We start from the raw sequence: 57,153 nt of genomic DNA on the forward strand, positions 1-57,153 counted from the left end.
TTCACCGTGGTAGCCGTACCGGAGCGTGCCGGTACGGCCGGTCGCGAGCAGTCCCCGGCCGTCGTCGGTGGCCGCCGCGTCCAGCCGGTCGCTGCCGAGCGAACCGGCGGTGCGGTCCGGCCAGACCACCAGGCGCCGGCCGAGCCGCCCGGCCGGGTCGGAGTTCCCGGCCGAGACGCAGGTCAGCACGGCAACCGGTTCGCCGGCCCGGATCGACGCCGCCACCTCGGCGAACTCGCCGAATCCGGTCGGGTCGACCCGTTCGACGTAGACGTCGAGCACGCCCCCGCAGGTGAGCCCGACCGCGAACGCGTCGTCGTCGGTGACTCCGTACCGTTGCAGCGCCGGCTCTCCGGTGGCGGTGACCTGTCGGGTCAGGTCGTAGACGGCACCCTCGACGCAGCCGCCCGAGACGCTGCCCACCGCGGCGCCGTCCGGGCCGACCAGCATGGTGGCACCCGCCTGGCGGGGCGCGGAACGCCAGGTCGCGACGACCGTCGCCATTCCGACCGGCTCGCCCGCCCGCCACCACCGGTCCAGTTCGTCCAGCACGTCACGCATGACCCGCTCACCCGTACCCGTTCCGTCTGCTCCGTCGGCCGGCCAACCACCCACCTGCGGTGCTCCGGCATGGTTGCCGGGCAAGCGGGCGGCATCCGTCGATCGTCCCATATGTCCGATCGCTCGCGCCGGCCCACCGCGGACCGCACTGCGAGATTACGCGGCCGGCCGGACGTCGGGTACCGGCCGTCACGCTGCGTGAATGGCCCGGAGCCGGGCGGGTAGACCAGCCGGGACGGCGCCGACACGACGGGAGGCAGCCCATGCCAGGACCACGACCGGGCAGCAACGCGTACGACGTGGAGCGTGCGCGGCTGCGCAAACGCATCGACGACTCCGGTCGCCGGACCAACGACGGCAAGGCCGACGAGACCGCGAACCGGTATCTCCAGGAGGAGCGTGGCCGACGGGGCTTCGTCCGGGGCGAACGGGGACTCGGTCCGAAGGGTGAGCGCGGCCCGGGAGAGCCGAAGTGACCCGGCCGGCCGCGCTCGGCAACCTGCTGGACCGGCCGGCCCCGGGTGGCCCGGTCGTCGACGCGGTGGACGGGGCGATCGCCGGCGCGGTCGGCAGCGTGGCGCTGAACGTGGTCACCTACCTCGACATGGCGCTGCGGGCGCGACCGGCCAGCACCACCCCGGAGCAGAGCGCCCAGCGGCTGGCCGAACTGCTGCACGTGAGTCTGGGGCCCGAGGACCGGGCGGCGAACCGCCGCTCGGGCCTCGGGCCCCTGCTCGGCTACGCCACCGGCGTACTGGCCGGGGCGGCGCTCACCGTCGTCGGGCTGCGTCGCCTCCCCGGGCCGGTGGCGGCCGGGCTGTTCGGTGCCGGAGTCATGCTGGCGTCGGACGGCACGTTGACGGCGCTCGGCCTGACCGATCCGCGGCGGTGGAGCCGGACGGACTGGCTCTCCGACATCGTGCCGCACCTGGCGTACGGGGTGGCCGCCGTCGCCACGCTCGGCCAGCTACGGCGCGCCCGGTGACCCCGTCGGAGGTTCGTCATCGCCGTCCCCTTCCGTCCCGCCACCCCCATGGTGGGCGCCGGCCGGCGGTGCTCCGCCGACCGGCGGGGTGCCCCGGGGGAACGCAGCCGTCCGGCTCGCCGGGCGGGTCACGCACGACCGGGTACCCGACGGGGGGATACCCGGTGCGGGTGCCGCCATTCGGTCGGCCGCCCCGGTGCGTGCGGCGGCTGCGCGGGTAACCGGACGCAATGAACCGTGACCGCGCACTGGTACGGGTACTGCTGGACCGGCAGGGCCGCACGTACGCCGAGGAGGCGGGGATCCGGCTCGCCGACCGGCCCGGCCCGCTCTACCAGTTGCTGCTGCTGACCACGCTGCTCAGTACCCGGATCCGGGCGGGTGTGGCGGTGGCCGCCGCCCGGGAACTCTTCGCCGCCGGCTGCCGTACCCCGCAGGGCACGGACGCGCTGAGTTGGCAGGACCGGGTCGACGCGCTGGGTCGGGGGCACTACCGGCGCTACGACGAACGGACCGCGACGATGCTGGGCAACGCGGCACGACTCTGCCTGGAGCGCTGGAACGGCGACCTGCGCCGGTTGCACCGGGAGACCGGTGACGACCGGGGCGCACTCCGTCGCGAGCTGACCCGGTTTCCGGGCATCGGGCCGACCGGAGCGGACATCTTCCTCCGGGAGGCGCAGGCGGTCTGGCCGGGCCTTCGCCCGTACGCCGACCGCCGGGCGGTGAACGCGGCCGGCCGGCTCGGTCTGCCGTCCACACCGGACAAACTGGCCAGGCTGGTCGGTGGCGCCGATTTCCCACGGCTGGCCTCGGCCCTGGTCCGGGTCTCCCTCGGCCAGCAGTCGATCGGCGAGCTGACCAGGGCGGCCGGCGCCCGCTGACGAGCCGTGCGACCGCTGGCGAGCCGTGCGACCGCTGGCGAGCCGTTGCGCCCGCTGGCGAGCCGTTGCGCCCGCTGACGAGCCGTCCGATCGCCGGCCCGGGGCGGTCGCCGGTGGTGGACCGGTCAGCTCACCGGCTTGCCCGAGGTGGGCCTGGTCAGGTACCAGACGGTCAGGCCGGCGGCGACCGCCAGCAGTAACACGGTGTTGGTGACCCCGCCTCCCTCCCCCTCCCGTCCGGTGCTGCCGAAGTAGATGACGGCGAGCGCGGCGCCGATCGACAACAGGGTCCGCAGTCCCTTGTTTTTCACGCAAACCATATTAATTACGACAGAGCGTTCATCTTCTCGAAAACGGTCAAGAAGCCGCGATCCGGTGACCGGTGGGGTGCCGGCTCCGCGCCTGCCGTGACGGGGTACGGCTCGCGCGGCCGTACCCCGGCGGGGCAGGGAAATCCGGGCCGACCGATGGCCGTACAGTTCCGCCGTGACCGAAATCCGGACCACGGTCGAGCTGCGCCACCCCCCGGAGCGGGTCTGGCGGGCCCTCACCGACCGCGAGTTGCTGCCGAAGTGGTTCGCCTCGATCGAACCACGACCCTCGTCGATCAGCCGGTTCGAGCTGCGCCCCGTGGACCTGCCCGAACTCGACGATCTGATCGTCGTCGAGCTGGTCGAGGTCGACCGGCCACATCGGATGGTGTTGCGCTGGCCGGAGGAGGGCCAGCCGACCCGGCTGGAGTGCGAGCTGACCCCCACCGCCGAGGGCTGCCGGCTGACCGTCGTGCAGAGCGACGACGAGGAGCCGTGGCTGCCCGCCGACCCGGCCGGGCGGCAGGAGTGCTACCAGCGGCTGCTCGACACCCGGCTGCCGGCCGTACTCGACTGGTTGGCGTTCCGGGAGGTGGACCTCCCCGGGCCGACCCAGATCATCACCGCGGTGCCGGCCGGGCGGGCCGGGCCGGACCGGCGGTCCCGGCGTCGGCTCGGCGCCGCGCTGGCCGTGCTGGCCCTGGCGGTCGGCGCGGTGGTCGTGGTCGCCGGCCTGACCCGGGGCGGGGGCGGCGACACCCCCTCCGGTGCCACGGCCACCGTCGGCAGCGCCGCGCCGAGCACACCGCCGGGTACCACCGCCCCGGTCGCCCGGACCCCGGCCGGCGCGGCCACCCCGGTCCAGCCCAGCCGGCCGGCCCGACCCGGCGCGACACCCCGCCGGACGTCACCGGCCGTCACCACCGCACCGCCGAGGCCGGGCCAGCCGAGGCTGACCGCCAGCTACAGCACCCTGTCGAGCCGGCTCCTCGGCTATCAGGGCGAGGTGGTGGTGACCAACGACGGCGACGCCACCGCGACCCGGTGGACGGTGGTGATCACGCTCTCCGGCGGCGCCCAGGTGGCGAGCGCCACCGGGGCGGAGAGCTACCGGCAGGAGGAGCAGCAGGTCACCTTCACCGGCGCCCCGTTGGCGGCGAACCGGTCGGCGACGATCCGGTTCGAGGTCGAGCGCGACACCACGCTCACCCAGAAGCGGCCGACGAGCTGCGCCGTGGGCGACCAGCCGTGCGCCGGGCTCTGAGGCGGACGGCTCAGTAGAGCAGGTACGGGCGCCGCCGACGGTCGAACTCCGCCAGCTCGGCCGACCAGGCCCCGACCACGTCCGACACGTCCGCCCCGGCGTCGATCATCGTACGCAGCCGGGTGGAGCCGGTGAGCTTGTCGATCCAGTACGGCCGGGCGGCGTCCCAGCTGTCCGCCCGCCAGGCGAACGCCGGGTATTTGTGCGACTCGACCAGCATCGCCACCCCGGTCCGGACCGGGTCGAACCGGGCCGGGTCGGTGACCCTCACCTCCACGCCAGCGCAGAGCTTGTTGAGCAGGTCCGGCTTCTGCCCGGCGGCGGTCGGCGAGAAGTACGCCTCCCGGAACTCGACCCCGGGCAGGTCCCGGGCGACGAGCCGGTCCACCAGGTGGTAGTCGAAGTCGGTGGCCAGGCCGCCGACCAGCTCGAAGGGCCGGGTGGTGCCCCGCCCCTCGGTCATCGACGCGACCCCCTCGAACATGCAGGTGCCGGGGTAGGCCAGTGCGGTGTCCGGGGTCGGCATGTTCGGGCTGGGCATCACCCACGGCACACCGGTGTCGGCGGCGAAGTCGCCGCGCCGCCAGCCCCGGCACCTGACCACCGTCAGGTCGACCTGCCGGCCCACCTCGGCCGGCAGGAACTCGCCGTTGTAGAACCGGGCCAGTTCGCCGACCGTCATGCCGTGCTGCTGCACGATCTCCTTCTTGCCGACCCCGGAGGTGAACGGGGTGGTCATCATCGGCCCGTACGCCCGGCCGCCGATCGGGTTGGGCCGGTCGAGGACGACGTACCGGCGACCGAGGCGGGCGGCGGCGACCATCGAGTCGTAGAGGGTCCAGATGTAGGTGTAGAAGCGGGCGCCGACGTCCTGGATGTCGAAGACGACCGTGTCGACCCCGGCCTGGGTGATCAGTTCACCCCACTTGGCCTGCGAGGCGCCGTACGCGTCGTAGACGGTGACGCCGGTCCGGGCGTCGATCCCGGTCCCCTCGCTGCCACCGGCCTGGGCGGAGCCCCGGAAGCCGTGTTCCGGCCCGAACGCGGCGGTGAGCCGGACCCGGCCGGAGGCGTGCATCAGGTCGACCAGGTGGCGGTAGCAGGCGTCCACCCCGGTCGGGTTGGAGAGCACCCCGACCCGCTGGCCGGCGAGGACGGCGAACCGGGAGTCGACCAGCACGTCCAGTCCGGTGCTGACCCGCCGACCGTGCCCGCCGCCGCCGTGCCCGCCCGACCCGGAGCGCTCCGCTCCGGTGTCCGGGGCGGCGGAGGCGGTGCCGCCGTCGAGGGTGCCGGCGGTGGCGCCCAGGGCGCTCACGGCGGCGGTGCTGGCGAGGAACCTTCTGCGTTGCACGACGGCCTCCCGGGGCGGGGCTGCGGGCAGGGGAACGTGCCTCGGAAGTTACCTACATCACATTGGTTGGTCAAGAAGGAAAACTACGACAGGCGGGCGGACCGGCGGGCCGACCAGCCGGTCGGTCGCCGGGTCGGGGCCGGACTCCTCGGCACGACTCAGAGCTCCTCCGCCTCCAGGTCGCCGAGTTCGATGTTCTGGATCATCAGCCAGCGGGCCAGCGCCGGCATGCCGTACAGCCACAGCGGTGCGGACTCGGTGGTGCCGTTGGTGGCGTAGACGGCGAACCGCAGGTCGGGAGCGTGGACCGCCTCGATCCGCCAGCGGTGGTTCTTGTCCCGCCAGATGGCGGATGGGTCCATGCCCCTCACCGTAGTGCCGTCTCCGGTAGCGTCCGGCGGATTCTGTCGTACCCCCGGGGTTGGCTCGCAGCGATCGGGTTGCGTCACCGGCGGTGCGGTGGCGGCGACGGGACGGGAGCGGCATGGCCGACTACGAGTGGCTCGACGAGCACCACCTGCGCGAGGCGTTCTGCCTGACGTTCGTCCGGGACCCGGACGAGGAGGCGGTGCTGCGCCGGTTCGGCGTCGACCCGACCAGCCTCCGGTCGCTGACCGGCCTGGCCGGGATCGGCGAGCTGCCGTTCGACCACCTCGTGCTGGCCGGCCGACTCGACGGCTGGGTCTTCGTGCTGGAGGAGAACGGCTTCGAGGGAAGCCGGACCGAGGTGCTGCGGGCCGTCTCCGCCGGCACCGAGGCGGTGTCGGTCTACACCAACGTCAACGGCAACCAGCGGTTCGCGCACGCCGTGCGGAGTCTGCTGCGCACCGGGTTCGACCCGGGTTCGCCGGTACGACGCTGGGGCGAGGCACCGGACGCCCTGGTGCCGTTGATGCGCCAGGTGGGCCTGCCCGACACCGGCGACGCCGGTTGGTCCAGCGGCGGGCTGGAGGCCGCGCTGCGCCTCGCCGACCTGGTCACCGGCGTGCATCTCGCCGCCGACCGGCTGACCGGGCCGCTGACCACCGGCCGGCTGGTGCCGCTGCTCTCCGATCCGCCCGCGCTGCCGAGCTGGATGCTCCGGGACGACCACGAGCTGCTGACCGCGATCACCTCCGCCCGGCCCGAGCTGCTGCGCCGGGTGGTGGCGGCCGAGGCGCGGCGGCGCGCCGACGAAGCGGGGATCACCGTGGAGCCGGTGGTTGCGCAGGCGCTGGCCGAGGTGGACCGGGGTGAGACGCGCCGCGTGCCGGACGACTCGGCGCTCGGCCTGCTGCTGCGCGAGCTGGCCTGCCAGGCCGACGTCGCCGGCACCTCGCTGGCACTGCCGACCCAGCGGGGTCGGCTGACGGACGCGCAGCGGCAGCAGGCGTTCCTGCGGCACGCGGCCGGGCTGGCGGTGCTGGCGGCACTCTGCCCCGACCCGGTCCGGGCCGCCTACCAGGTGCTCGGCTGGGTGACCCCGGCTCGTGACCCGGCCCGGGTCGCCCGACGGGCGCGGTTGCTCAGCGCGCTACGGGGCTGACCGACCCCGATCCGGGCCGGGGTCGCGGCCAGCGTCGGACCCACCCCGTATGGTGTACGGTGTTCTTTGTCGTACACCATACGGAAATTGGGGGAATCCATGGCGGCCGACGACATCGTCATCACCGGAGCCCGGGAGAACAACCTCAGGAACGTCTCGCTACGGGTGCCGAAACACAAGCTGGTCGTCTTCACCGGCGTCTCCGGCTCCGGCAAGTCCTCCATCGTCTTCGACACCATCGCCGCGGAGGCGCAGCGCCAGCTCAACGAAACCTTCACCGCCTTCGCCCGGACCTTCCTCCCCCGCTACGGCCAGCCGGACGTGGACACCATCGAGAACCTCTCCGCGGCCATCGTGGTCGACCAGAAGCGGCTCGGCGGTGGCTCCCGGTCGACGGTCGGCACCATCACCGACATCTACTCGCTGCTGCGACTCCTCTACTCCCGGGTCGGCAAGCCGCACGTCGGCTACTCCAACGCCTTCTCCTTCAACGACCCGCAGGGGATGTGCCCGGAGTGCGAGGGCCTGGGCAAGTCGGTCCAGCTCGACCTCGACGCCTTCCTGGACCGGTCGAGGTCGCTGAACGAGGGCGCCCTGCTGCACCCCGACTTCGCCAGGACCGGCTGGTTCTGGAAGATGTACGCCGCCTCCGGCTTCTTCGACCTGGACAAACCGCTGGCCGACTACTCCGAGCAGGAGTGGCAGACCCTGCTGTACGGCGACGGCAAGGTCCCGCTGGAGTGGCAGGGCACCACCATCAACTCCAGCTATGAGGGCGTGGTCACCAGGTTCACCCGGCTCTACATCCGCAAGGACGCGGCGGAGATGTCCGAACGCAACCGGGCGATCTTCCTGCGCTTCGTCACCGAGCAGACCTGCCCGCTCTGCCGGGGCGCCCGGCTCAGCCAGGCGGCGCTGGGCAGCGAGATCGACGGCTACAACATCGCCCAGTTGGCCGCGATGGAAGCCACCGAACTCGTCGCGGTGCTGCGGACCTTCACCGACCCGCTCGGCGCGACCGTGCTGGAGAGCCTGCTCGACCGGGTCGGCAACCTGGTCGATATCGGTCTCGGCTATCTGAGCCTGAGCCGGCCGACCGACACCCTCTCCGGCGGCGAGTCCCAGCGGATCAAGATGGTGCGGCACCTGAGCAGCAGTCTCGTCGACATGATGTACATCTTCGACGAGCCGAGCGTCGGCCTGCACGCCCGGGACGTCGAGCGGCTCAACCGGCTGCTGGTGAAGCTGCGCGACAAGGGCAACACCGTGCTGGTGGTCGAGCACGACCGGGACGTCATCGAGATCGCCGACCATGTGATCGACATCGGCCCGTCCGGTGGTGCGGGCGGCGGTGAGGTGCTGTTCGGCGGCACCGTCGACGAGCTGCGCAGCGCGGACACCCCGACCGGGCGCTATCTGGAGCACCGGCTGCCGCTCAAGACGGACTACCGGCGGCCGACCGGGCACCTGACCGTGACCGCGGCCGAGGTGCACAATCTGCGGAACGTCACGGTGGAGATCCCGACCGGGCTGCTGGTGGTGGTCACCGGGGTCGCCGGGTCAGGCAAGAGCACCTTGATCAACAACGTCTTCGTCGGGCAACACCCCGAGGCGATCGTGATCGACCAGTCCGCCGTCGGCGCCTCGATCCGGTCCAGCCCGGCGACGTACACCGGGCTGCTCGACCCGATCCGGCAGCTCTTCTCCAAGGCCAACGGCGTACCCGCCGGGCTGTTCAGCTTCAACTCCAAGGGTGCCTGCCCGAACTGCCAGGGGCTCGGCGTGATCTACACCGACCTGGCCTTCATGGACGGGCTCAGGTCGGTCTGCGAGGTCTGCGAGGGACGCCGGTTCAGCGAGGACGTACTCGAGCACAGGCTGCGCGGCAAGTCGATCAGCGACGTGCTGCGGATGCCGGCCTCGGAAGCCCTGGAGTTCTTCCCCGAGAAGAAGTTGCGGAGGATCCTCCAGGCGATCAACGACGTCGGGCTCAGCTACCTCCAGCTCGGCCAGCCGCTGAGCACCCTCTCCGGTGGCGAGTGCCAGCGGATCAAGCTCGCCACCGAGCTGCACAAGGGCGGCACCATCTACGTGATGGACGAGCCGACGACCGGGCTGCACATGTCCGACATCCAGCACCTGCTCGACATCGTCGAGCGGCTGGTCGGCGGCGGGAACTCGGTCGTCGTGATCGAGCACAACCTCGACGTGATCAAGAACGCCGACTGGATCATCGACCTCGGTCCGGAGGGCGGCAGCCGGGGCGGCACGGTGCTCTTCGAGGGCACCCCGGTCCAACTGCTCGACGCCACCGGCTCGTACACGGCCGAACACCTGCGACGCGACGTCGGGGCGGCCGTACCGGCCTGAAGCCGCGAACCGGACCCGCCGCCCGTGGTACGACTGCTTCGACAGCGGGGTGTACGGCGGGTTCGGGCAGGTCAGGACGGTAGCCGGTGGCCCGTGTGCGGCGGGTTGGGAGAGCGGGCGGCCGATGGCGACGGGCAGACACTCCACGCTGATCCGCGACCCGAGCCATCCGCAGCGGGCCACCCCGGTGGAGCTCTTCTACGACCTCGTCTTCGTCTTCATGCTGGCCCGGCTGGCCGAAGCGCTGATCATGAAGCTGAACCCGCTCGGCGCCTACCAGACGCTTCTGCTGCTGCTCGCGATCTGGTGGGTGTGGTCCTACACCAACCTGACCACCGACACCCTGGACTCGCGCCGGCCCGCCGTCCAACTGGTGGTCATCACGATCATGCTCGGCAGCCTGCTGATCTCGACCGCGCTGCCCGAGGCGTTCGACGGCCGGGCCCTGCTCTTCGTCTCCTGCTACGTCGGTATCCACCTGTTCCGCAGTACGGTCCTCGCGGTGATCCTGCGGGACCACCGGCTGCGGAACCGCCCGCTGCGCGGGATCTTCTGGTTCAGCCTCTCCGGGGTGCTCTGGTTCACCGGGGTCTTCGTGGACGGCACCGCACGGCTGCTGCTCTGGACGGCCGCCCTGGCCATGGACTACCTGGGGCCGGTGCTGCGCTGGCCCACCCCGAGGATCGGACGTTCGCCGGCCTGGGAGTGGAACACCGCCGGCGAGCACCTGGCCGAGCGGTACCGCCAGTTCATCATCATCGCGCTCGGCGAGAGCGTGGTGATCACCGCCCGGACGGTACGGAGCACCAACTACGCGCCGGAGCAGGCCGCCGCCGTACTGGTCGCGTTCGGCAGCACGGTGCTGCTCTGGTGGATCTACTTCTACCGGGCGCGGGAGAAGCTCGGCAGCGCCATCATCGGCTCGGCCGACCCGGGCCGGGAGACCAAGTGGGCCGGGTACGCCCACCTGATCATGGTGGCCGGCGTCGTGCTGACCACGGTCGGCGACGAGCTGATCATCCGACACCCGATGGAGGACACCCCCGGCGGCTGGGTGGCGGTGATCGTCGGCGGTCCCACGCTCTTCCTCGCCGGCCGGATCCTGCTGGGACACGAGGTCTTCGTCCGGGTGGCCCGACCCTGGCTGGTCGGGATCGGGGTGCTGGTCGTGATGGCACCGGCGATGGTCCTGCTGCCGCCGCTGGCGGTCGCCGTCGCCGTCCTGCTCGTCCTGCTCGGAGTCGTCATCGCCGACGTGCTCACGGTCGGCGAACCAGGCGGCACGCCCGGCATCACCTAGCGGCGGCGGCACGCCCGGTGGGGTGCTGGCGGCGCGGCAGCTACGAGCGGGCCGGGTCGAGACCAGAACCGGCCGGGTCGCCGAGCACGATCCGGGCGTCGTCCGGCAGCCGACGGGTGCTTCCGCGCCGGTCCAGCAGTTCGAGCAGCGGCACCGCGACCCGCCGGGTCGTACCGAGGGCCTGCCGGGCGGTGCTGAGGGTGAACGGTTGCGGCAGCTCGGCGAGTACCCGGATCGCCCGATCGGGGGCGTCCGGCAGCAGGACGACGTTCTCGGCGAGCCTGAGCAGCGCACCGGCGCGTACCGCCGCGCCGATCTCCCGGTGCCCGAGCCCGACCTCGGCCAGCCGGGCCGCCTCCGGGGCCACGAACGGCCGCTCGGCCAGCTCCGCGCCGACCCGGCGTACCGCCCGGGCGACCTGCTCGGGCAGCGCGCCGGCCGCCCCGCCCGAGCCGATCCGGCCGTCCCGGGCCACCAGCGGCGCCGTGACCAGGGCCTCGACCAGGGCCCGGTCCGGCAGGTCCAGCAGCCGTCGGGCGGTCTCGACCGGCACCCCGGGCCCCAGCGGATGTGCCCGCGCCCACCGGGTCACCTCGTCGACCAGCCGCCGCCCGAGTTCCCGCCAGCGCACCGGGTCGGCGTGCCACTCCCCGGCCACCGGCGCGGTCGTCACCGTCACGCCCATCCGCTCCAGCTCGGACCGGCGGGCCAGGCCACGCCGGGCCAGCTCTGCCGCCTCGTCGGGGCGGCCGTCCAACCCGGCCAGCACCGCCGCCCGGCGGGCCGCCGCACCACGCCGGCTCAACCTCGGCGGTACGACGTCGAGCACCCGCACCCCGCCGGCCACGTGCCGCCGGCCGGGATCCCGCAGCAACGCCCGGTCACCGATGCGCAGCGGCAGCGGCCGGTCCAGCCGGAGCCGGGCGGTGTCGACGCCGAGCGGGCGTACCCGGGCGGTCACCGCGGCGGAACCGACGTGCAGGGTGACCTCCGCCGGCAGCTCGGCCACCGGGTCCCCGGCGAGCCGGACGTCGACCAGGTCGGTCTGCTGGAACCGCCCCGGGGTGAGCAGCGCGTCGCCCCGGCCGACCTGCTCCCGGGCCACCCCGCGCAGGTTGACCGCGACCCGGGCCACCCCGGCCACCTCGGCGACCTGGGTACCCAGGGTCTGTAGCCCCCGGATCCGGACCCGCCGCCCGGTGCCGGTCAGCTCCAGCTCGTCACCGGTGCGCAGCACTCCCCCGCCGAGGGTGCCGGTCAGCACCGTGCCGCTGCCCCGGATGGTGAACGCCCGGTCCACCCAGAGCCGCACCGGGCCGCTCGGCTCCGGCACCGGCAGCCGGGCGGCGAGCCGGTCCAGGGCGGCACGCAGCTGTGGCAGCCCCGCCCCGGTGGCCGCGCTGACCGCGACCGCCTCGACCTGGCCGAGCGAGGTGGCCGCGATCTCCGCGAGCGCCAGTTCGGTGGCGACGGCCGGGTCGGCCAGGTCGGTCCGGGTCACCACCAGCAGCCCGTGCCGGACGCCGAGCGCGTCCAGCGCGGCCAGGTGCTCGGCGGACTGCGGCATCCAGCCCTCGTCGGCGGCGACCACGAAGAGCGCGGCCGGGGCCGGGCCGACCCCGGCGAGCATGTTGGGGACGAACCGCTCGTGTCCGGGTACGTCCACGAAGGCCAGTACCGTCCCGGACGGCAGTGCGGTCCAGGCGAAGCCGAGGTCGATGGTCATGCCCCGGCGCCGCTCCTCCGCCCAGCGGTCCGGCTCCATCCCGGTCAGCGCCCGGACCAGGGTGGACTTGCCGTGGTCGACGTGTCCGGCGGTGGCGACGACCTGCACGTCAGCGCTCCCGCCACGGCTGCGGAACCCGGGCGACGGCGGCCCGCACCGCCTCGTCCCGGTCGACGGGTACGCAGCGCAGGTCGAGCAGCAGCCGGCCCCGTTCGAGCCGGCCGACCACCGGCGGGTCGCCGAGGCGCAGCGGTTCGGCGTACTCCTCGGGGAGGGCGAGGGCCCACGAGTCGAGGGTGACCTCCGGCGCCCCGCCGCCACCGACGACGGCCTCGGTGCCGACCACCTCGGCCTTCAGGCCGCCGGCCGCGAGCTGGTCGCGGAGCCGTTCGGTGCGCAGCCGCAGCGCGGCCGGGGTGGCCCGCAGCGCCCGCCAGGTCGGGGTCTCCGGCCCGGTCAGGGTCGCCTCCAGGGCGGCCAGGGTCAGCTTGTCCACCCGCAGTGCCCGGGCCAGTGGATGCCGGCGCAGCAGCTCGACCAGGTCGGCGTCGCCGAGCAGCAGCCCGGCCTGCGGCCCGCCGAGCAGCTTGTCGCCGCTCGCGGTGACCAGTGTCGCGCCGGCCCGCAGCGCGGTGGCGGCGTCCGGCTCGGCCGGGAGCAGCGGGTCCGGCGCCAGCAGCCCGGAGCCGATGTCCACCACCACCGGTACGCCGAGGGTGGCCAGCTCCTCGACGGGTACGGCCGAGGTGAAGCCCCGGACGACGAAGTTCGACGGGTGCACCTTGAGCACGAAGGCGGTACCCGGCCCGACCGCCGCCGCGTAGTCGGCCAGTCTGGTCCGGTTGGTGGTGCCCACCTCCCGCAGTGTCGCGCCGGTGCTGGCCAGCAGGTCCGGCAGTCGGAACCCGTCGCCGATCTCCACCAGTTCGCCCCGGCTGACCACGATCTCCCGGCCGGCCGGTTCCGCGCCGGGCCGGGCGGCGGCGGTCAGCGCGGTCGCGACCAGGGCGAGGGCGGCGGCACCGTTGTTGACCACGTGCACCGCGCCGGCCGCCGGTACCGCCGAGGCGAGCGCGGCCAGCGCGCCCCGGCCCCGGCGGGCCCGCCGCCCGGTTCGCAGGTCGAGTTCCACGTCGGTGTGCCCGGCCGCCGCGACCACCGCGTCGACGGCCGCCGCCGACAGCGCCGCCCGGCCGAGGTTGGTGTGCAGCACCACGCCGGTGGCGTTGAGCACCGGGCGCAGCCCGGCGGCGGTGGCCGGCAGTGCGGCCAGGGTGGCCGGGACGACCTCCTCGGGCGGGATCTCGCCGCGCCGGACCCGGTCCTGGGCGGCGCCGAGCACGGCCTTGAGCCGGACCCGCCCGACGGTCGCCTCGGCGGTGGCCAGCCGGGGGTCGGCGAGCAGCACGTCGGTGCGTGGCACCCGTCGCCGCGGATCGACCGCCCCGTCCATTTCCACCTCGCCGTAGAAACCCGTTCACCCGGCACTTAACCACACCTGATCTCCAGCCGCCCGGGGAAGTCCACGGCCCGGCCGTCGATCGACGCTGGAAGCAGCCGGCGACGTAGACCCGGCGACCCGGATGCGGGACGGTGCGTGGGCCGGTCCGGGCGCCGCCGTTCCACGCCCGGCCAGGCTGGACCGTTCCACGCCCGGCCAGGCTGGACGGTGGCGGTCGGAGCGCGCCGGGTGGGTCAGCTGGCCGGGGTGACCGCGCCGGGGCCGGGCAGCAGGTCGACGTCGGCGGCCCGGATCGGCTCGCCGCAGGCGGAACAGGTCAGCTCGACGTGCGCGACCTGCCCGCAGGCCCGGTGCCGGTGCAGCACGGGTGGGCCCGCCTCGCCGGCGGTCCACCGGTCACCCCAGCGGGCCATGACGAGGAGCAGGTCGCAGAGTTCCTGGCCCTTGTCGGTCAGCAGGTACTCGTGTCGCGGCGGGCGGTTCGAGTACTCCCGCCGCTGGAGGACACCGTTGTCGACCAGCCAGCGGAGCCGCTCGGCGAGCACCTTGGTGGAGATGCCGAGGTCCCGCTGGAGCTGGTCGAACCGGGTGATCCCGGCGTAGACGTCGCGCAGGATCAGCGGGGACCAGGGCTCTCCGACGACGTCCAGGGTGCGGGCGATCGAGCAGGCCATCTCGGCGAACCGGGTCCGTTGCATGCCAGCACCCTAGTCGAGGTGACTTCCTTCAGGAAAGAGACTTCGGCTAGAGTGTGCCGGACCACAGCCTTTCTTCAGGGAAGTCACCGTAGGAGGAGATCATGGACCGACCTCAGGTGGTACCGGCCGAGGAGTGGCGGGCCGCCCTGGCCGCGCTGCGCGACAAGGAGAAACAACTCACCCGGGCGCTGGACGGCCTGGCCGCCGAGCGGCGCCGGATGCCGATGGTCCGCGTCGACCGGAACTACCGGTTCGTCGGCCCGGACGGGCCGGTGGGGCTGCCGGACCTGTTCGAGGGACGCCGGCAGCTCATCGTCTACTGCTTCATGTGGCACGGCGCCGACCACGTCTGCTCGGGCTGCGCGATGTTCACCGACAACATCGGACACCTCGCCCACCTGCACGCCCGGGACACCTCGCTGGCGCTGGTCTCCCGGGGGCCGCTCGCCGAGATCCAGCCGGTGCGGGAGCGGATGGGCTGGTCGATCCCCTGGTACTCCTGCCCCGACGGCGACTTCAGCGGCGACATGGACGCGGGCGACGGATTCGGGCTCAACGTCTTCCTCCGGGACGGCGCCGACGTCTACCGCAGCTACTTCACCACCGACCGAGGGGTGGAACGGCTCGGCAGCGGTTGGACCTTCCTCGACCTGACGCCGTACGGGCGGCAGGAGACCTGGGAGGACTCGCCGGACGGGTGGCCGCAGGGGCAGCCGTACGCATGGTGGCGGCTGCACGACGAGTATCCGGCGGAGCCCTCGTCGCCGAGCCGCACGGCCGACACCGACCCGGTGCGGGGGCGGAAGTGAGCGGCCGTACCCCCGTCGCCGAACTGCTCTTCCGGGCCGAGGACGCGGCACCGATGAGCCTGGACGAGGCGACGGTACGACCGTGGAGCCAGGCCCGGACGGCGTTGGAGTCGACGGCGAAGGGCTGGCTGTCGACCGTACGGCCGGACGGCCGCCCGCACGTCGCGCCGGTGATGCCGGTCTGGGCCGACGACGCGCCCTGCTTCACCACCCGCCCCGGCTCGCGCAAGGGCCGGAACCTGGCCGGCACACCGGCCTGCGCGCTCAGCGTCGCCGCCGCCGACCTCGACCTGGACCTCGTGCTGGAGGGTGATGCCGTCCGGCTGCGGGACCCGGCGCTGCTCCGGCGGGTGGCCGACGCCCTCGCGGAGAAGTACCGGTGGGAGCTGACGATCCGCGACGGTACCGTCCGCGATCCCGGACTGCCGGGTGAACCCGAGTACGCCTTCTACCGGATCACCGTGCTGCGCGGCTTCGGCTACGGCGCCGACGGGTCCACCGCGACCCGCTGGCGCTTCGACCGAACCGGCTGACCCACGGGGGTGCGACCATGGTCCGATGAGCACCGGGGAGCGCCATCGACTCACTCAGTACGCGCACGGCGGCGGCTGCGCCTGCAAGATCCCGCCGGGCGAGCTGGAGGAGGTGGTGGCCGGTCTGGTCGGCACCTCCGCTCCGGCCGGGCCGGGTGACCTGCTGGTCGGGCTCGACGACGGCGACGACGCGGCGGTGGTCCGGTTGGAGTCGGGTACCGCCGTGGTGGCGACCGCCGACTTCTTCACCCCGGTGGTCGACGACCCGTACGACTGGGGCCGGATCGCCGCCGCGAACGCCCTCTCCGACGTCTACGCGATGGGCGGTACCCCGGTGGTGGCGGTGAACCTGCTCGCCTGGCCCCGGGAGCTGCTGCCGCTGACCCTCGCCGCCGAGGTGCTGCGCGGCGGGCTCGACGTGGCCCGGGAGGCGGGCTGTCACGTCGCCGGTGGGCACAGCGTGGACGACCCCGAACCGAAGTACGGGATGGCGGTCACCGGGATCGCCGACCCGGAGCGGCTGATGCGGAACGACGCCGGCCGGGCGGGGCTGCCGCTGACCCTGACCAAGCCGCTCGGGGTCGGGGTGCTCAACAGCCGGCACAAGCAGACCGGCGAGGTGTTCGGGCAGGCGGTGGCGGCGATGACCGAACTGAACCGGGACGCCTCGGTGGCGGCGGTGGCGGCCGGGATCCGGTGTGCCACCGACGTGACCGGGTTCGGGCTGCTCGGCCACCTGCACAAGCTGGCCCGGGCGTCCGGGTTGACGGCCCGGGTGGAGGCGTCCGCCGTACCGTATCTGGACGGCGCCCGGGCGGCGCTGGCCGAGGGTTTCGTCAGCGGCGGCACCCGGCGGAACCTGGCCTGGGTGCGCCCGCACCTCGACGCGGCCGGGGTCGCCGAGGAGGAGTTGCTGCTGCTGGCCGACGCGCAGACCTCCGGCGGGCTGCTGCTCGCCGGTGAGCTGCCCGGCCATCCGGTGGTCGGCGAGCTGCTGCCGGCCCGGGGCGACGGGCGGACCCTGGTCGTCACCGGCTGAGCAGCCCGGTCACGGCCGCGGAACGCGGAACGGGTCCCCGGGATCGACGATCCCGGGGACCCGGAGGTGCAACCCGCTGCTACTGCTGCTTACTTGGCGCCAGCGGTGAGCGGGGCCAGCTTCGGGTCGTTGGCGTACGCCTCGACCACGTTCTTCTTGGTGACGATCAGCGGCTCCAGCAGGTTGGCCGGGACGACCTTGGCACCGTTGTCGTAGGACTCGGTGTCGTTGGTCTTCGCCTCGTTGCCGGCCTGGAGGGCCTTGACCATCTCGATGGTCTCCTTGACCAGGTTCCGGGTGTCCTTGTTGATCGTGGAGTACTGCTCGCCCGCCACGATCGACTTGACCGACTCCACCTCGGAGTCCTGCCCGGTGACCACCGGCAGCGGCTTGCCGGTGCCCTTGACCGAGGTCAGGATCGCCCGGGCCAGGGTGTCGTTCGGGGAGAGCACACCGTCCAGCGTCTTGCTGCTGTAGGTGGAGGTGAGCAGCGAGTCCATCCGCCGCTGGGCGTTCTCGGCCTTCCAGCCGTCGGTGGCGGTCTGCTTGATGTCGGTCTGACCCGAGCCGACCACCACGTTGCCGGCGTCGATCTCCTTCTTCAGCACGTCCATCGCGCCGTCGAAGAAGACACCCGAGTTGTTGTCGTCCGGCGAGCCGGAGAAGAGCTCGATGGTGTACGGGCCGTTCGGCTTCTTGGCCTTCATGCCCTCCAGCAGGGCCTGGCCCTGGAGCTGGCCGACCTTGAAGTTGTCGTACGCGACGTAGTAGTCGACGTCCTTGGTGTTCTTGATCAGCCGGTCGTACGCGATCACGTACGCGCCGGCCTGCTTGGCCTGCTCGACCTGGGTGGTGAGCTGCGCGGCGTCGGTCGCACCGATGACGATCACCTTCGCACCCTTGGTGACCATCGCCGAGATCTGCGCCTGCTGGTCGGCGACCGTGCTGGTGGCGCCGGCGTACTGGACGTCGGACTGGAAGCCGGCCTCCTTGAGCCCGTTGGTGAACAGGTCACCGGCGAGCACCCAGTTCTCGGAGGTCTTGGCCGGCAGCGCCACACCGATCAGCGAGTTGGCGGCGAAGCCCTTCTCGGAACCGGCCTCTCCGCCGCCGTCACCGGACCGTTCGGAGCAGGCCGTGAGGGCCAGCAGGGCGATGGCGCCGGCGGCGACACCCCTGGCTAGGAATCTACGCATTGCAGGTTGCCCTTCTTTACAGGGTGGTGGGGGGTGGGGCGGAGGTTTTCCGCCCCACCAGCGGTGACCGTCAACGGGCCACCGGAGTCTTGGCGGGCTCCTGGCCCGTCTCGACGCTGGGCGCCGGCGGGGCGGGTGCCTCCCGGCGGAAGGGTCGGGTCACCGATCCGATGACCGAGAAACGTCCGCGGTTCTTGTTGTAGACGTCGAACGCGACGGCCAGCAGCAGGACCAGGCCCTTGATGATCTGGACCCGGTCCGAGCCGACACCCATCAGCTGGAGACCGTTGTTGAGCACGGCCATCACCAGACCACCGACGATCGAGCCGCTGATCGTGCCGAGGCCGCCGGAGACCGCCGCGCCGCCGATGAAGACCGCGGCGATGGCGTCCAGCTCCCAGCCGATGCCGTCCTGCGGGCCGGAGGCGGCCGACCGGGCGACGAAGATCATGCCGGCCAGCGCGGCCAGGATCGACATGTTCATCATGACCAGGAAGTTGACCCGCTTGAGCTTGACGCCGGAGAGCTCCGCGGCCCGCGCGTTGCCGCCGACCGCGTAGATGTGCCGGCCGCCGGCGGTGTTCCGGGTGATGAAGGAGTAGATCACCACCAGTACGCCGAGGATGATGCCGGAGATCGGGAAGCTGGTACCGACCCGGCCGCCGGCGAACCGGAAGGCCGCGTAGAGGATCACCGCGACCGGCACGGCGACCCGGATGACCGAGATCCACAGCGGCGCGACGTCGGCGTCCATCTCCCGCCGGGTACGCCGGACCTTCCACTCCCGGACCACCACGGCGATCGCGACGAGCAGGCCGAGCAGCAGGGTGAGGTTGTTGTAGCCGGTGTCCGGACCGACCTCCGGCAGGAAGCCGGCGCCGATCACCTTGAAGCCCTCCGGCACCGGGATGGTGTCGGCGCTGCCGATGAACTGGTTGCCGCCCCGGAACAGCATCATGCCGGCCAGGGTGACGATGAACGCCGGTACCCCGATGTAGGCCACCCAGAAGCCCTGCCAGGCGCCGATCGCGGCGCCGACGAGCAGGCCGAAGAGGATCGCCACCGGCCAGGGCAGCGACCAGTCCTGCATGGACTGGGCCACCACGATCCCGACGAAGGCGGCGATCGAGCCGACCGACAGGTCGATGTGACCGGCGACGATCACCATCAGCATCCCGATGGCCAGGATCAGGATGTACGAGTACTGGCTGACCAGCGAGATCATGTTGCTCGAGTTCAGCGTCAGCCCGTCGGTCAGGATCTGGAACAGCAGGACGATCGCCACCAGCGTGAAGATCATCCCGAACTGCCGGGCGTTGGATGTCGTCCCCGCGAACAGGGACTTCTGGAGTTCCTTTATGCGACTCACCGGATCTGCGCCTTCTTCGCTGAGGTCATCTGCTTCATGAGGAGTTCCGGATCGGCGTCCCGCCGTTCGATGTTGCCGGTGATGGTGCCCTCGAAGACCGTGTAGATGCGGTCGCAGAGGCCGATCAGCTCCGGCAGCTCCGAGGAGATGACGATGACGCCCTTCCCCTGGTCGGCGAGCTGCTGGATGATGCCGTAGATCTCGTACTTGGCACCGACGTCGATGCCCCGGGTCGGCTCATCGAGGATGAGCAGGTCCGGGTCGGTGAACATCCACTTGGCCAGCACCACCTTCTGCTGGTTGCCGCCGGAGAGCTTGGTGACGCCCTCGTCGACGGTCGGGGCCTTGACCCGCAGGCTCTTCCGGTAGCTCTCGGCCGCCCGGTATTCGCGGACGGGGTCGACCACACCGTGCTCGGCGATCTTCGACAGCTTGGCGGAGACCACCGAGGTCTTGATGTCGTCGAGCAGGTTCAGGCCGAGCGACTTGCGGTCCTCGCTGACGTACGCCAGGCCGTGCTTGATGGCGTCGGCGACCGACTTCAGCACGATCTCCTGACCGTCCTTGAAGATCTGCCCGCCCTGGTAGACGCCGTACGAGCGGCCGAAGATGCTCATCGCCAGCTCGGTGCGACCGGCGCCCATCAGCCCGGCGAACCCGACGATCTCGCCCCGCCGCACGGTGAAGCTGGAGCCCTTGGCGACCATCCGGTCGGCCGAGATGGGGTGCCGGACGGTCCAGTCCCGTACCTCGAAGAAGACCTCGCCGATCTTGGGGGTGTGGTCCGGGAACCGGCTGGAAAGCTCCCGGCCGACCATGCCCCGGACGATCCGGTCCTCGTCCACCCCGTCCGCCTTGACGTCGAGGGTCTCGATGGTCCGGCCGTCCCGCAGGATGGTGATCGAGTCGGCGATCTCGGCGATCTCGTTCAGCTTGTGCGAGATGATGATCGAGGTGATGCCGCGCTGCTTGAAGCCGCGCAGCAGGTCCAGCAGGTGCTGCGAGTCGGCCTCGTTGAGCGCGGCGGTCGGCTCGTCCAGGATGAGCAGCTTGACGTCCTTGGCGAAGGCCTTCGCGATCTCGACGAGCTGCTGCTTGCCCACGCCGATGTCCTTGATCAGCGTGTCCGGGTCCTCCCGCAGTCCCACCCGGGCCATCAGCTCCAGCGCCTGCCGGTTGGCACTCTTCCAGTCGATCGCGCCGGCCCGCCGGGGCTCGTTGCCGAGGAAGATGTTCTCGGTGATGGACATCCCGGGCACCAGGGCGAGTTCCTGGTGGATGATCACGATGCCGGCCTGCTCGCTGGCCCGGATGTCGGCGAACCGGCTCTCCGCGCCCCGGTAGCGGATCTCCCCGGAGTAGCTGCCGTACGGGTAGACCCCGCTGAGCACCTTCATCAGGGTCGACTTGCCCGCGCCGTTCTCGCCGGCGATCGCGTGGATCTCGCCGCGCCGGACCACCAGGTTGACGTCGGAGAGCGCCTTGACCCCCGGGAACTCCTTGGTGATCCCGCGCATCTCCAGCAGTACGGGAGCGTCACTCATCGCCGACGCTCCCCGGTCCGGGCCGGTACGGCGGACCGGCGGGGGGCAGCCGCCGTGGGCCGCCCGTCCTCGGGGCGCCAGAGGGAACCGCGCGCGTCCAGCGGCTGGTCGCCGCGCCGCGTCATCAACATCATTGTTGCCTCCGGGCAGGTAGTCAGACCGGCTGACATACTTTTGTTGCCTGGAGGAACTTATTGGAAGGCGAGGAAGTTTCGCAAGATTTCGTGACCTGGTCTTGACAAATTCACAGGGTCCCGGCTCACCGGCCGGCGCCGGGCGTCACCGTGGGCATCGAGCGTCCGCGACCGGACACGATCACGAGTTTTCGACCGAAGCGTCCGGAGGAGCCCCGGAACCGCCCCCGGGCACCTGCCGTCGGTTCCCCCGCCCTGGACCGGGTCGGCCGGCCCGGCGGTCGCGAGATCCGGTCACGGTCCGGCCGTCGAGCCCGCTCACCATACGTGCGGCACCCTCCGTCCCCGCCACCCCGGGCCGCCGGAACGTGCGGCCCGTCACGCCTCGGGCAGGCCGGAACGACGCCGCCGCAGCCCGAAACGACGCCGCCGCAGGCCGGAACGACGTCGCCGCAGCCCGGAACGCCCGGCCCATCGGGCCAGCGGCTCAGGGGGCCGGCGGCTCAGGGGGCCCGCGGCCCCGGTCGCCGGCCGGCGCCGCGGTTCGCCCGCCGGCCGTTTCCGGTCACGGGCCGGTGACCTCGTCGTCCGGGCGGGAGGTGCCGGGTCGGGAGGGGAGCCGGGTGATCGGCGGCAGGACCAGGGCGACCACCGCGATCACCGCGAGCACCGTGAACGGCAGCGTGTAGGAGTTGCCGCTCGCCTCGAAGAGCGTCGCCGTCAGCAGCGGCCCGGCCACCCCGCCGATGCTCCAGGCCACGATCATCGCCCCGTAGACCGCACCGGCGTGCGGCGTGCCGAAGTAGTCCGCCGCCGTCGCCGGCATGGTGCCGAAGCCGCCGCCGTAGGCCAGATAGATCAACGCGGCGAGTACCGCGAAGAAGGCGAAACCGGCCGCGTGCGGGAGGATGAAGAAACACAACGCCTGGAGCGCCAGCATCCCACCGAAGGCCACCATCCGGCCGGTCTGGTCCGACAGCCACGCCCAGCCGAGCCGCCCGGCACCGTTGAAGAGCCCGAGCACCGCGACCAGGCTGGCGGCGGTCGCCGAACCCACCCCGGTGATCGTCTGCGCCGCGTCGGCGGCCTGGGAGATGAAGGCGATGCCGCAGGTCACGTTGAGTGCCAGGATCGCGGTGAGCAGATACCACTGCCGGGTCCGCAGCGCCTCGGCGAGGGTGTAGACCCGGGTACCGGCCGGCACCCGGCCGGTGGTCACCGGACGGTACCCGGGCACCCGGTAGCCGGGCGGCGGGTTCCGGAAGAACGAGGCGCCGAGCAGCACCGCGACCAGGTACGCGATGCCCAGCGGCAGGAAGACGCTGGGCTTGTCGGTGGTGTTGTTGAGCAGCGCCTTCGCCACCGGAGCGGTGATCACGGCACCGAAGCCGAAACCGGCGACCGCGATCCCGGTGATCAGACCCCGATGGTCCGGAAACCACTTGGTGAGCATCGCGATCGGGGTGATGTACGCGGCACCGAGCCCGATCCCACCGAGCACGCCGTAGGTCAGCACCAGCAGCCAGAGCTGGTCGGCGTCGGAGACCAGCGAGGCGAGGATGTTGCCGACGGCGTACAGCACGCCGCCGCCGAGCGCGACCGGTCGGGGCCCGCGCCGGTCCTGCACCCGGCCGCCGACCAGGCTGCCGATGAAGATCGTGCCGATCGCGACCTCGAACGGCAGTACCGCCTCGGCCTTGCTCCAGCCGAACGCCTGCTGCAACGGCTGGTTGAAGACGCTCCAGGCGTACACGGCACCGAGGGCCAGCTGCACCAGCACGGCGGCCACCACCAGGCCCCACCGGCCGGCCGTCGGACTCTGCTCCCCCCGTACCCCGATCTCGACCTTCCCTGCCATGAGCGTGACCCCCGTCTCGGCTCATGGACGGCACCCGCTCGTGGCTACGGGCCGGCGCCGGCCCCCCGTCTCGCCCGCCGCTCCCGCTGCGGCAGCACCGTGTACTTCGGATCCCGGGCGGAGACGACCCCGGCCTCGAAGACCCCGAACCGGGTCAGCGCCGAGGAGGCCAGCAGGGCCGCACCGGAGAGCACCGAGAGCGTGCGGCTGCGCCGGGCCAGCAGCGCACCGGCGGTACCGGCGGCCAGCAGCAGCCGGGCGCCCTGGATCAGCCGGGCCGGCCGGCCGGTCCGGTACGGCTCGCCGGTCAGCCCCATCCGGGCGATCCGGCGCTCGGCGACCGTCTCGACCACCGCGCCGGCCACCGCCAGCCGGACCGCCGGGCCGCTCTGTGCGGTCGGCGTGCTGGCCAGCGCGGCGCCCGCGCCGGCGACCAGCGCGCTGCCGGCGAAGAGGAAGGGCAGGTCCGGGTAGGCGTCGTGCCAGGCCGGCATCGCGGTGTCGGCGAGCAGCACCCCGGTGTACGTGGCCAGCGCCGGCGCCGCCACGGCCGCAGCCAGCCCGGAGACCCGGCCGACGGGTGGCAGCAGCCGGCGGGCCAGACCGGGTACGCCACGCCGGGGCAGGATCGCGGCGACCTCGCTCAGCGCGGCCAGCCCCGCCGCCGGGCCGAACGCGGCCAGGATCCAGGTGCCCATCGACATCGGCGAGGTCGGCTTGGCGACCCGCAGCATGTGGTGGAACCGGGCCGGCCGACCCAGGTCGTTGACCAGGAAGTAGGTGCTCGCGCCGAGGGCGCCCAGCGAGACGAGCCGGCCGGACCGGCGCAGTCCCGGCCGCCCGGTCAGGTCCGCACCGGCGGCCAGCAGCGCCGATCCGGCGGCCAGCCCGCCGGTGAACAGGTACGCCGGGATGTCCCGCCGCCACACCGGTGCCTTGACCACCGGCCGGCCGTAGTACGAGCTGAACTCGGCCGGCGGGACGACCACCGGTTGTCCGGCGACGACCCCCGGCCCGGCCCCGCCCCGCCGCCCGGACCGGCGTCGCAGCTCCCCGCCGTTGTGCTGACCGAGGCCGTCCGCGACCTCCCGGAGCCGCTCTCCGAGCGGCCCGCCGCCGTCCGGTGCCGGCCCGGTCATGACGCCTCCTCGATTCGCTCGTCGTGCCGAACCTGCGCCGCCGGACGGCCGGCGGGCCCGGTCCGGCCGGTCACCGGGGCCGCCCGACGAAGGCGGCCACCGCGGCGGCCGTCATGGTGAGCGCGGCCAGCCCGGCCCGACGCCACATCCGGGGCAGGTCACGGGTGGTCACCACCGGGTCCGGTGGCAGCCCGTACACCTCGGGCTCGTCGAGCAGCAGGAAGAACGCGCCGTCCCCGCCCACCCCGTCGTCCGGGTCGTGCCCGTAGAGCCGGGCCTCGGTGACGCCGTCGGCGTGCAGCCGCTCCACCCGGGCCCGGGCCCGGTCGCGCAGCTCGTCGAGTTCGCCGTACTGGATCGACTCGGTGGGGCAGGCCTGGGCGCAGGCCGGGGTACGCCCGGCACCGATCCGGTCGTAGCAGAGCGTGCACTTCCACGCCCGGCCGTCGCCCTTGCGCTGGTCGATGACGCCGTACGGGCAGGCGGGGATGCAGTAGCCGCAGCCGTTGCAGATGTCCTCCTGCACCACCACCGTGCCGAACTCGGTACGGAACAGCGAGCCGGTCGGGCAGACGTCCAGGCAGGCGGCGTGGGTGCAGTGCTTGCAGACGTCCGACATCATCAGCCAGCGCAGGTCGGCCCGCCCGTCCCGGCCCTCCTCCCGGCCGGGCAGCTCGGTGCCGGGCATGCCGAGGAACTGGGTCCCCTCCGCCATCCGGCCCGCCGGGGCGGGATCCGGGCCCGGCGGCAGGCCGGGGCTGGTCCCCTGGTCCGTACCGACCCGGGCGGCCGCCTCGGCGGTCGCCGGGCTGATCGGCGGCCCGCTCGGGGTGCCGGCCATCGGCGGCGACGACTGCCAGCCCACCCGCCGGGGCTGCTCGACGAAGGCGACGTGCCGCCACGAGTTCGCGGTCAGCGCCCCCGTGTTGTCGTACGACATGCCGAGCAGGTCGAGCCCGCTCTCCGGCACCAGGTTCCACTCCTTGCAGGCCACCTCGCAGGCCTTGCAGCCGATGCAGACGCTGGTGTCGGTGAAGAACCCCATCCGGGGTGGCGGATCGAGGTGACCGGACTCCTCGGCGGGGTTGACCGGCGCATCCGAGCGCCGCGTCTCGACCATGCTCATGCCTCCCGTTCCGTGTCGCCGCCGTCCGGCGGCTGCCCCGGTGCTTCACCGGCACCGTCCGCGCCGGTGCCGCCCCGGCCGGCGGTGACGATCGGCGGATAGTGCCCGTCGAGGCCGGCCCGCCGCCGGTAGTCGGCGAGGTAGTCGAGCAGCTCCGGCCCCCTCGGCCGGTGGCCGGCCCGGATGTCGCAGGTGCCGACCTTGCTCTCCTGGATCAGCACGTTCGGGTCGAGGGTGGCCCCGAAGAGGTCGTTGGCCGGCTCGCCCTGGACCAGCCCGTTGCCGCCGAAGTGGTACGGCAGCCACACCTGGTGGATCAGGCGCCCCTCGATCCGCAGCGGGGTCAGCCGGTCGGTCACCATCACCCGCGCCTCGACCACGCCCCGGCTGGTGACCAGGTGTGCCCAGCCCAGGTGGGTGAGTCCACGTTCGACGGCCAGCTCCGGCCCCACCTCGACGAACATCTCCGGTTGCAGTTCGGCCAGGTACCGGACGTTGCGGCTCATCGCGCCCGCCGTGTGGTGCTCGGTGAGCCGGCTGACCGTGAAGACGTACGGGAAGACGTCCGCGTGCGGGTCCGGCGGGCTCGGGTTGGTCGGGTTGTCCGGCCGGTCGTACGTCTTGCGGACCGGATTGGCCTGCTGCCCGTAGAGCGGGTTGCGGATCGGGGACTCGACCGGCTCGTAGTGGGTCGGCAGCGGCCCGTCGAGAATTCCGGACGGTGCGTACAGCCAGCCCTTCCCGTCGCCCTGCATGATGAACGGGTCGTCGCCGGCCAGCGCCGCCACCCCGGTCGCGTCCGGGTCCGGCCGGTACGAGGGCGGCTTGGTCTTCTCGAAGTCGGGTACGTCGTGCCCGGTCCACTCACCGCGCTCCTCGTCCCACCAGACGTAGCGCTTCCGCTCGCTCCACGGCCGTCCCTCCGGATCGGCCGAGGCGCGGTTGTAGAGGATCCGCCGGTTGAGCGGCCAGGCCCAGCCCCACTCGGCGGCGACCCAGTTCTGCTCGCCGCCAGGCTTGCGCCGGGCCGCCTGGTTGACCCCGTCGGCGAAGACGCCGGTGTAGATCCAGCAGCCGCCGAGGGTCGAACCGTCGTCCTTCATCTCCACGAAGGAGTTCAGCGGGCGGCGGGTCGCCACCTCGTACCCGTTGATCTCCCGCAGCACCGCCTCGGCCTCCGGCTCGGCGTGCGGGCCCTCGGTGGGATAGTCCCAGGCCAGGTCGAGCAGGGCCCGGTCGCGGGGCCGGGTGGAGCCGGCGAGCTTGCCCCGGATGATCCGGCCGAGGTGGTAGAAGAACCAGAGTTCGGAGCGGCAGTCGCCGGGCGCCTCGACCGCCTTCTCCCGCCACTGCAACATCCGCTGGGTCTGGGTGAAGGTGCCGGGCTTCTCCACGTGCGAGGCGGCCGGCAGGAAGAAGACCTCGGTCCTGCACCGCTCCGGGGCGATCTCGCCGGTCTCCACCTCCCGGCTGTCCTTCCAGAACGTCGCACTTTCGATCATGAAGAGGTCGCGGACCACCAGCCAGTCCAGGTTGGCCATGCCGAGCCGCTGGGCCCGGCCGTGCGCCGAGCCGACCGCCGGGTTCTGGCCGAGCAGGAAGTACCCCTTGACCTTGCCGTCGATCATGTTGAAGACGGTCTGGTACGTGCCGTGGTCGCCGCTCATCCGGGGCACGTAGTCGTAGCAGAAGTCGTTCTCCGGGGTCGCCGCCGCACCCCAGTACGCCTTCAGCAGGTTCACCGCGTACGCCCGGGCGTTGCCCCAGAAGCCCTTCTGGCCCGGGTGCTGGATGCTCTCGATCCACTTGTCGAAGGTCGGATGCTCCATGTGGTTCGGCATCGGCAGATAGCCGGGCAGCAGGTTGAACAGCGTCGGGATGTCGGTCGAGCCCTGGATGCTGGCGTGCCCGCGCAGCGCCAGGATCCCGCCGCCGGGCCGGCCGATGTTGCCGAGCAGGAGCTGGATGATCGCCCCGGTCCGGATGTACTGCACCCCGACGCTGTGCTGCGTCCAGCCGACCGAGTAGACCAGCATGGTGGTGCGGTCCCGCTTGGAGTTCTCCGCCCAGGCCCGGGCGACCTCCTCGAACTTCTCCCGGGGCACCCCGCAGACCCGTTCGACGAGTTCCGGGGTGTAGCGGGCGTAGTGCCGCCGGAGGATCTGGTAGACGCAGCGCGGGTGCTGGAGCGTCTCGTCGCGTTCCGCCTGCCGGGAGACCGGCGGGCCGTGCGACTCGTGCCGCAGTCCGGCCGCGCTGTCCCGCTCGGTCGCGGTGTCGTTCCCGCCGTCATCCTCCTGCCCGGCGTACTGCCAACTGGACTGCGCGTAGCTGGTCCGGTCGGGGTTGTAGCCGGAGAAGAGGCCGTCGAGGTCCTCGGTGTCCTGGAAGTCCTCGCTGACGATGGTGGCCGCGTTGGTGTAGGCGACGACGTACTCCCGGAAGTCCAGCTCGTTCTCCAGGATGTACCGCACGATCCCGCCGAGGAACGCGATGTCGGTGCCGGCCCGGATCGGCACGTACGTGTCGGCGAGCGCGCTGGTCCGGGTGAAGCGGGGATCGACGTGGATGATCTTGGCGCCCCGCTCCTTCGCCTCCATCACCCACTGGAAGCCGACCGGATGCGCCTCGGCCATGTTCGAGCCCTGGATGATGACGCAGTCACTGTTCAGCAGATCCTGCTGGAAGTCCGTCGCGCCGCCGCGACCGAAGCTGATCCCCAGACCGGGGACGGTGGCGGAGTGTCAAATCCGGGCCTGGTTCTCGATCTGGATCGCCCCCATCGCGGTGAACAGCTTCTTGATGAGGTAGTTCTCCTCGTTGTCCAGGGTGGCCCCACCGAGGCTGGCGATGCCGAGGGTGCGGTGCAGCGGCCGGCCCTCGTCGTCGACGTCCTCCCAGGTGGCGTCCCGGGCCGCGAGCACCCGGTCGGCGATCATGTCCATCGCGGTCGGCAGGTCCAGCTCCTCCCACTCCGTCCCGTACGGACGGCGGTAGAGCACCCGCTGCTGCCGCAGCTCGCTGGTGACCAGGTTCTTGCTGGCGGCGCCCTTGGGGCAGAGCCGGCCCCGGGAGATCGGGCTGTCCGGATCTCCCTCGATCTGGGTGACCCGACCGTCGGAGACGTAGACCCGCTGGCCGCAGCCGACGGCGCAGTACGGGCAGATGGACCGGGCGACGGAGTCGGCGCTGTCGGTGCGCGGAGTCAGCTCTGCCGACCGGGCGGACTTCGCGGCCGCTCCCCGGCCGAGCGGGTCGGTGCCGGTGAGCTGCCGGTAGACCGGCCAGCCCTCGATCCAGGTGCGTACCCCCACCGTCAGCACCTCCTCCAGCGACGAGGCCGGTTGCCCGACCATCCGAGGGTAGGTCAGCCAGACGGTGCCCCGAGGGAAAGCGCCGAAACCCGGCGGGACCGGAAACGGCCGGAAAACTTTTCGACCCGTCCCGGCTGGGCGAGCCCGGCACGGCCTGCGGAGACGGGACGAAGGGCAGCAAAACAGCGGCCACCAATGCGAATGATCATGACATCCGAGGCGATTGGGGCAGTACTCTGACGCGATGTCTGTCGATCAATCCACCGAGACCGGATCGGATCCCTTCCCCCGGATCGACTTCGACCACCACTCCCCCGAGTACCGCGCCAACTGGCGGGCCATCTCCGACGAGCACCTGGCCCGATGCCCGGTCGCCCGGACCGACGCCTACGGCGGCTTCTGGGTCGTCTCCGACCACGCCGGCGTCAGCCAGGTGATGCGGGACGACGCCACCTTCAGCTCCGGCCGCAACAGCGAGGACCCGTCGGATCCCCGGCAGGGCATCGTCATCCCGCCGAACCCGATCACGCAGATACCGTTGGAGCTGGACCCGCCGGAGTACAACCCGTACCGGCGGATCATGAGTCCGTACTTCTCGCCCAGCGCGGCCCGCGACTCGCTGCCCTTCGTCGAGCAGGCCACCGACGCGCTGCTGGACCGGGTCTGCGCGAGCGGCCGGATCGACCTCGTACTGGACTACGGCAACCCGCTGCCGGCACTGGCCACCATGAAGCTGATCGGGCTGCCGCTGGACGACTGGCAGACCTACGCCGAGCCGATGCACCGGGTCGCGGCGTCGCCACCGAGCGACCCCGACTTCCCGCGCAACGTGCAGATCATGGGTCAGCTCGGCGGTGCCATCGCCGCCCAGGTGCCGAAGCTGCGCGAGGAGCCCGGCGAGGGGCTGCTGAGCGGACTGGCCACGGCCACCATCGACGGCAAACCGCTGCCCGTCGAGGAGGTGGTCAGCGCCGCGCTGCTGGTCATCCAGGGCGGCGTGCACACCACCACCGCGCTCTTCGCGCACACCATGGTCTGGCTGGCCGACCACCCCGACCACCGGGCGGCGCTGCTGGCCGACCCGTCGCTGTGGGAGCACGCCACCGAGGAGTTCCTCCGGGTCTTCCCACCGGCGATGGGCTTCGCCCGGACCGCCACCCGGGACGTGGTGCTCGGCGGGCAGCAGATCCGGGCCGGCGACCGGGTGATGATGTCCTTCGCCGCCGCCAACCGGGACCCCGCGGTCTTCCCCGACCCGGACGAGGTACGGCTGGACCGCTCCCCCAACCGGCACACCAGCTTCGGACTCGGCATCCACCGCTGCATCGGGCTGAACCACGCCCGGGTCTGGTTCCCACACCTGGTGCGGCGGGTGCTCGACCGGATGCCGGACATCGCCATCGACCGGGACGCCACCAGGCAGAACGAGAGCGTCGGCGTGATCAACGGCTTCGTCAGCATGCCGGCCACGTTCACCCCGCACGAACCGCTCGGCGTGACCATGCCGAACTGACCCGCGCACGTCCTGCGGCCGGCGGTCGGGGCGGTCCCGCGACGGGCGGGCGCCCGGCCGTCGGCCGGAGCGGGTACGGTCTCCGGCGACCGATTCAGAAGTACGGGGGTGGCGATGACGGTCAGCGCGGACGACCTGGAGCTGGCGGTGGCCAGTGTCGCCGGCACGCTCCGCCCCGGCACCGATCGGGACTGGGCTGTGCCGGCGGGCGGGCTGGACTGGGACTGCTGGCACACCGGGGAGCACCTCGGCGACTGCCTGCTGTCGTACGCGATGCAGCTCGGCGCCCGCCCCGCGGACCGGTACGTGCGGTTCCTGGCCACCGTCGACCCGGCGGCGACCCCGGCCCAGGTGCTGGAGTTCGTCGAGGGCAGCGGGCAGCTTCTCGCCGCGATGGTCCGGACCGCCCCCGCGTCGGTGCGGGCGTGGCACCCGTACGGCATGGGCGACCCGGCCGGCTTCGCCGGCATGGGCTGCGTCGAGACGCTGCTGCACGGCGACGACATCGCCCGCGGACTCGGGCTGACCCTCACACCGCCGGCCGAGGTCTGCGCCCGGGTGCTGGCTCGAATGTTTCCGCAGGTCGCCGCCGAACTCACCGGGGTCGTCGAGCCGTGGCTGGCGCTGCGCTGGGCCACCGGCCGGGTCGAGCTGCCGGACCGGCCCCGGGTGCGGCGGTGGCGCTGGCACGCGGAGCCGCTGGACGAACGCGGCTGAGCGACTCCCCGCCGCCGGACGGGGTTCGACGAACCACCCCGCCGACCGTCACCGTCGGCCTACCGTCAGGAGCGTGGCGGAAGCGGCGGCGGGCGGATGAGCAACACCCGCATGTACCGGGACGGTGCTCTCGTCGACCAGGGCTTCCCCGCCTCGGAGGTCGGTGAGCGGCTGGCCGCCGACGACCGGGTGGTGATCTGGCTCGACATCTGCGGGCCGACCGAGGACGACCTCAGGCTGCTCGCCGAGGAACTCGGGATGCACGAACTGGCGCTCGAGGACGTCGTCCAGCAGGCCCAGCGGGCAAAACTCGACCGGTACGACACACACCTGTTCCTGAACACCTACATGGTGCGGCTGGGCGCGGCCGGCGGGCTGACCGACGACGAGGTGTCGGCGTTCGTCAAGCCCCGGGCGCTGGTGACGGTCCGCTACAGCGACCGGTTCGATCTCCGGCAGGTGCTGGCCCGCTGGGACGAGAGCGTCGAACTCGCCACGCACGGGGTCGCGTTCCTGCTCTACGGCCTGCTCGACACCCTGATCGACGGCCACTTCTCCGCGGTGCAGCAGCTCGACGCGACCCTGGAGCGAGTGCAGGCCGCGATGTTCAAGGACGGCCCCGGTGGTCAGGCGGCCGTTGACGGCCGGGCCGGCGGCCGAGCCGGCGACCCGGGTGACGGCCGGGCCGGCGAAAGTCGCGGCGGCGAGAGGCGGGGCGGTGACGGCCGGGGCGGTGACGGCCGGGGCGGTGACGGCCGGGGCGGTGACGGCCGGGGCGGTGACGGCCGGGGCGGTGACGGCCGGGGCGGTGACGGCCGGGGCGGTGACGGCCGGGGCGGTGATGCCATCGGTGTGATGGACCGCAACGAGGTGCAGCAGCGGATCTTCCTCGCCCGGCGGGACCTGGTGCGGCTGCGCCAGGTCACCCTGCCGATGCGGGAGGTGGTGAACGCGCTGATGCGTCCCACCATGCACACCGTCGACCAGGAGATGCTCCCGTACTACCAGGACCTGTACGACCACGTGCTGCGGGTGATCGAGTGGAGTGACTCGCTGCGCGACCTGAACACGACGATGCTGGAAACGAACCTGATGTTGCAGAACAACCAGCTCAACCTGATCGTGAAGCAGGTCACCGCGTGGGCGGCGGTGATCGCCGTACCGACGGCGGTGACCGGGTTCTTCGGGCAGAACCTCGCCTTCCCCTGGCGGCACACCCCGGCGGAATTCGTCATCTCGCTCATCGTGACGCTCGGGCTGGCGGTCGCCCTGTACGTGGTGTTCCGCCGCAAGAGCTGGATCTGACCGAGGGCCGGCGCGCACCTTCGGGCGCCCGCTTCGCCGCAGACGCGCTTCGGGGAGGCCGGCTGCGGGCCGGGCCTCCCCGAAACGTTCCGTCGACCGGGTTACCGGGAGCGGGACCAGAGGTCCTGCACGATGTCGGCGGCCTGGTCCTCCCACTGGGCGTACGCGAACGGGTACGCCGACACCTGCACCGCCTGGGCGGCGTCGGTCAGCGGCCGGTCCCACCAGCGGTCGACCCGCTTGAGACCCTCGAAGAACGCGGCGGCCGAGTAGTCACGATCCCGGATCTGGTCCGGCGAGCCCCAGCCCGACGACGGCCGCTGCTGGAACAGCCCCAGCGAGTCGTGGTCGTTCCACGCGCCCAGGTGGTCGAGGTTGCGCAGCTTCGACTCCTGGAGGGCGGTGGCGACGCCGATCACGGCGCCACGCTGACCCATGTCCATCTTGCGGGCCACCCGGACGATCTCCCGGGCGTTGTCCCGCTGCTCGTCGTCGAGGTCGATCCGCGACTGGTAGCCCTGCACCCCGTTCGGGATCAACTTGTCCCGGGATGCCCTGGCGTCCGAGTTCCCCCGGTCGGCGGGGCGGTAGCCGTCGCGGTGCGAGTCGTCGTCCCGCATCGACTGGCTGTACGCCGCCGACTGCGCGCCCGGGTCACCGGCTGCGGCGACCACGCCGACCGGGCCGGCCACCGCCGAGCAGGCGGCCGCGCAGGTGAGGCCCGCGACCGCCAGTGCGGACCGGCGGGCGATCGGAGTTTCCGCGACGGCTGGCAGCCGCCGGGTCACCGGATGTGCCGCGATGGCGGGGAGCCAGCGCGTACGAGCGGTCTCCGCGATGGCGGGGAGCCATCGTCCGAAGATCGGATTCATGGTTACCCCTTTCGATCTGGGATTCCGGGAGATTCCGGGAGGGACTGCTGCCGTCCTGGGCCGCTCGGCCCGCGGACAAGGAGGTACGCCCGCGATCCAGGGGGCTGACCTCGCGGGCGTACCGACATGAACAACGAGTCGGGCCAGTCCGGCATTCCGGATTCGCCCGCCCGGTGCCCGCCGCCGGTCCGCCCCGGGTTCCGTCCGGCTCCGGCCCGCGGAGGGCCGGCGGCAGGCCGGACAGACCAGCAAAATCGGGTACGGACGATCCGGACCCGCCTCCTTCCGGCTACCCTGAGCGCATGCAGTACGCCGCTGCGGCCGGAACCGGCGTCGCCTATCTGGCCCGCCCGGGCCGGCCTGCCGTAGTGAGCCCGACCGTGGCCGAGCTGACCGGCCCGACCCGGGGCACCGTCGTGCTGCCACTGCGGCTGATGTGGGGGCCGGAGCGCAGCTTCGACCTGGACGATCCCGACCAGCTGCTCTGGATGTACGAGAACGTCCTGCGCGAGACCACCCGCTCCGACGACCTGCGCCGCTATCTCAACGGCCGGGTGCTCCGCCGGGTCTGGTCCGCGCTGAACCTGCCCCGCGGGGTACGGGCGGCCTGGGAGCGACGGCACCCGTCGCTGGCCGCCGGTGATCGCCGGGCGGCATGACCACCACCCATCTCGACGACTTCTACCGCCAGGTCGCCCGGGTCGCCCTCTCCGTGGCCGACAAGCACGGGTTCGTGCTCGGCGGTGGGGTGGCCTGGGCGGCACACGGGCTGGTGTCCCGGCCCACCGAGGACGTCGACCTCTTCGCCGACGTCGACGGCGCGGCGGCCAGCGCCGAGGCGGAGGTCCGGACCGCGCTGGAGGCGGCCGGCTTCACCGTCGCCGACGAGGACCCGTCGAGCGACCTGGCCGGCCTGTTCAGCGGGTTCGAGCTGGACATGAAGGACTTCCTGGTCAGCCGGGGCGGCCGGCGGCTACGGCTCAGCCTCGGCCGGCTGGATCGGCACCGCAGCCCGGTGGTGATGGACCTCGGGCCGGTCATGCACGTCCAGGACCTGGTGGCCAGCAAGACCGCCGCCCTGGTCACCCGCCGCGAGGTTCGGGACTACATCGACGTCGCGGCAGCGCTCGACCGGTACGCCGTCGCCGACCTGATCCGGCTCGCCGCCGAGTACGACCCGGCGATCGAGCCGGAGGACATCGCCGCCGCCGGCCGCTACCTGGACCGACTGCCCGACCAGCGCTTCGCCCGGTACGGCCGGGACGCCGCACAGGTACGGTCGATCCGCGCGAAGCTCGCCGGCTGGCCACGCTGACCCGGGCCTCTCCCCCGACCCGGCACGGGACATGCCGAAGGCCGGACCCGAGTCGGATCCGGCCTTCGTTCCTGCCTTAGCTGTTGTTCCAGGTGTTGGCGACCAGGTCGGCGGCCAGGTCCTCCCACTGCGCGTACGCGTCGGGGTAGGCCGAGACCTGTACCTTCTGCGCGGCCACGGTCAGCGGCAGGTCCTGCCAACCGTCAACCTGCTTCAGCCCCTTGAGGAACGCGATGGTCGAGTACTCCGGATCGGTGATCTGCTCCGGCGAACCCCAACCCGACGACGGTCGCTGCTGGAACAGGCCCAGCGAGTCGTGGTCGTTGCGGTCACCCAGGTGACCCAGGTTCTCCAACTTCGACTCCTGCAACGAGGTACCCACGGCGATCACCGCGGCACGCTCGTCCAGACCCGCCTTCTTCGTCGCCTTCACGATCGCCTTCACGTTGTCGGACTGCTCACCCGACAGCGCAATCCGCGACTGCTCACCCTGCGCACCGTGCGGGACCAGCTTGTCCCGCGACGGCTTACGATCCTTGCCCTCGCGCTTGTCACGCTTGTCGCTCTTACGGTCCTTCTCGTTCTTGTGGTCCTTGTCGCTCTTGTGGTCGTTGCCCTTGTCGGCCATGACCGACTGCGACACCGGCGAAGCGACATGCTCGGGCGCGGCGTGAGCGGCCACGGCGGGGCCGGCGACAGCGCCACCGACGAACGCCAGACCAGCAACACCCAGAGCGGTCCTACGAACCAGAGAGGTCTGCTCGATGGCCGGGAGCCATCGGCTGAACAGAGTCGTGTTCATGATGGTCTACCTTCCAATCGGGGGAACAACACCCCACAGGGGGAAAACCGGGGTGTCATTGGAAATCACACGTCCCGAGACTGTCGAAGCCTCCAGGGACGAAAGAAGGTTCGCCTGGCACACGCGCACGGGGGGTGCTGGTACTCAGGCGAACACCATATGTAACGACCGGCGGCCCCGGATCATTCCCCGAGGCCCGACCACCCGCCCAGCTCACAGGCGGTGCTACTCGGCCGTACGCATGGTGTAACGACCGAGCCCCCGCCAACATTCCACCGCCGACAGTTGATCACCAATCGGAACCGGACATCGGTGACGGACGCACCTCCGATGTCCCACTAGCATGGCGAGATGGCGCTCGACCTGTTTGCCGGTATACCGGTCAACGACTACCCGGCGGCACTGGCCTGGTACGAAAAGCTGCTTGGATCCCCGCCGACGTTCATCGCCAGCGACAGCGAGGCGGTGTGGGAACTCGCCGAGCATCGGTCGCTCGTCATCGAACATCGACCGGAGCATGCCGGTCACGCCCTGCACACCGTCTTCGTTGACGACTTCGACGCCCTGTTGGCCAAGACGGCTGAGCGGGGACTCCAACCGGCGCGACGGGAGACGTACTCCAACGGGGTGCGGAAGGCCACGTACGTCGACCCCGACGGAAACGAGATCGGATTCGGCGGAGCCCCGCTCTGACCGGGAACCACGTACGCTCAGGCGCGTACGGGTGAAATCGCATCCGTAGGGTTTGACTGTGCGCCGGAGGACGCCTCGTACATGGATCGGGCATTGGTCACCATCTAGTACGGCGACCGCCGTTCGCGATTTTCGGTCGATCTGGTGTCTGGTGGTCTTTACGGGTGCGCTGCTTGGAGGATGGCGGCGAGAGCGTCGATCGTTTCCTGCGCCTCGGTTTGGTCGGTCTCGGTCGTCCATCCTTGATGCCATGGCCCGCCGGGAGCGGCCACGAAGTGCAGCGCTTCGAGCGCGGACGCGGCAAGGTCCGGCACTGGCTCGGGCAGAATCACTGCGCCCGGTTCGTCGGACACTTGCGTAAGGCGGTGCTGTAGGTGCTCGCCGCCGGGAAGGGTAGCGGCAACCAGGGCTGCCGCCGCGACTACTTCGTCGGGGAAATACTCCCGCCAGAGCAGGTCGCGGTTGGCAAGGACGTAGCCGAACATGTGTCGTAGTGCTTCGGCGCGCTGTTGTGGCGGTCGCTCCGCGAGTTCGTCAAGGAAGTCCAGTGCGCCGTCACTGCTGAACGGTCCGGTTCCAAACGTGCCCACATCACCCTCGCCTCGATAGACGGCCACCGCCGATCATCAACGGTTGTGGACCTAACTGGAGATCGCGCGGCGGCCGCGCGCCACAGCGTAAACCCTGAGCCGTGGCAGCGGATTCCGGCCGGGATACTCGACTCGCTCGCAGGCCGGTTCGGGCGGGTGGAGACTCGTCGCACGCCGGCGGTATTCGTGACGGGTCCGCTGTCCGATCTTGAGGTGAAGACGTGCTGGCAGTTGGCGGAGCAGCCTGGACAGGCCCGACCGGACGCCGTGCAGCGGCTGCTATTCCGGGCGGTGTGGATTACCCGCTGTCCGTGACGACCTGCGGCAGTTGATCGCCGACCGGTTCGGTGACCCGGCCGCGGTCCTGATCCTGAAGGTGTTCCTCGACTACGCCAGCAAGCACGGCCACACTTTGATCGACCGGCGGGTCTGCCTGCCGGTGTTGTGGACCGACGACCGCGATCGGTGTCGGGTGCGCCGGATCAAGAGTCCACCCTGCTAATGACCTGGCCTGACTCGATGACGTGTGCACCGAGGTAGACCCCGACGACAGCGGCCAGCCCAGCCTCCTGGTCTGCCGCAACAGCACCACCGGCGAGTTAGGACTCCTGCTACCGCTGCACCAACCTCGCACTTACAGCCCTCGCCATTCTAGCGATCTGCGCGCCGACGCCATGCCCCACGAGACCGACGCCCCCACCGACACTGCTTGATCAGGCTGATCGCCAACGAGTACTAGCCCTCTGATCATCACTTGCATCATTCGCTCGATCAGCGACCACACCCGCCGTCTCCCCTGGTCACAGTGGCGACGACGTCACCGAGCCCGAGCGCGACAATCCCACTACACACGCCGGCTCAACCTGGAACTACAACAGTGATCACGAAGCGGCTGCCGTACTAGGCGACGTCGGGCCGGGTCATCAGTGGCGACCGTAGGTGCAACGCCAGATCAGGACCGGTCAGGGGCACGGTGCTCCACGTCGCGACCGCTGTCCCCGTCTCGGCGTCGACCACCAGCCGCACCCGGTGCGGGGTGGTGATGACGTAAAGGTCGGCGACGAACGTGTTGCCCTGCCAGGCGCCGGTTGCGACGACAGGGCGGCCGAGCGGTGAGCTTTCTCGCCATGCGCCGTGGCCGACCTCGACCGTGAGGAGCGACCCGAGTCGCAGGAGCCACCCACGGTCTACCGGATCGAGGATCACCGTGGTGCCGGCGGGTAGCGCCGAATTCTCGACGGAGGCGTCGAGTTCCGCCTTGATGGAACGCTCAGGGGCGGCCGAGCCCGGCACGGGTGTGAGTGAGAGCCGCCGCAACCGCTCGGCGAGGATCTCGTCCTCCCGGGCACTTACCGGGTCGTCCAGGCCGGGCAGCAGGCAATCCCACAGGACGGCCGGCATTGCCTCACCCTGCGTTATCGCACCGGTCACGACGACCACGAGGTCGTGCGACGGGACGACCACGCATTGCTGACCGAAGGCTCCTTCGGCACGGTAACCGTGACGCGATATCCAGAACTGGTAGCCGTACCCGCAAAGCAGGTCGGGGTTCTCCGACCAGTCCTCGATCTGCTGCGTCTCGATGTGCCGTCTGGTCGCGAGCCGCACCCATTCGCGCGGGACGAGCTGCCGGCCGCCCCAGAGGCCCTCGCGCAGCAGCAGTTCGCCGAAGGCGGCGACGGCCTCGGTCGTGAGATGCAGTCCGTGGAAGCCGAAGGTGGCCCCGCTCGCCACCCGGTCCCATTCGGCGTGGTCGACGCCCATCGGCTTGAAGAGGCGGTCGTCGAGCAGTTCCGGGAGGCTGCGGCCCGTGACCCGCTCCACCATCCGGGCCAGGATGAAGGTAGTCGGATTGTCGTAGGCGTGCCGTGTTCCCTCGACCTCGAGGAACGGTACGCGTAGGAAGCCCTTCACCAGGTCGCCCGGTTCCAGTTGCCAGGCCTCGGCGAGGCTGTCCGTGCGGTGTCCGGTTGTCATGGACAGCAGGTGGTGAACGGTCAGGCGACGTCCCTGCTCCGAGACTTCGGCCGGGACGTGGTCGGGCAACACGTCCACCACCCGATCAGCCAGCGAGAGCAGTCCGTCGGCGATCGCAAGCCCCACGGCGACCGAGGTGAACGACTTGGTCAGCGAGTAGAGGAGGTGCGGTCGTTCGGCGGAGTACGGCGCCCACCAGCCTTCGGCGACAACGTGACCGTGGCGTACGACCATTATGGAGTGACACTCGACGGATTGCGCTTCGAGCCGGTCCAGTAGCGCGGCAACTGCGCGGGCCGACACCCCCATGGCAGCCGGTGTCGAGCGCGGCAGCAGGGTGCGCTGAGAAGGCATTCAAGCACCCTAACAAGATCACTCAGTCGAGCTTGTGGAATATCGCCCGGAGCCAATCCTGCCGATCTTGGGCAGTGGACAATCAGCGTCGACGTGCGATCACGCCGGTACTCCAGCACCCTGGAGCCGTAAAGAAGGGGGCCGTCCAGCGACTACGGCGATTCCGGTACCCCCACGGCCGGCATCCTGGCGCTCAAGCAGTGACAGGACCTGGTCGCTCGCTACGCCAGAATTGGCGTGGCGCGAACCCTTCACGTCGCAGCCAGTGCTCGGTATAAACGACACGTTCCGCCTCGACGACCACGAGTGTGTCCTGAGGCGGCTCGGACAACGGTCGTCCCCGCTCGGCGTGCTCGTTCTCCCACCGGAACGCCGTCCAGTAGTGCGCGCGGTCCGGATGCTCCGGGTCAAGCACCCTTGCAGTTCCGAACAGTTGAGCGCCACGGCTGCTGGCCAGCCCGACCAGCGGCGCGAAGATTCCGATGGACACCCGCGGATCCGCAGCGAGGTTGCGCATCTTCGGTGAACGCGGTGCAGCGGTGAAGAGCACGGCGAAGCCAAGCGAGTAGTACCGCACCGGGGTGGCCAGCGGCCCGTCCGGACCCGTGGTCGCGAGCACGCACATGTTCTGCGACGACAGGAGGTTGAGGATGCGCTCCTCAAGCCGCTGACGATCGAGTCGCTTGGTCGGCGTGGGCCCGGACAGCCAGGGGTTCGTCAACGGCATGTAGCGACCTCGATCATGACGAGCACCCTACCCACCTGACTGTCCGTCCGGCCGCCATGATCGGCAGGACTCGGCCTAACCCGTCATTGCCAGTCGGTCCGCCAGTTCGCCGAGGTGACTCTCCACCCGCGCCCGGTCGTAACCGCGCAGGCTCACGGTGGAGTCGGAACATGTCCGGAGACGCCGCTGGCCGGGTCCCCTGTGGTGGGGACCCGGCCAGCGGGTGGTGCGGTCGTGTTGTTTGGTTGTCTTAGCTGTTGTTCCAGGTGTTGGCGACCAGGTCGGCGGCCAGGTCCTCCCACTGCGCGTACGCGTCGGGGTAGGCCGAGACCTGTACCTTCTGCGCGGCCACGGTCAGCGGCAGGTCCTGCCAACCGTCAACCTGCTTCAGCCCCTTGAGGAACGCGATGGTCGAGTACTCCGGATCGGTGATCTGCTCCGGCGAACCCCAACCCGACGACGGTCGCTGCTGGAACAGGCCCAGCGAGTCGTGGTCGTTGCGGTCACCCAGGTGACCCAGGTTCTCCAACTTCGACTCCTGCAACGAGGTACCCACGGCGATCACCGCGGCACGCTCGTCCAGACCCGCCTTCTTGGTGGCCTTCACGATCGCCTTCACGTTGTCGGACTGCTCACCCGACAGCGCAATCCGCGACTGACCACCCTGCACACCATGCGGCACCAAACGATCCCGCGACGGCTTGCCCTTACGGTCCTTGTCACGCTTCTCGCTCTTACGGTCCTTCTCGTTCTTGTGGTCCTTGTCGCTCTTGTGGTCCTTGTCGGCCATGACCGACTGCGACACCGGCGAAGCGACATGCTCGGGCGCGGCGTGAGCGGCCACGGCGGGGCCGGCGACAGCGCCACCGACGAACGCCAGACCAGCAACACCCAGAGCGGTCTTACGAACCAGAGAAGTCTGCTCGATGGCCGGGAGCCATCGGCTGAACAGAGTCGTGTTCATGATGGTCTACCTTCCAATCGGGGGTGAACACCCCATGGGGGACGGGGTGTCATCGGAGATATCCCGAGACCGTCACGGTCTCCAGGGACGAAAGAAAGTTCGCCCGGCACTACAGGCACCGGGGGGGGTGCTGGTACTCAGGCGAACACCATATGTAACGACCGGCGGCCCCGGATCATTCCCCGAGGCCCGACCACCAGCCCAGCTCACAGGCGGTGGTACTCGGCCGTACCCGAGATGTAACGACCGCGAGCCCGCCAACATTCCACCGTCAGCAGTTGATCAAAAGGCCAAACCCGGACATCCGAGCGGACACCTCAGAATGCGGGGCACATCCGGCGCCTGCGCGGCCCAGCTCTACGTGACGGTTAGCCAGGCACGCCAACGAGGTGTGATGAGGGCTGTGATCTCGTCATAGCCGGCCGAACCCGGGTGCGCGCCATCACCGGTACGAACCTCGCGGGTCCACACGGCGCTCTTACGCAACGAGGACTGCACCGCGACGTACGGTACGCCCGCTTCGCGACAGGTCCGCGCAAACGCGTCGTCGAGCGAGGCCAACCGTACATTCTGAGCGTCATCGTCGACCGGTGGCGGACCGACGACAAGGACGCGCCAGCCCTGGCCGGCAGCCTGGTCGAGCATCCGGGTCAGGGTGGCCGCCGACCGTTCGGGCGTCACCCGGGGCCGGCCGTTCTCCTCGGTGGTGTCGTTGACCCCGAACGACATCACGACACGGAGGTCGTTGCCGTCCCGTAGCCGCAGCAAACACTCTGCACGCCAACGGGCGAGGATGTCGTCGGACGTCTGCCGGCGTACGCCGAGGTTGTAGGTCGTGAGCGGTTGCCCGTCGGCGCAGGTTCGTGCCGCGAGCCGGCCCACCCAGCCCAGGCAGCGCGGATCGCCGACGCCCAGCACGAAGGAGTCGCCGACGAAGCAGACGCGCAGGTCACGGATCACGCGTGCAGTGTCTCAGGCGCTGCCGGCAGAACGGCCAGCTGGCCACTCCGGTGTTCCCGAGCGCGACCAGGCACGACCAGGCTGCCTGCGCGTTACGCACCATCCGAGTCGACTTTCGCCGTTCGGAGGAAACTCCCACAGCTGTCCCACTCGCACGCAGTCCGCCCGGCGAAACAGGTTTCCCGGTGCAGTGAGGTCACGGACCTCGCGGGACTCGCCCACCGGCTATGGGCGCACCCTCAGCCGGACGTGGGCCGAGTGAACTCGGGCTGATCGAGTACGCGCAGCCAGGATCCGTCAGGCTGGCGGCGTACCACCTGTGCCCGGGCGCCGGCACCGTCCTTGGCTACGGTCGAAGTGAGTGCGAGATCGCCGCTGACGAGCGTCGGAAGCGGCTCCTCCGGTTCGAAGTGTGGGCGGTTCGCGAGTACCTTCGTCCAGAGCGCCTGGATCGCGGCCCGGCCGACAGTCTGGCCGCCGGGCGGGTACGCCAGCACCGCATCCTCGGCGTAGAGCGCCGCGACGCCCTCGGCGTCTCCCGCGTTGGAACGCTCGACGAACAGCCGGGTGATCTCCTCCGGTCGCATTGCCTTCTCGTAATCCGCCATGTGGATCCTCTCGATTCCTGCTGTATCCCCTGACGGATCGAGCATGCACGGAGCAAAATCAGAAGTACAACAGCTAATTCTGATGACATCTAGAATCAGCAGTTATGGAGCTGAGGCAGCTGGAGTACCTCGTGGCGGTTGCCGAGGAGGCAAGCTTCACCCGGGCCGCAGAGCGCGTTCGGATCAGCCAGTCCGGGGTGAGCGCGCAGATCCGGCAACTCGAACGCGAACTCGGGGCGACCCTCATCGACCGCTCGGCCAGGACGGCGACCCTGACGGCTGCGGGCAGGGTCGCTCTGGAGTACGCGCGCGCCACGCTTGCCTCCGCAGCCGCACTACGGCAAACCGTCGGCGAAGTGACCGGCCTGATCCGTGGCCAACTCACCGTCGGCATGATCGTCGGGTGCACGGTGACCCCGCTCTTCGAGGCGCTCGAGGCGTTCCACCGGGCCCATCCGCAGGTCGAGCTGACCCTGTTGGAGGACAACTCCGACCGACTCGTCGAGGGCGTCCGGTCCGCCGCGATCGACCTCGCCCTGATCGGTACGGCCGAAGCCACGCCGGTCGGGCTGAACGCGCTGACGATCGTCAGCGAACGACTGGTGGCGCTGGTACCGCCGGAACATCCACTCGCGGCGCGGGAGAAAATCGGCTTGGCCGACATCGCGGAGCATCCGGTCATCTGCATGCCGGAGGGCACCGGGATCCGAACCGTGTTCGACCGGGCCTGCGTCAACCGCCGCGTCCAGCCGACCATCGCCTTGCAGGCTAGTGCTGCCACCACCATCGTCGAGCTGGCGATCCGAGGGCTCGGAGTCGCGATTCTCAGCGAGTCCATGACTGACGAGTACGAGGACCGGCTGACCGCGCTCCGGGTGCGCGACGTTGACATCCCGGCGCTACTGGCACTGGTTTGGAAACCCACGCAGAGCCCTGCCCTTGCCCGACTGGTCCGGTACAGCCGAGACGCCTTCGCCCCCGTCCAGGCAGAGAGCACGACGTAACCCTTCCTCGATCGCACTCTTCCTCGGGTATCGGCGCGCCTGCTCGGCAGGCGCTCGGGATTCGGAAATGCCGCTGGCCGGGTCCCCTGTGGTGGGGACCCGGCCAGCGGGTGGTGCGGTCGTGTTTGTTTGGTTGTCTTTAGCTGTTGTTCCAGGTGTTGGCGACCAGGTCGGCGGCCAGGTCTTCCCACTGCGCGTACGCGTCGGGGTAGGCCGAGACCTGTACCTTCTGCGCGGCCACGGTCAGCGGCAGGTCCTGCCAACCGTCGACCTGCTTCAGCCCCTTGAGGAACGCGATGGTCGAGTACTCCGGATCGGTGATCTGCTCCGGCGAACCCCAACCCGAACTGGGTCGCTGCTGGAACAGGCCCAGCGAGTCGTGGTCGTTGCGGTCACCCAGGTGACCCAGGTTCTCCAACTTCGACTCCTGAAGACTCGTACCCACGGCGATCACCGCGGCACGCTCGTCCAGACCCGCCTTCTTCGTCGCCTTCACGATCGCCTTCACGTTGTCGGACTGCTCACCCGACAGCGCAATCCGCGACTGCTTACCCTGCGCACCATGCGGGACCAGCTTGTCCCGCGACGGCTTACGATCCTTCTCGCGCTTGTCACGCTTCTCGCTCGTACGGTCCTTCTCGTTCTTGTGGTCCTTGTCGCTCTTGTGGTCCTTGTCGCTCTTGTGGTCCTTGTCGCTCTTGTGGTCGTTGCCCTTGTCGGCCATGACCGACTGCGACACCGGCGAAGCGACATGCTCGGGGGCGGCGTGAGCGGCCACGGCGGGGCCGGCGACAGCGCCACCGACGAACGCCAGGCCAGCAACACCCAGAGCGGTCTTACGAACCAGGGAAGTCTGCTCGATGGCCGGGAGCCATCGGCTGAACAGAGTCGTGTTCATGATGGTCTACCTTCCAATCGGGGGAACAACACCCCATGGGGGAAAACCGGGGTGTCATTGGAAATCACACGTCCCGAGACCGTCACGGCCTCCAGGGACGAAAGAAGGTTCGCCCGGCACACGCGCACGGGGGGGTGCTGGTACTCAGGCGAACACCATATGTAACGACCGGCGACCCCGGATCATTCCCCGAGGCCCGGCCACCAGCCCAGCTCACAGGCGGTGGTACTCGGCCGTACCCGAGATGTAACGACCGACTGCCCAACCGCATTCCACCGCACCAAGTTGATCAAGCGAAGGTGGAGAGTTCGGGTCGGACAACAAAGCCGTCGCGTCGAAACGTCACCCGGACCCGACACACGTGCCGGACAACCATCGAGCCCGCCTGGGCGCCACGTCCTGGCCGCGCGGATCGTCCCTCGGAAGCAGTGAGGGCGACGAGCGGCTGCCCGACGACGGTGAGATCGACGATCACGCCGGAGTCGAGCAGCCGCAACGGTCGCTCGGTGCGACCGCACCGGACCGGGACGATGGGGACACCCCGGTCAAGGGCGATGGGGGCACCTGCCGGTCAAGGACCCTCTCCGGTCAACGCCCAGGGCGGACGACACCCGCCGCCCCGCCGCCGCGCCGTACCGGTTCCGCCGACGCCACCAGGCCGTGCCGACCGGTGAACTCGATCGCGGTGGCCGCACCGAGTTCGGCGGTACTCGTGAACCGCGGATGGCCGAGCGCGTCGAGTGCACTGCCGTACGCGCTGACGAACGCCGGTTCTGCCTGAGGCGCGGCACTGTTGCGCTGTGAGGCCCGGGGTGCCGCCATCGCCTCCGGCAGAGACATCCCGAGGTCGATCCGGTTGACCAGTACCTGCAGCACGGTGGTGATGATGGTGGCACCACCGGGGGTGCCGAGCGCCAGGAACGGGCGGCCGTCGTCGAGCACGATCGTCGGCGACATCGAACTGCGGGGGCGCTTGCCCGGCGCCGGCAGATTCGGATCGGGAGCGGCTCCCGGGGTCTGTGCGAACGTGAAGTCGGTCAACTCGTTGTTGAGCAGGAATCCGCGTCCGGGTACCACCATCGCGTTCCCGCCGGTCTGTTCGATCGTCAGGGTGTACTCGACGACGTTGCCCCACCGGTCGGCCACCGTCAGGTTCGTGGTGCTCTGCCCGGGGTTGGGCTCGGCACCCGCCGCGCCGGTCGCGCAGTCGCCGTATCTTCCGTCGGGTTCGCCGGGCGGTACCGGCTTCGGCGCGGCCCGGCCAGGGTCGAGCTGGCAGGCCCGCTCGGCCGCGTACCGGTCGCTGAGCAGTTCGTCGAGGATCCGCCGGGAGGTGCCGTCGGCGACGTACCGGTTCCGGTCGGCGTAGGCCAGGGCGCTCGCCTCCAGGTAGTGGTGCAGCGCCTCCGTCACCGTCATCTTGGCCAGGTCGAACCGTTCCAGGATGTTCAGCGCCTCGCCGACGGCGACACCGCCGCTCGACGGCGTCGACATGCCGTACACCTGGTAGCCCCGGTAGTCGGACCGGGTCGGCGCGGGGAACCGCAGCTCGTAGCGGGCGAGGTCGGCCGGGGTCATCCCGCCGGGTTGGATCGGGTACTGCCAGGGCACGGTCGGGTCGGCGGCGACCGGCGGGCGGCGCACCGCCTCGACGAGGTCCGCGCCGATCGGGCCGGTGTAGAAGACGTCGATGCCGCGCCGGGCGATCTGCCGGTAGGTGTCGGCCAGGTCCCGGTTGCGCTGGATGGAACCGACCGCCGGTGGTTGGCCGCCCGGCAGGTAGAGCTTCCGGGTCGCGTCGAACTGGGCGAACGCCGCCTCGTTCTCCGCCACCTGCTGCCGGAACGTCGCGTCGACCACGAACCCCCGCCCGGCCACCTCGGCGGCCGGGGCGAGCGCCGCCGACAGCGGCCGGCTGCCCCACCTGCGCAACGCCTCGTGCCAGGTCAACAGCGTCCCGGGTACGCCGACCGACAGGCCGCTGACCCGAGCCTGCTGAAAGGGGTACGGAGTGCCGCTGGCCGGGTCGACGAAGGAGTCCGCTCGGATGGAGGCGGGTGCCGACTCCCGGCCGTCGATGGTGTGCACCCGGCGGGTACGCGCGTCGTAGTAGACGAAGAAGCCGCCACCGCCGATACCGGCCGAGAACGGCTCGGTCACGCCGAGCGTGGCGGCCGCCGCCACCGCCGCGTCGACCGCGTTGCCACCGCGACGGAGTACGTCCAGGCCGACGGCGGTAGCAGTGGGGTCGACAGTGGACACGGCACCGCCGTACCCGTGCGCGGTCGGCGTCTTGGGTGGTTCGCCGGAGTGGCCGGCGGCGGCCGGTGCGGCGCTGGCCGGCGCCGACGTGACGACCAGGGTGACGGCCACGACGCCGGCCACCGCCATCCGGGCTGTTGCCCTCTTGGTGAGCCTCATTGCCCCTCCACGGTCAGGTTGCGTCCTTGATATGCCCTCGGCGGCGGTGCGGCAACTGGAGGCGGCGTCGAGGGGCAACCCCGGCCGACGATCTGCGTCTGCCCGCCCCCGGCGGCGGCTTTCGCCGGCGCACTCCCCTGGCGGTGTGACGGCGGACCCCACCCGTAAGGCATCCTAGGAAGATAGGTCGTATGATCGAGGGGCGGTGCGGGCGGATACGGCACGCGAGGACCGTATCCGCGTCGTCCTGAGCTGGGTCAGGCCGGGCTGGCGAGTGGGCGGTCGGCCGGCTGACCGAGGCGCCGGTAGGCCAGCTCGGCGAGCAGTGCGGCGCCGTCGGCCAGCACGCTGTCGTCGTAGACGGCCCGGGGCGAGTGGTTGCCGGGCGCCGTCACCGGGTCACCGGTGGCGCAGGCACCGAGGAAGACGAAGGCGCCGGGTACCCGCCCGAGCACCCGGGAGAAGTCCTCGGAGCCGGTCATCGGGTGGCGCATGTCGACGAACCGCTCCGCACCGAACAGCTCCCGCACGGTCGCGGCGGCGAACTCGTGCTGGTCCGGGTCGTTGATGGTGACCGGATACTCCGGCTCGTACCGCACCTCGGCGCGCAGGCCGTGCGCCGCCGCGATCTGCTCGCAGAGTTGTACGGCGTGCCGGCCCAGCTCGGCGTGCACGGCGGGGTCGAAGGCCCGTACCGTCGCCTCGAAGCTCGCCTCGTCCGGGATGACGTTGCGCCGGGTGCCGGCGTGGAAGGTGCCGACGGTGAGCACCACCGGCTCGAACGCGTCGAAGCGGCGGGTGATCATCGTCTGCAACGCGGTGACCATCTCGCAGGCCGCCGGTACCGGGTCCAGTGTCACGTGCGGCCGGGAGCCGTGCCCGCCCGCCCCGACGACGGTGACGAAGAGACCCGCCGAACCGGCCATCAGCGGGCCGGGGCGGGAGGAGAAGACTCCGCGGTCCAGGATGGACGAGAGCACGTGCAGGCCGTACGCAGCTTCGACCGGGCGGCCGGCGGCGGTCAGCACCCCCTCGTCGATCATGTGTCCGGCGCCGTTGTAGCCCTCCTCGCCCGGCTGGAACATGAAGACCACGTCGCCGGCGAGCTCGTCGCGGCGGGCGGCGAGCAACCGGGCGGCGCCGACCAGGCCGGCGGTGTGCAGGTCGTGCCCGCAGGCGTGCATCACCCCGTCATGCCGGGAGCTGTAGTCGACTCCGCTGCTCTCGGTGATCGGCAGGGCGTCCATGTCACCCCGGAGCAGCACCACCGGACCGGGCCTGCCACCGCGCAGCACGGCGGTGACCGAGGAGAGTCCGGCGCCGGTGCTGATCTCCAACGGCAGCGGTTCGAGGGCGGCCAGCACCCGCTGCTGGGTACGCGGCAGGTGCAGGCCCTCCTCCGGAACCTGGTGCAGTTCCCGGCGCAGCCCGGCCAGTTCGTCCTGGATCTCCGCCGCATCCTCACGCAGGCTCATGCGTCTCCCCCGCCCTGGTCGTACCGCCGTGGCCGCTGCCGCCGAGGTGTCTGCCGGACGCCTCGTCGTGGCTGGTCCGCGCCCCGCCTCGGGGATATCCGAGATCCTACGGAGCCGGCCAGGATGATCAAGTGTCATGATCATGGTCCTTCGCCGGACGTGACGAACGGCACGCCGGGACGCCGACGACCGCGCCGGCCGGGCCACGCACGGATCGGGACGGCCGGAGAGGGGCTGCCGGAGAGGGGCGGTCGGCGAGCGGGATGGCCGGGAGCGGGCGGGCGGTCGGCGGAGCGGGATGACCGGAAGGGGGCGGTCGGATGTCCGGCAGCCGTCGGCCGGTAGGTGCCTGGATGACGGGTGGTTGTCGGGGGCCGTCGGGTGGTGGCTCGGCTGGCGTGACCCGCGACCGGTCGTTATGGTGCCGTCGGCGCGCCTACCCGGCGCACCCCGGTGGACCTTGCTCGACCTCCCCCGGCGGTCCGTCACGGCCCCGGGTGGCAGTCAGCGCGCATACGCCGGCCGCTCAGGTCGCACAAGGTCCAATGTCTAGGAAAGGCGCGGCATGACCCCTCTTCCCGGCCCTTCTCGACGCCAGGTGCTCGCCGTCGCCGCGGCGGCCGCGGCGGCACCGCTCGTCGGGGCCGTACCGGCACAGGCACACCCGCCGAGCAGGCCGAAGACCTACGACCTGACCGTGCTGGGCACCTCGGACACCCACGGCAACGTCTACAACTGGGACTACTACCGGGACGCCGAATACGACGACAGCGCGCACAACGACGTCGGCGTGGCGAAGCTGGCGAGCCTGGTCAAGCAGATCCGGGCCGAGCGGCGGGGCAGGGCGACCCTGGTGCTCGATGCCGGTGACACCATCCAGGGCACGTCGCTGGCGACGTACTACGCCAAGCAGGAGCCGATCACCGAAACCGGTGAGACGCACCCGATGGCCCGGGCGATGAACATTCTCGACTACGACGCGGTGACGCTCGGCAACCACGAGTTCAACTACGGGCTGCCGCTGCTGGACAGGTGGATCAGGCAGCTCGGCTTCCCGGCCCTGGCCGCGAACGCCGTCAACGAACGCACCGGAAAGCCGGCCTTCACGCCGTACCTGATCAAGAAGGTGTCGCTCGGGCGCGGCGCACCGACGCTGCGGGTCGGCATCCTCGGCCTGACCAACCCCGGTACCGCGATCTGGGACCGGGGGCACGTCGAGGGCAGGCTCCGCTTCGAGGACATGGTCGCGACCGCCGCGAAGTGGGTACCGGTGATGCGCCAGCGCGGCGCCGACATCGTGCTGATCTCCGCGCACGGCGGCGACAGCGGTACGTCGAGCTACGGGCCCGAACTGCCGAACGAGAACCCGTGCGCGATGATCGCCGAGCAGGTACCCGGGATCGACGCCATCCTGTTCGGGCACGCCCACGCCGAGGTGGTGGAGCGGTTCGTCACCAACATCCGCACCGGTGAGCGGGTGCTGATGTCGGAGCCGTCCAAGTGGGGCCAGCGGCTGACCCGGATGGACTTCACCCTGGAGCGGGACCGTAACCGCTGGCGGATCACCGGCAAGCGGGCCACGATGCTGAACAGCAACACGGTGCCGGAGGACCCGAAGGTGCTGGCGGCGGTACGCCGGCAGCACGCCAAGACGGTCGCCTACGTCAACCAGGTGGTCGCCACCTCGGCGGTCGAACTGTCGGCGGCGGAGTCGCGCTACCGGGACACGCCGATCCTCGACTACATCAACAGGGTGCAGACCGACACGGTCGCCGCCGCGCTGGCCGGCGGCCCGTACGCCAGCCTTCCGGTGCTGTCGATCGCCGCGCCGTTCAGCCGTACCGCGATCTTCCCGGCCGGGGACGTACGGATCAAGGACGTGGCCGGGCTCTACATCTACGACAACACCCTGGAGGCGGTACTCGTCAACGGAGCCGAACTGCGCGCCTACCTCGAGTACTCGGCGAAGTACTTCCGTACCCTCGGGCCGGGTGCGCCGGTCGACCCCGCGCAGCTCAACGACCCGACCGTGCCGGACTACAACTACGACACCGTCTCCGGGGTCGACTACGACATCGACATCAGCAGGCCGGTGGGCCAGCGGATCACCAGGCTGACCCACCCGGGCGGCGGAGCGGCGGTCGTCGACACCGACCAGTTCGTGATCGCGGTGAACAACTACCGGCGCAGCGGCGGCGGCAACTTCCCCGGCATCGTCAAGCCGCAGATCTACAACGAGCAGCAGGAGATCCGGCAACTGCTGATCGACTGGGCGCAGGCCAAGGGCAGCATCGATCCGGCCGACTTCTTCGAGCCGAACTGGCGACTGGTCCGGGAGGGCGTACCGGTCTTCTGAGCGGGGCCGGCCCGGGGTCCGGTGCGGTTCGCGGGGCGTCGCCGGTGCGACGGATCGACCCGCGACGGCGGCGGGTGTCCGACGAGGCGCTCGGCCGGGATCTCCCGGCCGAGCGCCTCGCGTCGTGACAGCACCGACGCCATCGGCGGCGAACACGTTTAGCGGACCGCGCCGAGGGGAGACAGCGCTCCGGACGGGAAACGGCCCGCCGGACGATCCGCCGTTGCGGCGCGACCGCTCCGCCGGGTGTTACCCGGGCGGTCGTCGGTCGGCCCGCCGGGCGATGTCGGGGCCGACGTCGGGGCGTTGCCGAGCACGGGTTGTGCACGGGCGTCGTCCCGGTCCCGGCGTCGAGCAGAGCAGCCGGACGAGGAGGAGCCGAGGTGGCCAACTCACGACGAGCAGGCCCGACCCGATCCACCGTCGCCGAACCGAGACGGCCGGCACACGGTCGCGGGGGCAACAAGCGCACCCCCACGAGACCCGCCGCCGCCCGCAAGGCCACCGGCGCGAAGAAGGCCCCGGGCAAGAGCACCGCGCGGGCGAAGAAGGTGGCCACCGCCACCCGACGGGCCACCGGGGCGACCGCGGCGAAAACCCCGAAGAAGCGGCCGCCGCGCACCGCGCGGGCGGCTGGCGAGGCCACCCCTGCCACCAAGCGGACCGCGCCGTCGAAGCGGGTACCGGCGAAGAAGACCACCGCGAAGAAGACGACCGCGCGGAAGACCACCGCGCGAAGGGAAATCGCGAAGAAGGCCGTCGCGAAGAAGACGCCCCCGAGGAAGAGCACCACGCAGCGAACAACGCCCGCGAAGAAGAGCACCACAGCGCGGAGTACGGCGGCGAAGCGTGCCCGCACGGGTACGGCGACGAAGCCTCCGGCCCGGAAGGCCGCCCGGAACGCGACCCGGTCGCGGTAGCCGCCAGCGGGTAGTCCCGACGATCGGGGAAGGTACCGGACAGCCGGCTCCATCGATGTAGCTTCTTGCCAGGAAACGCCCTCTTGGTGGAAGATATCGCCGTGACCCGACTGTCGCGCCGCCTCCCCCTGGCCGCCCCGCTGGTGCTCGGCGCACTGCTCCTGCTGGTGCTCGGCGCACCGCTGGCAGCAGCACCGGCCGCCCGCGCCGCGAGCCCGACCGAACCCGTCGAGCCGCGCACCGCCTACGTCGACGTCTCGGTGGCCACCCTCTGGGTGGAGCCCGGTCGGCAACGTCCCGTCGACCTGCCGTCCATGACGAACCCGGCCGACCCTCGGGCCTGGACGGCGGGGATGACCCTCGCCGAGCGGCGCTGGCTGATCGGCGACCTGGAGACCCAGGCCACGTACGGTCAGCGGGTGCTGATACTGGCGGAGTCGGGCGACTGGGCGCAGGTGGTCGTACCCGGTCAGCCAACGCCTCGGCACGAGTGGGGCTACCCCGGCTGGCTGCCGAAGGTGCAGCTGACCGACGGCAGGAGTTTCGGGCACCTCGCCGGCCGTCCGTTCGCACTGGTGGCGACGCCCACCGCCTGGCTCTACGACGATCCGCGCCGGACCCGCCGGGCGATGGAGTTGAGCTACAACACCCGGCTGCCGGTGCTGGCCCGACTCGACCGGGCGGTACTGGTGGCCACCCCCAGCGACGGTCCGAAGTGGCTGGCCGCCTCGGACGTCTCGGTGTACGCCTCCGCCGCCGACATCCCCCGGCCGACCGGCCCGGAACTGGTCGCGGCGAGCCGGATGTTCCTCGGTCTGCCGTACCTGTGGGCGGGTACCGCCGGCTTCGGCTTCGACTGTTCCGGCCTCACCCACTCCGTCTACGCCGCGCACGGCATCACCATCCCCCGGGACGCGCAGGACCAGGCCAACGCCGGCACCCCGGTCACCAGGGAGCAGCTCGCCCCCGGGGACCTCGTCTTCTTCGCCCGGAACAACGGCACCGGACGCGTGCACCACGTCGGCATGTACGCCGGCGACGGCTACATCGTCGACGCCCCGACCAACACCGACACCGAGGAGAGCGGCGTCGAGTACGTGCGGCTCGACGAGCACCGGTACGCCCACGAGTACGCCGGAGCGCGCCGGTACCTGTAACGACGCTGGCGCCTACGACGAGGCCGGTACCTGTGACGACGCTGGCGCCTACGACGACGCCGGCACCGGTGGCCGGCGAGGCGGCGTCAGATCTTGGGTATGACCGCCGCGATCGTGGTGGCGACGAGCGGGCCGACGATCACCAGGCCGGACTGCAACTCGCTCACGGTGGTGCGGTTGACGCCGAGGATCTCCTCCAGCTTGATCCGGTCCTCGGCCGCGGTGATCAGGTCCGCCTTCGGCACGTGCGCGATGTCGGAGAACTCGTCGATGTAGACCTGGCAGCGTCGCCGCAGCAGGGTGGCGGCCGGCACGTGCATCAGCGCGATCAGGATCGAGCCGGCCGCACCGATGACGAACGCGGTCGACTGGGGAATCTTCTCCGAGCTTCCCCACCCGACCGCCGCCGCGCAGACCAGCACCATCAACAGCAGCAACGAGCCCATCATCTGCAACAGCCGGGCCAGCATCCGGCGCAGTCGCATCAGTGCGGCCAACTGCTCGCCCGGGGTACCGGTGAGACCGCGCATCGAGACGACCCGGACGCCGGCCAGCGTCGCGCCGGCCGGCAGCGCGCCGAGCACCACGATGGAGACGAAGGCCACCGCCCGCCAGGTGAGTCCGCTGCCGATGACGGCGTGCGCGGTGACGACGCTGCCGGCCACCAGCACCAGGAAGGCCAGCACCGACGGTACGACCCGGCGCACCGGTACCGGCTGGATCCGTTGCAGGTCGTGCCAGCGGGCCACCCCGGAGCCGATCGTCGACCCGCTCAGCGCGCCGAGCAGTCCGGCGACCGACGCCCAGAGCAGCCACTGGTTGCGGAACTCCGGCAGCTGCCGGTCCGGATTGGAGAAGGCGATCCCGACCGCTGTCGCCGCCCCGGCCATCATCATCAGGGTACGGACCACGCGCGGCCAGCCGACCAGGCCCAGCGGACGCGGGGTGTTCCGGTACGGCTCCGCCGGGGGTACCGCCCCGTTGGCGGTCGGCGTCGGGGCGGCCAGGGATGCCTCCAGGGCGGTCATGGCAGACGACTCTAGAGGAGGCGTGAGTACCGGGTGTTCCCCCGCCGGACGGTTATGCGGCGGTGCGGTCGAGGGCGGTGCCGAGGCGGTAGAGGTGCTCGGCGACGGGGCCGGCGGTGAGCATGCCGCTGCCGGCACCGGCCAGCTCGGCTGCCGCCGGTGCGAGTACGGCGTGGGCGCGTTCCAGCACCGCCCGGTCGCCGAGCGCGATCGCGGCTTGGCCGGTGAGGCACCAGAGAGCCTCGAAGAGCAGGTCGTGCGGCGGCTCGGGGGTCCGGCGCAGCGCCACGGCGGCGTCGGCCGGGCGGTCCCGCGCCAGCAGGACCAGTGGCCGGGCCCAGGGCGCGTACGGGCCCCAGTCGGTGCGCTCGTCGGTGTCCGCCGGTCGGCCGTGCCAGACCCGCAGGCAGAGCAGGGCGAGCGGCAGGAGCCCCCGCTCGACGCCGGGCATGCCGGTGCCGGCGAGCTGTGCCGCGGCCGCCCGGTAGGCGGCCTCCGCCGTCGCCTGCGACGCCCCGGTCGCGGCCAGCCGCAGCGCGCGGTACCACCGGGTGAAGACGGCGACCAGTGGTCGTTCGTCCCGCTCGGCGACCCGGTCCGCGGCGGCGGCGTGCCGGTCCGCGACCGCGAAGTCGCCGAGCGCGCTGCGGGCCTGGAGTCGGATCAGGTGGCCGAGCACCTCGAACGTCGGCAGGCCGTGCCGGACGGCGAGTGTTACGAGTTCGGCGCCGACCTCGTCGCGCTCCGGGGCCAGCCCCGCGCGCCGGAAGCTCTGCATGAAGACGCCGTTGAGGGCGAAGGCGAGCAGCGCCGGGTCACCCAGCCGGCGGGCGATCAGCTCCGCCTCCCGGGCCGCCTCGGACCCGCGTGCCGCCCGGGTGCCGCGCGACTCCACGGCGATCGTGGCCAGCAGCCGGGCCCGGGTGGCGGCGGGCGCGTCGGGGTGCAGGGCGGCCAGGGTACGTTCGGCGGCCGCCACGATCCGGGCCGCCTGTTCCGGGTCGTCGGACCGGGTCCAGATCGCCGGTACGTCGTACCCGCCGATCACCCGCGCGGTCAGTTCCGGGTCGCCGAGCTGCTCGGCGGCGGCGATGGCCGCGAACCGCTGTTCCCGGGCGGCTTCGAGTCCGCCTCCGCCAGCCACCGCGAGACTGCGTAGCAGGCCGACCGTGGACTCGAGCCGGGCCCGGGCGCCGGAGGCGACCGTCCGGTCGTAGGCCGCGGCGGCCTCCGCCCAGACCCGGTCGGCCGTCGAGGGAGCCTGGCCGGGCTCCGCCGGTTCGACCTGCCGGAGGATGTCGGTCTCCAGCCGGCGCAGCCGTGGCCCCGGGTCGACGCCGAGCTGGTCGAGCAGGAGCGCGCGGGCCCGGCGCAGCACGGCCAGCGCGTCCCCCTGCCGGTCGGTGCGGTATAGGGCCAGGGCCAGCAGCCGCCACGCCTCCTCCCGCCAGGGATGCTCGGCGACGTGGCCGTCGAGTTCCGGTACGGCCTCGGCGGCCCGCCCGAGCGCCAGTAGCGCCTCGGCCCGCGACTCGACCGCGTGCAGCCGGAGCTGTTCGAGCCGGCTGCGCTCCGGGCGGGCCCACGGCTCGTCGTCGAAGCCGGCGTACGCGGGGCCGCGCCACCAGCCCAGCGCCCGGTCGAGGCGGTCGAGGGCCGGTCCCGGCGGTCCGGCGGGGGTGGCGGTGACGGCCTCCTCGAACCGCCAGGCGTCGACCGCGTCCGGCGCCGCCCGCAGGGCGTAGCCGGGTCCCTCGGTGACCAGCAGCCGGGCCGGCTCACGCGGTGGCCGGTGCGGCTCCAGCGCGCGCCGCAGCGCCGCCACGAAGGTCCGGACCGCGCTCACCGCGCCCGGCGGCGGCGCTGCCCACAGGTCGTCGACGAGCCGGCCGACCGGGACGACCCGGCCGCGCGCGACGACGAGCCGGGCCAGCACGGCGCGGTGTTTCGGCCCCTTCACGTCGATCGGCGCGCCGGAGTCGTCCCAGGCCACCACCGGTCCGAGCACCCCGAACGTGACCTGCACCGATCCACCCTTCCACGCCGCGGCGACCAACGTATCGTGCTTGTCGGTCGCTCATCGGTTGCTCATCGGCGATCGGCAGGCTGGACGGGCTGCCCACCCCGGGCAGGACCGATCAGGAGGATCCAACCATGGCTGTGACCATTCCCGGCTTCGACTACCGGCGTGTCAGGGTCGACGACGACGTCACGCTCTCCGTGGCGGTGGGCGGCTCGGGCAGCCCGGTCGTGCTGCTGCACGGCTTTCCGCAGACGCACCTGATGTGGCGGCACGTCGCCACCGACCTCGCCGCCGAGCACACCGTGATCTGCCCCGACCTGCGCGGGTACGGTGCGAGCGACAAGCCCGCCGAGCGCGACGCCGAGACGTACGCGAAGCGGACCATGGCCGCCGACATCGTCACCCTGGCCCGGCAGCTCGGCCACCCGCGTTTCGCGCTCGCCGGTCACGACCGGGGCGCCCTGGTCGCCGTCCGCGCCGGTCTCGACCATCCGGAGGCGATCTCGCACCTCGCCGCGCTCGACGTGCTGCCGACCCTCGACATGTGGGACGTCCTGCACGGGGCCCGCGCGGCGGTCGCCTTCCACCTCTATCTGATGGCCCAGCCGCCGGGCCTGCCGGAGCAGATGATCTCGGCCAGCCCGGACGCCTTCTTCGGCTACTTCCTGGACGGTTGGGCCGGGAACCCGCAGGCGATTCCGGCCGAGGTGCGGGCCGAGTACCTGAGGGCGTCCCGGGAGGCGGTGCCGTCCATCGTCGCCGACTACCGCGCCTCGGCGGGGATCGACGTCGCACACGACGAGGCGGACCGGGCGGCCGGGCGCCGGCTCGGCATGCCGGTCACGGTCGTCCAGCAGGACTGGGGTGCGGCGCTCGGCTACGACGCCGCCGCGCTGTGGCGGGCCTGGGCCCCGGACCTGGTGCACCAGACCACCTCGGCGGGGCACTTCATGGCGGAGGAGGCACCCGGGGAGATCGCCACGGTGCTCCGGGCGCTCGTCGCGCGCTGACGCATCGGGCCGCCCGTCCCGGGGCGACACCCCGGGCGGTCGTCGGGGGCTGCCGCCGCCGGCTGTCGGCGGGCGTGCGCTGGCGCGTACCGGTCAGGCGCCCGGCGCGGGTAGCGTGCCGGCGATGACCGTGCTCACCATCTTGCGCACGGCTGCGGTCTCCGGCGGGGCACCGGTCCGGTCGGCGAAGAGCAGGTGTCCGGCACCGATCAGCGTGTAGGCGAGGATCTCGACGTCGGCGTCGGCCGCCAGCCGCCCCAGGTCACGTTCCGCGCCGAGGTACTCGGCGAGCAGGACGGCCGCCTCGGTCAGCACGGGTACGCCGGCCGGCCAGGTCTGGCGTAGCCGCAGGCGCAACTCGTCCCGGAAGGTGACGAGGGCGACGATGGCGACCGCGACCGACCCGAACAGGCCCTCCAGCGCGGCGGTGAGGTTGTCGGCGACAGTGCCGGTGCCGGCCGACTCGCGCAGGGCGGCGGCCTCGGGGGCCAGCCTGCCGACGCGGTCGAGCACGAACTCGGCGAGGAAGGCGTCGAAGTCGTCGAAGTGCCGGTGCAGTACTCCCTTGGCGCAGCCCGCCTCCGTGGTGACGGCCCGGCTGGTCAGCCCGCTCGGCCCGTCCCGCAACAGGATGCGGTCGGCGGCTTCGAACAGCTGCGTGCGTACGTCGCGGATGGCCACCCCGGTCGGCACCGGCGTCCGCTCCCCTCCTCGATGTGGGCCCACCCGATTGACGAGTGGGCGTCTGCCCACTAGCGTGGGCGCATGCCCACTCTAGCCGAGAAGCATCCGGAGCCGGTCGAGCCGCACCGGCACCGCCAGGTGGCGGAGTCCTTCGGCACCGACCCGGAACGCTACGACCGGACCCGGCCCCGCTACCCCGACGCGCTGGTGGAGCGGATCGTCGCCGCCAGCCCCGGTCCCGAGGTGCTCGACGTCGGCTGCGGCACCGGCACGGCGAGC

Annotated in this window: 51 protein-coding genes (2 of these 51 cut by a window edge); 23 read left to right on the top strand and 28 right to left on the bottom strand. The window is 71.5% G+C overall.

What is annotated here, in order from left to right; genetic code table 11:
• Positions 1–561, bottom strand: partial view of an XdhC family protein gene (locus C6361_RS03890; protein WP_107266775.1) — the start only. The gene continues 597 nt to the left of window position 1, outside the view; the window shows 561 of its 1,158 coding nt (coding positions 1–561); its start codon is at positions 559–561; its stop codon lies off the left edge, out of view.
• A 263-nt stretch (positions 562–824) separates the two neighbouring features.
• Here C6361_RS03890 and C6361_RS03895 point away from each other — a divergent pair, with 263 nt between their 5' ends.
• The 3 genes from C6361_RS03895 to C6361_RS03905 all read left to right on the top strand — a co-directional run bounded on the left by C6361_RS03895 (position 825) and on the right by C6361_RS03905 (position 2,430).
• Positions 825–1,037, top strand: coding sequence for a phosphatidylethanolamine-binding protein (locus C6361_RS03895; RefSeq protein ID WP_107255829.1), 213 nt, complete (start codon positions 825–827; stop codon positions 1,035–1,037).
• 65 nt (positions 1,038–1,102) lie between these two features.
• Positions 1,103–1,546 (top strand): hypothetical protein, encoded by a 444-nt coding sequence (locus C6361_RS03900; protein ID WP_199853421.1) that lies wholly within the window; start codon positions 1,103–1,105, stop codon positions 1,544–1,546.
• Positions 1,547–1,776: 230 nt separating this feature from the next.
• Positions 1,777–2,430, top strand: a complete 654-nt coding sequence (locus C6361_RS03905; protein ID WP_107255830.1) for a hypothetical protein — start codon at positions 1,777–1,779, stop codon at positions 2,428–2,430.
• Between the two features lie 125 nt (positions 2,431–2,555).
• Here C6361_RS03905 and C6361_RS03910 read toward each other — a convergent pair whose 3' ends face one another.
• Complete coding sequence (locus C6361_RS03910) at positions 2,556–2,741, bottom strand: hypothetical protein (RefSeq protein ID WP_369931256.1); 186 nt, start codon at positions 2,739–2,741, stop codon at positions 2,556–2,558.
• A 175-nt stretch (positions 2,742–2,916) separates the two neighbouring features.
• Here C6361_RS03910 and C6361_RS36825 point away from each other — a divergent pair, with 175 nt between their 5' ends.
• The gene (locus tag C6361_RS36825) at positions 2,917–4,005 is read left to right on the top strand and encodes an SRPBCC domain-containing protein (RefSeq protein ID WP_159079159.1); all 1,089 of its coding nucleotides are present in this window, start codon (positions 2,917–2,919) and stop codon (positions 4,003–4,005) included.
• Positions 4,006–4,015: 10 nt separating this feature from the next.
• Here the strand turns inward: C6361_RS36825 and C6361_RS03925 are convergent, their stop codons facing one another.
• Positions 4,016–5,359, bottom strand: a complete 1,344-nt coding sequence (locus tag C6361_RS03925) for an exo-beta-N-acetylmuramidase NamZ domain-containing protein (protein WP_199853231.1) — start codon at positions 5,357–5,359, stop codon at positions 4,016–4,018.
• A gap of 158 nt (positions 5,360–5,517) precedes the next feature.
• Complete coding sequence (locus C6361_RS03930) at positions 5,518–5,721, bottom strand: hypothetical protein (protein ID WP_107255833.1); 204 nt, start codon at positions 5,719–5,721, stop codon at positions 5,518–5,520.
• Between the two features lie 122 nt (positions 5,722–5,843).
• On the opposite strand from C6361_RS03930, the gene C6361_RS03935 reads away from it, so the two are divergent.
• The 3 genes from C6361_RS03935 (at position 5,844) to C6361_RS03945 (ending at position 10,554) form a co-directional block, all read left to right on the top strand.
• Entirely contained in the window at positions 5,844–6,884 is a 1,041-nt protein-coding gene (locus tag C6361_RS03935) for a DUF6461 domain-containing protein (protein ID WP_107266778.1), read from the top strand.
• Between the two features lie 99 nt (positions 6,885–6,983).
• Positions 6,984–9,254, top strand: coding sequence for an excinuclease ABC subunit UvrA (locus C6361_RS03940; protein ID WP_107266779.1), 2,271 nt, complete (start codon positions 6,984–6,986; stop codon positions 9,252–9,254).
• Between the two features lie 124 nt (positions 9,255–9,378).
• Positions 9,379–10,554: a low temperature requirement protein A gene (locus C6361_RS03945; RefSeq protein WP_159079160.1), complete on the top strand. Its 1,176-nt coding sequence runs from the start codon at positions 9,379–9,381 to the stop codon at positions 10,552–10,554.
• Positions 10,555–10,594: 40 nt separating this feature from the next.
• On the opposite strand, the gene selB is transcribed toward C6361_RS03945, so the two are convergent.
• The 3 genes from selB to C6361_RS03960 all read right to left on the bottom strand — a co-directional run bounded on the left by selB (position 10,595) and on the right by C6361_RS03960 (position 14,440).
• The gene (gene selB, locus C6361_RS03950; protein ID WP_107266781.1) at positions 10,595–12,388 is read right to left on the bottom strand and encodes a selenocysteine-specific translation elongation factor; all 1,794 of its coding nucleotides are present in this window, start codon (positions 12,386–12,388) and stop codon (positions 10,595–10,597) included.
• Position 12,389: 1 nt separating this feature from the next.
• Complete coding sequence (selA, locus tag C6361_RS03955; RefSeq protein WP_107266782.1) at positions 12,390–13,733, bottom strand: L-seryl-tRNA(Sec) selenium transferase; 1,344 nt, start codon at positions 13,731–13,733, stop codon at positions 12,390–12,392.
• 242 nt (positions 13,734–13,975) lie between these two features.
• A complete protein-coding gene (locus tag C6361_RS03960; protein WP_107266783.1) occupies positions 13,976–14,440 on the bottom strand; it encodes a helix-turn-helix domain-containing protein in 465 nt (154 codons plus the stop codon).
• A 101-nt stretch (positions 14,441–14,541) separates the two neighbouring features.
• Here C6361_RS03960 and C6361_RS03965 point away from each other — a divergent pair, with 101 nt between their 5' ends.
• The 3 genes from C6361_RS03965 to selD are packed head-to-tail and all read left to right on the top strand — an operon-like array spanning position 14,542 to position 16,821.
• Entirely contained in the window at positions 14,542–15,249 is a 708-nt protein-coding gene (locus tag C6361_RS03965; RefSeq protein ID WP_107266784.1) for a DUF899 domain-containing protein, read from the top strand.
• Positions 15,246–15,782, top strand: coding sequence for a pyridoxamine 5'-phosphate oxidase family protein (locus C6361_RS03970; protein ID WP_107266785.1), 537 nt, complete (start codon positions 15,246–15,248; stop codon positions 15,780–15,782). The genes C6361_RS03965 and C6361_RS03970 overlap by 4 nt, the downstream gene beginning before the upstream one ends.
• 25 nt (positions 15,783–15,807) lie before the next feature.
• On the top strand, positions 15,808–16,821 hold the full coding sequence (selD, locus tag C6361_RS03975; RefSeq protein WP_107266786.1) for a selenide, water dikinase SelD: 1,014 nt from the start codon (positions 15,808–15,810) through the stop codon (positions 16,819–16,821).
• A gap of 89 nt (positions 16,822–16,910) precedes the next feature.
• Here the strand turns inward: selD and C6361_RS03980 are convergent, their stop codons facing one another.
• The 7 genes from C6361_RS03980 to fdh all read right to left on the bottom strand — a co-directional run bounded on the left by C6361_RS03980 (position 16,911) and on the right by fdh (position 28,501).
• Complete coding sequence (locus tag C6361_RS03980; protein ID WP_107255843.1) at positions 16,911–18,017, bottom strand: sugar-binding protein; 1,107 nt, start codon at positions 18,015–18,017, stop codon at positions 16,911–16,913.
• A 70-nt stretch (positions 18,018–18,087) separates the two neighbouring features.
• Positions 18,088–19,386 (bottom strand): multiple monosaccharide ABC transporter permease, encoded by a 1,299-nt coding sequence (gene mmsB, locus C6361_RS03985; protein ID WP_107266787.1) that lies wholly within the window; start codon positions 19,384–19,386, stop codon positions 18,088–18,090.
• The gene (mmsA, locus tag C6361_RS03990) at positions 19,383–20,930 is read right to left on the bottom strand and encodes a multiple monosaccharide ABC transporter ATP-binding protein (protein ID WP_107266788.1); all 1,548 of its coding nucleotides are present in this window, start codon (positions 20,928–20,930) and stop codon (positions 19,383–19,385) included. The genes mmsB and mmsA overlap by 4 nt, the downstream gene beginning before the upstream one ends.
• Before the next feature lie 699 nt (positions 20,931–21,629).
• Entirely contained in the window at positions 21,630–22,922 is a 1,293-nt protein-coding gene (locus tag C6361_RS03995) for an OFA family MFS transporter (protein ID WP_107266789.1), read from the bottom strand.
• Between the two features lie 44 nt (positions 22,923–22,966).
• Positions 22,967–24,061, bottom strand: coding sequence for an NrfD/PsrC family molybdoenzyme membrane anchor subunit (gene nrfD, locus C6361_RS04000; protein ID WP_107266790.1), 1,095 nt, complete (start codon positions 24,059–24,061; stop codon positions 22,967–22,969).
• Positions 24,062–24,131: 70 nt separating this feature from the next.
• A complete protein-coding gene (locus C6361_RS04005; protein ID WP_199853422.1) occupies positions 24,132–25,181 on the bottom strand; it encodes a 4Fe-4S dicluster domain-containing protein in 1,050 nt (349 codons plus the stop codon).
• A 2-nt stretch (positions 25,182–25,183) separates the two neighbouring features.
• Complete coding sequence (fdh, locus tag C6361_RS04010; protein ID WP_199853423.1) at positions 25,184–28,501, bottom strand: formate dehydrogenase; 3,318 nt, start codon at positions 28,499–28,501, stop codon at positions 25,184–25,186.
• A gap of 244 nt (positions 28,502–28,745) precedes the next feature.
• Between fdh and C6361_RS04020 the strand changes: the two genes are divergently transcribed.
• From C6361_RS04020 to C6361_RS04030, 3 genes are all read left to right on the top strand, one after another.
• Positions 28,746–30,014, top strand: coding sequence for a cytochrome P450 (locus C6361_RS04020; protein WP_107266792.1), 1,269 nt, complete (start codon positions 28,746–28,748; stop codon positions 30,012–30,014).
• Positions 30,015–30,128: 114 nt separating this feature from the next.
• Complete coding sequence (locus tag C6361_RS04025; protein ID WP_107266793.1) at positions 30,129–30,731, top strand: maleylpyruvate isomerase N-terminal domain-containing protein; 603 nt, start codon at positions 30,129–30,131, stop codon at positions 30,729–30,731.
• A gap of 96 nt (positions 30,732–30,827) precedes the next feature.
• Positions 30,828–32,036, top strand: coding sequence for a magnesium transporter CorA family protein (locus C6361_RS04030; RefSeq protein ID WP_107266794.1), 1,209 nt, complete (start codon positions 30,828–30,830; stop codon positions 32,034–32,036).
• A 101-nt stretch (positions 32,037–32,137) separates the two neighbouring features.
• On the opposite strand, the gene C6361_RS04035 is transcribed toward C6361_RS04030, so the two are convergent.
• Positions 32,138–32,908: a hypothetical protein gene (locus C6361_RS04035; RefSeq protein WP_107255853.1), complete on the bottom strand. Its 771-nt coding sequence runs from the start codon at positions 32,906–32,908 to the stop codon at positions 32,138–32,140.
• A 302-nt stretch (positions 32,909–33,210) separates the two neighbouring features.
• On the opposite strand from C6361_RS04035, the gene C6361_RS04040 reads away from it, so the two are divergent.
• Together C6361_RS04040 and C6361_RS04045 are read left to right on the top strand one after the other, a co-directional pair.
• The gene (locus C6361_RS04040; RefSeq protein WP_107255854.1) at positions 33,211–33,567 is read left to right on the top strand and encodes a hypothetical protein; all 357 of its coding nucleotides are present in this window, start codon (positions 33,211–33,213) and stop codon (positions 33,565–33,567) included.
• Positions 33,564–34,223: a nucleotidyl transferase AbiEii/AbiGii toxin family protein gene (locus C6361_RS04045; protein ID WP_107255855.1), complete on the top strand. Its 660-nt coding sequence runs from the start codon at positions 33,564–33,566 to the stop codon at positions 34,221–34,223. The genes C6361_RS04040 and C6361_RS04045 overlap by 4 nt, the downstream gene beginning before the upstream one ends.
• 76 nt (positions 34,224–34,299) lie before the next feature.
• Here the strand turns inward: C6361_RS04045 and C6361_RS04050 are convergent, their stop codons facing one another.
• Positions 34,300–35,025 carry a hypothetical protein gene (locus C6361_RS04050; protein ID WP_107266795.1) on the bottom strand — a complete coding sequence of 242 codons (726 nt, stop codon included), beginning with the start codon at positions 35,023–35,025 and terminating at the stop codon, positions 34,300–34,302.
• Between the two features lie 351 nt (positions 35,026–35,376).
• Here C6361_RS04050 and C6361_RS04055 point away from each other — a divergent pair, with 351 nt between their 5' ends.
• The gene (locus C6361_RS04055) at positions 35,377–35,718 is read left to right on the top strand and encodes a VOC family protein (protein WP_107266796.1); all 342 of its coding nucleotides are present in this window, start codon (positions 35,377–35,379) and stop codon (positions 35,716–35,718) included.
• Positions 35,719–35,876: 158 nt separating this feature from the next.
• On the opposite strand, the gene C6361_RS04060 is transcribed toward C6361_RS04055, so the two are convergent.
• Positions 35,877–36,335: a DUF4259 domain-containing protein gene (locus C6361_RS04060; RefSeq protein WP_107266797.1), complete on the bottom strand. Its 459-nt coding sequence runs from the start codon at positions 36,333–36,335 to the stop codon at positions 35,877–35,879.
• 301 nt (positions 36,336–36,636) lie between these two features.
• On the opposite strand from C6361_RS04060, the gene C6361_RS36830 reads away from it, so the two are divergent.
• Entirely contained in the window at positions 36,637–36,810 is a 174-nt protein-coding gene (locus tag C6361_RS36830; RefSeq protein WP_159079161.1) for a hypothetical protein, read from the top strand.
• Positions 36,811–37,208: 398 nt separating this feature from the next.
• Here C6361_RS36830 and C6361_RS04065 read toward each other — a convergent pair whose 3' ends face one another.
• The 5 genes from C6361_RS04065 to C6361_RS04085 form a co-directional block, all read right to left on the bottom strand.
• Entirely contained in the window at positions 37,209–38,639 is a 1,431-nt protein-coding gene (locus tag C6361_RS04065) for a serine hydrolase (protein ID WP_234359311.1), read from the bottom strand.
• A gap of 193 nt (positions 38,640–38,832) precedes the next feature.
• A complete protein-coding gene (locus C6361_RS04070) occupies positions 38,833–39,366 on the bottom strand; it encodes a pyridoxamine 5'-phosphate oxidase family protein (RefSeq protein ID WP_107266798.1) in 534 nt (177 codons plus the stop codon).
• 250 nt (positions 39,367–39,616) lie between these two features.
• Complete coding sequence (locus C6361_RS04075) at positions 39,617–40,330, bottom strand: hypothetical protein (protein ID WP_107266799.1); 714 nt, start codon at positions 40,328–40,330, stop codon at positions 39,617–39,619.
• A gap of 357 nt (positions 40,331–40,687) precedes the next feature.
• Entirely contained in the window at positions 40,688–41,290 is a 603-nt protein-coding gene (locus C6361_RS04080) for a GDSL-type esterase/lipase family protein (protein ID WP_107266800.1), read from the bottom strand.
• A 239-nt stretch (positions 41,291–41,529) separates the two neighbouring features.
• Positions 41,530–41,877, bottom strand: coding sequence for a nuclear transport factor 2 family protein (locus tag C6361_RS04085; RefSeq protein WP_107266801.1), 348 nt, complete (start codon positions 41,875–41,877; stop codon positions 41,530–41,532).
• 125 nt (positions 41,878–42,002) lie between these two features.
• Here C6361_RS04085 and C6361_RS04090 point away from each other — a divergent pair, with 125 nt between their 5' ends.
• Positions 42,003–42,902, top strand: a complete 900-nt coding sequence (locus tag C6361_RS04090; RefSeq protein WP_107266802.1) for a LysR family transcriptional regulator — start codon at positions 42,003–42,005, stop codon at positions 42,900–42,902.
• 139 nt (positions 42,903–43,041) lie between these two features.
• Here the strand turns inward: C6361_RS04090 and C6361_RS37985 are convergent, their stop codons facing one another.
• From C6361_RS37985 to C6361_RS04105, 3 genes are all read right to left on the bottom strand, one after another.
• Entirely contained in the window at positions 43,042–43,800 is a 759-nt protein-coding gene (locus tag C6361_RS37985; protein WP_234359312.1) for a hypothetical protein, read from the bottom strand.
• Positions 43,801–44,388: 588 nt separating this feature from the next.
• A complete protein-coding gene (ggt, locus tag C6361_RS04100) occupies positions 44,389–46,221 on the bottom strand; it encodes a gamma-glutamyltransferase (RefSeq protein ID WP_369931265.1) in 1,833 nt (610 codons plus the stop codon).
• A 257-nt stretch (positions 46,222–46,478) separates the two neighbouring features.
• Positions 46,479–47,696, bottom strand: a complete 1,218-nt coding sequence (locus C6361_RS04105) for a M20 family metallopeptidase (protein WP_107266804.1) — start codon at positions 47,694–47,696, stop codon at positions 46,479–46,481.
• A 565-nt stretch (positions 47,697–48,261) separates the two neighbouring features.
• Between C6361_RS04105 and C6361_RS04110 the strand changes: the two genes are divergently transcribed.
• The 3 genes from C6361_RS04110 (at position 48,262) to C6361_RS04115 (ending at position 52,129) form a co-directional block, all read left to right on the top strand.
• Positions 48,262–50,052: a bifunctional UDP-sugar hydrolase/5'-nucleotidase gene (locus tag C6361_RS04110; RefSeq protein WP_107266805.1), complete on the top strand. Its 1,791-nt coding sequence runs from the start codon at positions 48,262–48,264 to the stop codon at positions 50,050–50,052.
• A 383-nt stretch (positions 50,053–50,435) separates the two neighbouring features.
• On the top strand, positions 50,436–50,972 hold the full coding sequence (locus C6361_RS36835; protein WP_159079162.1) for a histone H1: 537 nt from the start codon (positions 50,436–50,438) through the stop codon (positions 50,970–50,972).
• A gap of 101 nt (positions 50,973–51,073) precedes the next feature.
• Positions 51,074–52,129, top strand: a complete 1,056-nt coding sequence (locus C6361_RS04115) for a C40 family peptidase (RefSeq protein WP_199853232.1) — start codon at positions 51,074–51,076, stop codon at positions 52,127–52,129.
• Positions 52,130–52,215: 86 nt separating this feature from the next.
• Here the strand turns inward: C6361_RS04115 and C6361_RS04120 are convergent, their stop codons facing one another.
• Both C6361_RS04120 and C6361_RS04125 read right to left on the bottom strand, forming a co-directional pair.
• On the bottom strand, positions 52,216–53,157 hold the full coding sequence (locus C6361_RS04120) for a hypothetical protein (protein WP_107266806.1): 942 nt from the start codon (positions 53,155–53,157) through the stop codon (positions 52,216–52,218).
• 52 nt (positions 53,158–53,209) lie between these two features.
• Positions 53,210–55,183: a BTAD domain-containing putative transcriptional regulator gene (locus C6361_RS04125; protein ID WP_107270718.1), complete on the bottom strand. Its 1,974-nt coding sequence runs from the start codon at positions 55,181–55,183 to the stop codon at positions 53,210–53,212.
• A 128-nt stretch (positions 55,184–55,311) separates the two neighbouring features.
• Between C6361_RS04125 and C6361_RS04130 the strand changes: the two genes are divergently transcribed.
• Positions 55,312–56,190 (top strand): alpha/beta fold hydrolase, encoded by an 879-nt coding sequence (locus tag C6361_RS04130; protein ID WP_107255867.1) that lies wholly within the window; start codon positions 55,312–55,314, stop codon positions 56,188–56,190.
• A 93-nt stretch (positions 56,191–56,283) separates the two neighbouring features.
• Here C6361_RS04130 and C6361_RS04135 read toward each other — a convergent pair whose 3' ends face one another.
• Complete coding sequence (locus C6361_RS04135) at positions 56,284–56,883, bottom strand: TetR/AcrR family transcriptional regulator (RefSeq protein WP_107266807.1); 600 nt, start codon at positions 56,881–56,883, stop codon at positions 56,284–56,286.
• Positions 56,884–56,955: 72 nt separating this feature from the next.
• On the opposite strand from C6361_RS04135, the gene C6361_RS04140 reads away from it, so the two are divergent.
• Positions 56,956–57,153: the start of a bifunctional 2-polyprenyl-6-hydroxyphenol methylase/3-demethylubiquinol 3-O-methyltransferase UbiG gene (locus C6361_RS04140; protein ID WP_107266808.1), read on the top strand. It continues 624 nt past the right edge of the window; 198 of the gene's 822 nt are visible here — the first part of the coding sequence; the start codon lies at positions 56,956–56,958; the stop codon falls past the right edge of the window.

The sequence above is a fragment of the Plantactinospora sp. BC1 genome (assembly GCF_003030345.1).
Lineage (GTDB): Bacteria > Actinomycetota > Actinomycetes > Mycobacteriales > Micromonosporaceae > Plantactinospora.

Excerpts from the sequence above, each read along its gene's own strand:
- C6361_RS03945 (WP_159079160.1), top strand. The coding sequence starts at position 9,379 with ATGGCGACGGGCAGACACTCCACGCTGATCCGCGACCCGAGCCATCCG.
- C6361_RS04030 (WP_107266794.1), top strand. The coding sequence starts at position 30,828 with ATGAGCAACACCCGCATGTACCGGGACGGTGCTCTCGTCGACCAGGGC.
- C6361_RS04055 (WP_107266796.1), top strand. The coding sequence starts at position 35,377 with ATGGCGCTCGACCTGTTTGCCGGTATACCGGTCAACGACTACCCGGCG.
- C6361_RS04130 (WP_107255867.1), top strand. The coding sequence starts at position 55,312 with ATGGCTGTGACCATTCCCGGCTTCGACTACCGGCGTGTCAGGGTCGAC.
- C6361_RS03960 (WP_107266783.1), bottom strand. The coding sequence starts at position 14,440 with ATGCAACGGACCCGGTTCGCCGAGATGGCCTGCTCGATCGCCCGCACC.
- C6361_RS04065 (WP_234359311.1), bottom strand. The coding sequence starts at position 38,639 with ATGCCTTCTCAGCGCACCCTGCTGCCGCGCTCGACACCGGCTGCCATG.
- C6361_RS04105 (WP_107266804.1), bottom strand. The coding sequence starts at position 47,696 with ATGAGCCTGCGTGAGGATGCGGCGGAGATCCAGGACGAACTGGCCGGG.
- C6361_RS03895 (WP_107255829.1), top strand. The coding sequence starts at position 825 with ATGCCAGGACCACGACCGGGCAGCAACGCGTACGACGTGGAGCGTGCG.
- C6361_RS04110 (WP_107266805.1), top strand. The coding sequence starts at position 48,262 with ATGACCCCTCTTCCCGGCCCTTCTCGACGCCAGGTGCTCGCCGTCGCC.
- C6361_RS04020 (WP_107266792.1), top strand. The coding sequence starts at position 28,746 with ATGTCTGTCGATCAATCCACCGAGACCGGATCGGATCCCTTCCCCCGG.
- C6361_RS04070 (WP_107266798.1), bottom strand. The coding sequence starts at position 39,366 with ATGCCGTTGACGAACCCCTGGCTGTCCGGGCCCACGCCGACCAAGCGA.
- C6361_RS37985 (WP_234359312.1), bottom strand. The coding sequence starts at position 43,800 with ATGAACACGACTCTGTTCAGCCGATGGCTCCCGGCCATCGAGCAGACT.
- C6361_RS04085 (WP_107266801.1), bottom strand. The coding sequence starts at position 41,877 with ATGCGACCGGAGGAGATCACCCGGCTGTTCGTCGAGCGTTCCAACGCG.
- C6361_RS03905 (WP_107255830.1), top strand. The coding sequence starts at position 1,777 with ATGAACCGTGACCGCGCACTGGTACGGGTACTGCTGGACCGGCAGGGC.
- C6361_RS04025 (WP_107266793.1), top strand. The coding sequence starts at position 30,129 with ATGACGGTCAGCGCGGACGACCTGGAGCTGGCGGTGGCCAGTGTCGCC.
- C6361_RS03965 (WP_107266784.1), top strand. The coding sequence starts at position 14,542 with ATGGACCGACCTCAGGTGGTACCGGCCGAGGAGTGGCGGGCCGCCCTG.
- nrfD (WP_107266790.1), bottom strand. The coding sequence starts at position 24,061 with ATGACCGGGCCGGCACCGGACGGCGGCGGGCCGCTCGGAGAGCGGCTC.
- C6361_RS04045 (WP_107255855.1), top strand. The coding sequence starts at position 33,564 with ATGACCACCACCCATCTCGACGACTTCTACCGCCAGGTCGCCCGGGTC.
- C6361_RS04005 (WP_199853422.1), bottom strand. The coding sequence starts at position 25,181 with ATGGTCGAGACGCGGCGCTCGGATGCGCCGGTCAACCCCGCCGAGGAG.
- C6361_RS04040 (WP_107255854.1), top strand. The coding sequence starts at position 33,211 with ATGCAGTACGCCGCTGCGGCCGGAACCGGCGTCGCCTATCTGGCCCGC.
- C6361_RS04120 (WP_107266806.1), bottom strand. The coding sequence starts at position 53,157 with ATGACCGCCCTGGAGGCATCCCTGGCCGCCCCGACGCCGACCGCCAAC.
- C6361_RS03930 (WP_107255833.1), bottom strand. The coding sequence starts at position 5,721 with ATGGACCCATCCGCCATCTGGCGGGACAAGAACCACCGCTGGCGGATC.
- C6361_RS03995 (WP_107266789.1), bottom strand. The coding sequence starts at position 22,922 with ATGGCAGGGAAGGTCGAGATCGGGGTACGGGGGGAGCAGAGTCCGACG.
- C6361_RS03940 (WP_107266779.1), top strand. The coding sequence starts at position 6,984 with ATGGCGGCCGACGACATCGTCATCACCGGAGCCCGGGAGAACAACCTC.
- C6361_RS03980 (WP_107255843.1), bottom strand. The coding sequence starts at position 18,017 with ATGCGTAGATTCCTAGCCAGGGGTGTCGCCGCCGGCGCCATCGCCCTG.
- ggt (WP_369931265.1), bottom strand. The coding sequence starts at position 46,221 with ATGAGGCTCACCAAGAGGGCAACAGCCCGGATGGCGGTGGCCGGCGTC.
- C6361_RS03935 (WP_107266778.1), top strand. The coding sequence starts at position 5,844 with ATGGCCGACTACGAGTGGCTCGACGAGCACCACCTGCGCGAGGCGTTC.
- mmsA (WP_107266788.1), bottom strand. The coding sequence starts at position 20,930 with ATGAGTGACGCTCCCGTACTGCTGGAGATGCGCGGGATCACCAAGGAG.
- C6361_RS04075 (WP_107266799.1), bottom strand. The coding sequence starts at position 40,330 with ATGAACACGACTCTGTTCAGCCGATGGCTCCCGGCCATCGAGCAGACT.
- selA (WP_107266782.1), bottom strand. The coding sequence starts at position 13,733 with ATGGACGGGGCGGTCGATCCGCGGCGACGGGTGCCACGCACCGACGTG.
- C6361_RS04035 (WP_107255853.1), bottom strand. The coding sequence starts at position 32,908 with ATGAATCCGATCTTCGGACGATGGCTCCCCGCCATCGCGGAGACCGCT.
- selD (WP_107266786.1), top strand. The coding sequence starts at position 15,808 with ATGAGCACCGGGGAGCGCCATCGACTCACTCAGTACGCGCACGGCGGC.
- C6361_RS04050 (WP_107266795.1), bottom strand. The coding sequence starts at position 35,025 with ATGAACACGACTCTGTTCAGCCGATGGCTCCCGGCCATCGAGCAGACC.
- C6361_RS04090 (WP_107266802.1), top strand. The coding sequence starts at position 42,003 with ATGGAGCTGAGGCAGCTGGAGTACCTCGTGGCGGTTGCCGAGGAGGCA.